Annotated in this window: 61 protein-coding genes and 2 pseudogenes (1 of these 63 running past the window's edge); 31 read left to right on the top strand and 32 right to left on the bottom strand. The window is 36.4% G+C overall.

The features are described 5' to 3' along the window. The 13 genes from DW761_RS18685 to DW761_RS18630 all read right to left on the bottom strand — a co-directional run. Window positions 1-1,934, bottom strand: the 5' portion of a protein-coding gene (locus tag DW761_RS18685) for an EAL domain-containing protein (RefSeq protein WP_117454425.1). The gene continues 307 nt to the left of window position 1, outside the view; 1,934 of the gene's 2,241 nt are visible here — the first part of the coding sequence; its start codon is at window positions 1,932-1,934; its stop codon lies beyond the left edge, outside the window. A gap of 120 nt (window positions 1,935-2,054) precedes the next feature. Beyond that, on the bottom strand, window positions 2,055-2,870 hold the full coding sequence (gene amrS / locus DW761_RS18680; RefSeq protein ID WP_117454426.1) for an AmmeMemoRadiSam system radical SAM enzyme: 816 nt from the start codon (window positions 2,868-2,870) through the stop codon (window positions 2,055-2,057). Next, window positions 2,860-4,164 carry an AmmeMemoRadiSam system protein A gene (amrA, locus tag DW761_RS18675; protein ID WP_117454427.1) on the bottom strand — a complete coding sequence of 435 codons (1,305 nt, stop codon included), beginning with the start codon at window positions 4,162-4,164 and terminating at the stop codon, window positions 2,860-2,862. The genes amrS and amrA overlap by 11 nt, the downstream gene beginning before the upstream one ends. Window positions 4,165-4,402: 238 nt before the next feature. Continuing rightward, window positions 4,403-5,374, bottom strand: a complete 972-nt coding sequence (locus DW761_RS18670) for a rod shape-determining protein (RefSeq protein WP_117454428.1) — start codon at window positions 5,372-5,374, stop codon at window positions 4,403-4,405. A 102-nt stretch (window positions 5,375-5,476) separates the two neighbouring features. Next, window positions 5,477-5,788 (bottom strand): YbjQ family protein, encoded by a 312-nt coding sequence (locus DW761_RS18665; RefSeq protein ID WP_117454429.1) that lies wholly within the window; start codon window positions 5,786-5,788, stop codon window positions 5,477-5,479. Continuing rightward, a complete protein-coding gene (locus DW761_RS18660; protein WP_117454430.1) occupies window positions 5,769-5,987 on the bottom strand; it encodes a hypothetical protein in 219 nt (72 codons plus the stop codon). Before DW761_RS18660 ends, DW761_RS18665 begins: the two co-directional genes overlap by 20 nt. A gap of 198 nt (window positions 5,988-6,185) precedes the next feature. After that, complete coding sequence (locus tag DW761_RS18655; RefSeq protein WP_117454431.1) at window positions 6,186-7,187, bottom strand: GGGtGRT protein; 1,002 nt, start codon at window positions 7,185-7,187, stop codon at window positions 6,186-6,188. Between the two features lie 11 nt (window positions 7,188-7,198). Beyond that, on the bottom strand, window positions 7,199-7,891 hold the full coding sequence (locus tag DW761_RS18650; protein WP_117454432.1) for an iron-sulfur cluster assembly scaffold protein: 693 nt from the start codon (window positions 7,889-7,891) through the stop codon (window positions 7,199-7,201). Between the two features lie 256 nt (window positions 7,892-8,147). Continuing rightward, window positions 8,148-8,696 (bottom strand): histidine phosphatase family protein, encoded by a 549-nt coding sequence (locus DW761_RS18645; RefSeq protein WP_117454433.1) that lies wholly within the window; start codon window positions 8,694-8,696, stop codon window positions 8,148-8,150. Further along, complete coding sequence (locus DW761_RS18640) at window positions 8,696-9,466, bottom strand: histidinol-phosphatase HisJ family protein (protein WP_117454434.1); 771 nt, start codon at window positions 9,464-9,466, stop codon at window positions 8,696-8,698. The genes DW761_RS18645 and DW761_RS18640 overlap by 1 nt, the downstream gene beginning before the upstream one ends. A gap of 166 nt (window positions 9,467-9,632) precedes the next feature. After that, on the bottom strand, window positions 9,633-9,791 hold the full coding sequence (locus DW761_RS21085; protein WP_158552327.1) for a hypothetical protein: 159 nt from the start codon (window positions 9,789-9,791) through the stop codon (window positions 9,633-9,635). A gap of 275 nt (window positions 9,792-10,066) precedes the next feature. Beyond that, window positions 10,067-10,441, bottom strand: a complete 375-nt coding sequence (locus tag DW761_RS18635) for a hypothetical protein (RefSeq protein ID WP_117454435.1) — start codon at window positions 10,439-10,441, stop codon at window positions 10,067-10,069. Between the two features lie 250 nt (window positions 10,442-10,691). Further along, the gene (locus DW761_RS18630) at window positions 10,692-11,750 is read right to left on the bottom strand and encodes an Rpn family recombination-promoting nuclease/putative transposase (protein WP_158552326.1); all 1,059 of its coding nucleotides are present in this window, start codon (window positions 11,748-11,750) and stop codon (window positions 10,692-10,694) included. A gap of 267 nt (window positions 11,751-12,017) precedes the next feature. Between DW761_RS18630 and DW761_RS18625 the strand changes: the two genes are divergently transcribed. The 4 genes from DW761_RS18625 to DW761_RS18610 are packed head-to-tail and all read left to right on the top strand — an operon-like array spanning window position 12,018 to window position 16,716. Further along, window positions 12,018-13,181 (top strand): galactokinase, encoded by a 1,164-nt coding sequence (locus tag DW761_RS18625; RefSeq protein WP_117454437.1) that lies wholly within the window; start codon window positions 12,018-12,020, stop codon window positions 13,179-13,181. A 26-nt stretch (window positions 13,182-13,207) separates the two neighbouring features. After that, on the top strand, window positions 13,208-14,701 hold the full coding sequence (galT, locus tag DW761_RS18620) for a UDP-glucose--hexose-1-phosphate uridylyltransferase (RefSeq protein ID WP_117454438.1): 1,494 nt from the start codon (window positions 13,208-13,210) through the stop codon (window positions 14,699-14,701). Beyond that, entirely contained in the window at window positions 14,701-15,708 is a 1,008-nt protein-coding gene (locus DW761_RS18615; RefSeq protein WP_117454439.1) for an aldose epimerase, read from the top strand. The genes galT and DW761_RS18615 overlap by 1 nt, the downstream gene beginning before the upstream one ends. Window positions 15,709-15,723: 15 nt before the next feature. Continuing rightward, the gene (locus DW761_RS18610; RefSeq protein ID WP_117454440.1) at window positions 15,724-16,716 is read left to right on the top strand and encodes a LacI family DNA-binding transcriptional regulator; all 993 of its coding nucleotides are present in this window, start codon (window positions 15,724-15,726) and stop codon (window positions 16,714-16,716) included. Between the two features lie 37 nt (window positions 16,717-16,753). Here DW761_RS18610 and DW761_RS18605 read toward each other — a convergent pair whose 3' ends face one another. The 8 genes from DW761_RS18605 to DW761_RS18570 all read right to left on the bottom strand — a co-directional run bounded on the left by DW761_RS18605 (window position 16,754) and on the right by DW761_RS18570 (window position 23,174). Then, window positions 16,754-17,215 carry a thioredoxin family protein gene (locus DW761_RS18605; RefSeq protein WP_117454441.1) on the bottom strand — a complete coding sequence of 154 codons (462 nt, stop codon included), beginning with the start codon at window positions 17,213-17,215 and terminating at the stop codon, window positions 16,754-16,756. A gap of 86 nt (window positions 17,216-17,301) precedes the next feature. After that, on the bottom strand, window positions 17,302-17,721 hold the full coding sequence (locus DW761_RS18600; RefSeq protein WP_117454442.1) for a C-GCAxxG-C-C family protein: 420 nt from the start codon (window positions 17,719-17,721) through the stop codon (window positions 17,302-17,304). 2 nt (window positions 17,722-17,723) lie between these two features. Continuing rightward, a complete protein-coding gene (locus DW761_RS18595) occupies window positions 17,724-18,146 on the bottom strand; it encodes a C-GCAxxG-C-C family protein (RefSeq protein ID WP_158552325.1) in 423 nt (140 codons plus the stop codon). Window positions 18,147-18,310: 164 nt separating this feature from the next. Next, on the bottom strand, window positions 18,311-18,955 hold the full coding sequence (locus tag DW761_RS18590) for a DUF2812 domain-containing protein (RefSeq protein WP_117454444.1): 645 nt from the start codon (window positions 18,953-18,955) through the stop codon (window positions 18,311-18,313). A gap of 73 nt (window positions 18,956-19,028) precedes the next feature. After that, the gene (locus tag DW761_RS18585; protein WP_117454445.1) at window positions 19,029-20,186 is read right to left on the bottom strand and encodes a GHKL domain-containing protein; all 1,158 of its coding nucleotides are present in this window, start codon (window positions 20,184-20,186) and stop codon (window positions 19,029-19,031) included. Next, window positions 20,183-20,842 carry a LytR/AlgR family response regulator transcription factor gene (locus tag DW761_RS18580; RefSeq protein ID WP_158552324.1) on the bottom strand — a complete coding sequence of 220 codons (660 nt, stop codon included), beginning with the start codon at window positions 20,840-20,842 and terminating at the stop codon, window positions 20,183-20,185. Before DW761_RS18580 ends, DW761_RS18585 begins: the two co-directional genes overlap by 4 nt. 155 nt (window positions 20,843-20,997) lie before the next feature. Then, entirely contained in the window at window positions 20,998-21,636 is a 639-nt protein-coding gene (locus DW761_RS18575) for an SGNH/GDSL hydrolase family protein (RefSeq protein WP_158552323.1), read from the bottom strand. A gap of 107 nt (window positions 21,637-21,743) precedes the next feature. Next, window positions 21,744-23,174 carry an aspartate ammonia-lyase gene (locus DW761_RS18570; RefSeq protein WP_117454448.1) on the bottom strand — a complete coding sequence of 477 codons (1,431 nt, stop codon included), beginning with the start codon at window positions 23,172-23,174 and terminating at the stop codon, window positions 21,744-21,746. Window positions 23,175-23,657: 483 nt separating this feature from the next. On the opposite strand from DW761_RS18570, the gene DW761_RS18565 reads away from it, so the two are divergent. From DW761_RS18565 to DW761_RS18550, 4 genes are read left to right on the top strand one after another with little or no spacing between them, the layout of a single operon-like run. Beyond that, window positions 23,658-24,008: an Hpt domain-containing protein gene (locus tag DW761_RS18565; RefSeq protein WP_117454449.1), complete on the top strand. Its 351-nt coding sequence runs from the start codon at window positions 23,658-23,660 to the stop codon at window positions 24,006-24,008. 4 nt (window positions 24,009-24,012) lie between these two features. Then, window positions 24,013-25,101 (top strand): HD-GYP domain-containing protein, encoded by a 1,089-nt coding sequence (locus tag DW761_RS18560; protein ID WP_117519028.1) that lies wholly within the window; start codon window positions 24,013-24,015, stop codon window positions 25,099-25,101. Next, window positions 25,088-28,000, top strand: a complete 2,913-nt coding sequence (locus tag DW761_RS18555; RefSeq protein ID WP_117519027.1) for a response regulator — start codon at window positions 25,088-25,090, stop codon at window positions 27,998-28,000. The genes DW761_RS18560 and DW761_RS18555 overlap by 14 nt, the downstream gene beginning before the upstream one ends. Continuing rightward, window positions 27,997-29,253, top strand: a complete 1,257-nt coding sequence (locus DW761_RS18550; protein WP_117519026.1) for an ABC transporter substrate-binding protein — start codon at window positions 27,997-27,999, stop codon at window positions 29,251-29,253. The genes DW761_RS18555 and DW761_RS18550 overlap by 4 nt, the downstream gene beginning before the upstream one ends. A 28-nt stretch (window positions 29,254-29,281) precedes the next feature. On the opposite strand, the gene DW761_RS18545 is transcribed toward DW761_RS18550, so the two are convergent. Next, on the bottom strand, window positions 29,282-30,955 hold the full coding sequence (locus DW761_RS18545) for a hypothetical protein (RefSeq protein WP_117454453.1): 1,674 nt from the start codon (window positions 30,953-30,955) through the stop codon (window positions 29,282-29,284). Between the two features lie 153 nt (window positions 30,956-31,108). Here DW761_RS18545 and DW761_RS18540 point away from each other — a divergent pair, with 153 nt between their 5' ends. Further along, the gene (locus DW761_RS18540) at window positions 31,109-32,011 is read left to right on the top strand and encodes a GGDEF domain-containing protein (protein WP_117519025.1); all 903 of its coding nucleotides are present in this window, start codon (window positions 31,109-31,111) and stop codon (window positions 32,009-32,011) included. A 79-nt stretch (window positions 32,012-32,090) separates the two neighbouring features. On the opposite strand, the gene DW761_RS21535 is transcribed toward DW761_RS18540, so the two are convergent. From DW761_RS21535 to DW761_RS18515, 5 genes are all read right to left on the bottom strand, one after another. After that, window positions 32,091-32,195 (bottom strand): LPXTG cell wall anchor domain-containing protein, encoded by a 105-nt coding sequence (locus tag DW761_RS21535; RefSeq protein ID WP_117519024.1) that lies wholly within the window; start codon window positions 32,193-32,195, stop codon window positions 32,091-32,093. Window positions 32,196-32,327: 132 nt separating this feature from the next. Then, window positions 32,328-32,618, bottom strand: coding sequence for an endonuclease NucS domain-containing protein (locus tag DW761_RS21865; RefSeq protein ID WP_117519023.1), 291 nt, complete (start codon window positions 32,616-32,618; stop codon window positions 32,328-32,330). A gap of 18 nt (window positions 32,619-32,636) precedes the next feature. Then, window positions 32,637-33,908, bottom strand: a complete 1,272-nt coding sequence (locus DW761_RS18525) for an AAA family ATPase (RefSeq protein ID WP_147323337.1) — start codon at window positions 33,906-33,908, stop codon at window positions 32,637-32,639. Between the two features lie 252 nt (window positions 33,909-34,160). Continuing rightward, complete coding sequence (locus tag DW761_RS18520; RefSeq protein ID WP_117454457.1) at window positions 34,161-34,598, bottom strand: hypothetical protein; 438 nt, start codon at window positions 34,596-34,598, stop codon at window positions 34,161-34,163. A 4-nt stretch (window positions 34,599-34,602) separates the two neighbouring features. Further along, window positions 34,603-35,811, bottom strand: a complete 1,209-nt coding sequence (locus DW761_RS18515) for a BTAD domain-containing putative transcriptional regulator (RefSeq protein ID WP_158553850.1) — start codon at window positions 35,809-35,811, stop codon at window positions 34,603-34,605. Between the two features lie 413 nt (window positions 35,812-36,224). Here DW761_RS18515 and DW761_RS18510 point away from each other — a divergent pair, with 413 nt between their 5' ends. The 20 genes from DW761_RS18510 to DW761_RS18410 all read left to right on the top strand — a co-directional run bounded on the left by DW761_RS18510 (window position 36,225) and on the right by DW761_RS18410 (window position 54,647). Continuing rightward, the gene (locus DW761_RS18510) at window positions 36,225-39,275 is read left to right on the top strand and encodes an SrtB-anchored collagen-binding adhesin (protein WP_044961484.1); all 3,051 of its coding nucleotides are present in this window, start codon (window positions 36,225-36,227) and stop codon (window positions 39,273-39,275) included. Window positions 39,276-39,510: 235 nt separating this feature from the next. Then, a complete protein-coding gene (locus DW761_RS18500; RefSeq protein ID WP_021651363.1) occupies window positions 39,511-39,837 on the top strand; it encodes a YdcP family protein in 327 nt (108 codons plus the stop codon). 15 nt (window positions 39,838-39,852) lie between these two features. Beyond that, window positions 39,853-40,236, top strand: coding sequence for a YdcP family protein (locus DW761_RS18495; protein WP_010723736.1), 384 nt, complete (start codon window positions 39,853-39,855; stop codon window positions 40,234-40,236). Window positions 40,237-40,337: 101 nt separating this feature from the next. Beyond that, complete coding sequence (locus DW761_RS18490; protein WP_010723735.1) at window positions 40,338-41,102, top strand: MBL fold metallo-hydrolase; 765 nt, start codon at window positions 40,338-40,340, stop codon at window positions 41,100-41,102. A gap of 98 nt (window positions 41,103-41,200) precedes the next feature. Continuing rightward, window positions 41,201-42,592, top strand: coding sequence for an FtsK/SpoIIIE domain-containing protein (locus DW761_RS18485; RefSeq protein WP_044961483.1), 1,392 nt, complete (start codon window positions 41,201-41,203; stop codon window positions 42,590-42,592). Next, complete coding sequence (locus DW761_RS18480) at window positions 42,585-43,076, top strand: hypothetical protein (RefSeq protein ID WP_025481229.1); 492 nt, start codon at window positions 42,585-42,587, stop codon at window positions 43,074-43,076. The genes DW761_RS18485 and DW761_RS18480 overlap by 8 nt, the downstream gene beginning before the upstream one ends. A gap of 149 nt (window positions 43,077-43,225) precedes the next feature. Then, window positions 43,226-44,422 (top strand): MobT family relaxase, encoded by a 1,197-nt coding sequence (gene mobT / locus DW761_RS18475; protein ID WP_008787615.1) that lies wholly within the window; start codon window positions 43,226-43,228, stop codon window positions 44,420-44,422. Window positions 44,423-44,434: 12 nt separating this feature from the next. Beyond that, window positions 44,435-44,569 (top strand): DUF3789 domain-containing protein, encoded by a 135-nt coding sequence (locus DW761_RS18470; RefSeq protein ID WP_117519020.1) that lies wholly within the window; start codon window positions 44,435-44,437, stop codon window positions 44,567-44,569. Further along, entirely contained in the window at window positions 44,570-44,791 is a 222-nt protein-coding gene (locus tag DW761_RS18465) for a hypothetical protein (RefSeq protein ID WP_002323342.1), read from the top strand. Between the two features lie 89 nt (window positions 44,792-44,880). Beyond that, window positions 44,881-45,501, top strand: coding sequence for a hypothetical protein (locus DW761_RS18460; RefSeq protein ID WP_008787617.1), 621 nt, complete (start codon window positions 44,881-44,883; stop codon window positions 45,499-45,501). Window positions 45,502-45,610: 109 nt separating this feature from the next. Then, window positions 45,611-45,907 carry a conjugal transfer protein gene (locus DW761_RS18455; protein WP_117519019.1) on the top strand — a complete coding sequence of 99 codons (297 nt, stop codon included), beginning with the start codon at window positions 45,611-45,613 and terminating at the stop codon, window positions 45,905-45,907. After that, complete coding sequence (locus DW761_RS18450; RefSeq protein WP_008787619.1) at window positions 45,826-46,329, top strand: antirestriction protein ArdA; 504 nt, start codon at window positions 45,826-45,828, stop codon at window positions 46,327-46,329. Before DW761_RS18455 ends, DW761_RS18450 begins: the two co-directional genes overlap by 82 nt. Window positions 46,330-46,346: 17 nt before the next feature. Further along, window positions 46,347-46,850, top strand: a complete 504-nt coding sequence (locus DW761_RS18445; protein ID WP_002323345.1) for an antirestriction protein ArdA — start codon at window positions 46,347-46,349, stop codon at window positions 46,848-46,850. Window positions 46,851-46,966: 116 nt separating this feature from the next. Beyond that, window positions 46,967-47,365 carry a conjugal transfer protein gene (locus DW761_RS18440; protein WP_010723729.1) on the top strand — a complete coding sequence of 133 codons (399 nt, stop codon included), beginning with the start codon at window positions 46,967-46,969 and terminating at the stop codon, window positions 47,363-47,365. Then, the gene (locus DW761_RS18435; RefSeq protein WP_008787620.1) at window positions 47,343-49,793 is read left to right on the top strand and encodes an ATP-binding protein; all 2,451 of its coding nucleotides are present in this window, start codon (window positions 47,343-47,345) and stop codon (window positions 49,791-49,793) included. Before DW761_RS18440 ends, DW761_RS18435 begins: the two co-directional genes overlap by 23 nt. After that, window positions 49,793-51,997 (top strand): CD3337/EF1877 family mobilome membrane protein, encoded by a 2,205-nt coding sequence (locus tag DW761_RS18430; protein ID WP_008787621.1) that lies wholly within the window; start codon window positions 49,793-49,795, stop codon window positions 51,995-51,997. Before DW761_RS18435 ends, DW761_RS18430 begins: the two co-directional genes overlap by 1 nt. Then, entirely contained in the window at window positions 51,994-53,001 is a 1,008-nt protein-coding gene (locus DW761_RS18425; protein WP_008787622.1) for a lysozyme family protein, read from the top strand. The genes DW761_RS18430 and DW761_RS18425 overlap by 4 nt, the downstream gene beginning before the upstream one ends. A 17-nt stretch (window positions 53,002-53,018) precedes the next feature. Then, window positions 53,019-53,930, top strand: coding sequence for a conjugal transfer protein (locus tag DW761_RS18420; protein WP_008787623.1), 912 nt, complete (start codon window positions 53,019-53,021; stop codon window positions 53,928-53,930). Window positions 53,931-54,030: 100 nt separating this feature from the next. Beyond that, window positions 54,031-54,234: a helix-turn-helix transcriptional regulator gene (locus DW761_RS18415; RefSeq protein ID WP_008787624.1), complete on the top strand. Its 204-nt coding sequence runs from the start codon at window positions 54,031-54,033 to the stop codon at window positions 54,232-54,234. After that, on the top strand, window positions 54,231-54,647 hold the full coding sequence (locus DW761_RS18410) for a hypothetical protein (RefSeq protein ID WP_117519018.1): 417 nt from the start codon (window positions 54,231-54,233) through the stop codon (window positions 54,645-54,647). The genes DW761_RS18415 and DW761_RS18410 overlap by 4 nt, the downstream gene beginning before the upstream one ends. A gap of 142 nt (window positions 54,648-54,789) precedes the next feature. Here DW761_RS18410 and DW761_RS18405 read toward each other — a convergent pair. The 5 genes and pseudogenes from DW761_RS18405 to DW761_RS18380 form a co-directional block, all read right to left on the bottom strand. Next, a pseudogene (locus DW761_RS18405) lies at window positions 54,790-55,050 on the bottom strand (topoisomerase DNA-binding C4 zinc finger domain-containing protein); the annotation flags it as partial. 169 nt (window positions 55,051-55,219) lie between these two features. After that, window positions 55,220-55,957 carry a 23S rRNA (adenine(2058)-N(6))-methyltransferase Erm(B) gene (erm(B), locus tag DW761_RS18395; protein WP_001038792.1) on the bottom strand — a complete coding sequence of 246 codons (738 nt, stop codon included), beginning with the start codon at window positions 55,955-55,957 and terminating at the stop codon, window positions 55,220-55,222. A 124-nt stretch (window positions 55,958-56,081) separates the two neighbouring features. Next, entirely contained in the window at window positions 56,082-56,165 is an 84-nt protein-coding gene (locus DW761_RS18390) for a 23S rRNA methyltransferase attenuation leader peptide (protein ID WP_001814874.1), read from the bottom strand. Window positions 56,166-56,185: 20 nt separating this feature from the next. Continuing rightward, window positions 56,186-56,449, bottom strand: coding sequence for a peptide-binding protein (locus DW761_RS18385; protein ID WP_008787626.1), 264 nt, complete (start codon window positions 56,447-56,449; stop codon window positions 56,186-56,188). Window positions 56,450-56,588: 139 nt separating this feature from the next. Then, window positions 56,589-56,813 (bottom strand): annotated as a pseudogene (locus tag DW761_RS18380) (topoisomerase C-terminal repeat-containing protein); the annotation flags it as partial. 34 nt (window positions 56,814-56,847) lie between these two features. Between DW761_RS18380 and DW761_RS18375 the strand changes: the two are divergent. Further along, entirely contained in the window at window positions 56,848-57,273 is a 426-nt protein-coding gene (locus DW761_RS18375; RefSeq protein ID WP_008787628.1) for a hypothetical protein, read from the top strand. A gap of 31 nt (window positions 57,274-57,304) precedes the next feature. Beyond that, window positions 57,305-57,529 (top strand): hypothetical protein, encoded by a 225-nt coding sequence (locus DW761_RS18370; protein ID WP_008787629.1) that lies wholly within the window; start codon window positions 57,305-57,307, stop codon window positions 57,527-57,529. Window positions 57,530-57,671: the final 142 nt, after the last annotated feature.

Genomic DNA, 57,671 nt, shown 5'->3' with positions numbered 1-57,671 from the left:
TCATCCATCGACACTTCAAAGCCTAATTGATGAACACTTTGAATTGTTTCCTTTAAGATCTCCATATCTTCCAACGCAACACTTTCAGTTACCTCCAGCACGATTGCGGAAGTATCAACATGATGTCGTTTTATGATTTTCTTTATATCTTCCATATAATTACTGCGATACATCAACATTCTTGACTGATTTACATTTATCTGTTTTATACAATATCCTTTAGACTGCCATTCTTCCATGTATGAGAATGCATGATCTAATACATACATATCCAGTTTTGTGATAAATCCATTTTCTTCAAATAAAGGAATGAATTCATCCGGCATAATGATTTTACCATCCATATTCCAACGGACAAGCGCTTCTGCGCCAACAATCTTTTCAGTCACAATATCATGTTTGGGTTGAAGATATACTTCAAATTCATGATTCTGTAGTGCTGTTTCCATTCTTGATTCTATTAAACTTTGATGTTGGGAAGCATTATATAATTTATCATCATAAATATAGATATCACTATTGCTATGCTTTTTACATTCTTTTAATGCCATCATAGCCCGATTGATCACAAGATCAATCGCCTGATTTTGTTCACGTTCATCAAAAATCTTTATTCCACAGGAGCATTGGATATAATAATGCTGTTGCGGATGTAGTTCATAACTGCATATCTTCGCTTTTAGTTTTTCCATGCGTTTTATCAGTGTTTGTTTATCTTGTTCATGCAGCATCAGACCAAAACAATCCGCATGATGACGATAATATAATTCATCTGTCTGGATTTCCTCTTTCAAACATTTTGCGAAATATTTCAAAAAAGCATCTCCAGCCTGATATCCAAATAATTCGTTAATCATCTTAAAGTTTAAAATATCAAGCTCAACGATACTATAATATCGACTTTTCTCTAATAACGCATTTGCCTCCAGTAAAAATTTACTCTTGGTATAAGAATTGGTAAGTTCATCAAAATATGCGATATTTTCTAATATTTTTCGACTACCTAAAATGATTTTATTGATATATTTTAATAAGGCGCTTAATAGAATAATAATTGCGATAATCGCCATGATAGATAATTTGGAAACCATACGTAAATTAGAGGTCAGTACAGAGTTAGGTACCATACTTACAATTAACCAGTCATTAATTCCCAAAGAAGTAAAATGCGCCAGATATGTATTGCCTTGCTGATGATACATGAAAGATCCATCTTCTTTATTTTTCAACGCCTGTTTTGCTTCTTCTAATTCATCCTGACGATCAAAACTTAATTGATATATATTATCATAAGTCTGATTGGGGTCTTCTTTACTTCGTATAACAAGTGCGCCATCACTTTTCACAATTCCCGCAAAACCATTACCTAATGAAGGCAGATCAACAATACTGCGATATATTTCTGAATCATTTACTGCACATAATGCCCCAATAATTTTACCTTTATGATAAATTGGCACTGCATAAATATTAATATATCCATCACCAAAAGAATCTTTAATTGTATCTGTGATGACTTCTTCACCATGTAATGCCTTTTTTACATAATCCATTTGACTTAAATCAACATTTTCTATTCTCTGTCCGCTAATATCCACCATTGTGGTCATACCATCGGTTCTAATAAACCCCATACGCATAAAACGATTCGCATTATTTATTTCTTCAAGAATTCGATACAGATGTTCTGTTTCCACAGCTTCTTCTTCCCCTAAAATTGTGGCCATCCCATCTAAAGTTTCTATATCTCCATGTATTTGACGAAGGATAGAAGCTTTATATTGTGTGGTCATCTGAGCTAAAAATTCATTTGTTTTTGCATTTTGCTGGTCATTGATAAACCACAAACCACTTAAACATAAAGAAATAAGTACAAACGTAATCGTTGCCACCACAAGAATGGAATGTCTGATTTGATTGTCTACCCGTTTCATTTTCTTCCTCCATGTACCTCCCTATTATACCATTTAATTTATCTGAAATGTAGAAAAAAAATATCCTTTTCTATGAATAAAACACATAGAAAAAGGAAAAAGTGAAAATATTCCATATCCTCAACAATTTCCTTTATACACGTAATTTAAATTCATTCTCGCAATATGACATAAATGTTCTATTTGATCAACATCAGTAGGTGGAATATGACAATGATATCGTGGAAAATATCGACTGATATGTAATGGTATATCTTTACTGATTGACGCAATCCATTTTGTCATTTGTTGCATTTCTTCTTCTCCATCATTTCTTCCGGGAATGATCAGCGTTGTTAGTTCTACATGTGTATACGCACTACAAAGTATGATATTTTCTTTGACCAGTTCAAGATTTCCACCTATTTTCTCATAGAATCCAGAAGTAAATGCTTTTAGATCAATATTCATCGCATCAATGTATGGCAATAAATCCATTAGATATTTTGATGTAATCGCACCATTTGTTACCAATACATTTTTAAGACCATGCGCATGTGCAAGTTTTGCACAGTCATAGATAAATTCATAGCCAATAAGTGGTTCATTATATGTATAGGCAATCCCAATATTTCCTTGTTCATCTGCTAAACGCAAAGCTAGATTTACGACTTCTTCTGGTGTCAGTTTTTCATATTCTACATGATTTTCTTGTGAAATGATTGCATTTTGACAAAAATCACAATGAAAGTTACAACCAAAACTACCAATGGATAAAATACTAGAGCCTGAATGAAATTGTGCAAGTGGCTTCTTCTCAATAGGATCTAATGCAAGTGATGTCATACAACCATAATTTAAAGATACAATTTTCCCATCTCTCATACCTCTGGCTTTACAAAATCCTGTTTTTCCTTCTGTTAATTCACATTGATGAAAACACAAATCACATTTCATGATGGCGAATCACCTCAAATCTTTGAATCCTGAAATCATCAGCTTCATCGATACCTGCTTTTGACAAAGCAATGCGTAATTGCTGATCAAATGTATCTACACCTTCTAAATCAGGCAACAATACTCCTCGACGTAATCCATCATCCACAATCACACCATATCGTTTCACATCTAAATCATCATCACAACTTGCTGGTTCAGGATCACCAAGTATGTCCACACTATATTCTATCAAATGCAGTTCTTCTTTTCTGACCGCATGAAAACGCGGATCTCTTGTTCCTGCAGAGATTGCATTTGCGATAATCTCTTCTCCAACATTCTTTTTCATTGGTGCCAAAGTTCCAATACAGCCTCTAAGACGATTATTTATATGTAGAGATACAAATACTGCCTTCGGCATATTCATCTTTTCTGGAATAAAAGCAGATGATAATACCGTATGATAACGAACATAGTGTTCTAAAGACATTTTCGCAAGCGCCACAAAGGGGTCTTTTTCTATATCGATTGCGCAAATACCATATCCCACACCAAAGGTTCCCTCATATGATAAAAACCTTGTACGATAAGCATATTGAGATAAAATACCCGTTAGCATCAGAAAAGAAGGAAGCCCACATTGTGCACATTCTTTTAATACGGATTGATTGATTGTCTGTAATGCATCAAAATCATTTTCTTTCATAATTCGAACGATTTCTTTATCAAACACTGGACCTTCTTCACAATATCCATAAGGACCATCTGCTTTTAATCGATGAGATAAATCCCCACTTGCGATTACAACGATTTTTTGATTCATTTCTTTTATCGCTTTTGCGATGCATTTCCCAAAAGTGACTTGTATATCGATATCCAAATCGCTGACTCCAATTCGTACGATTTCAAAATCATGATATTCTTTTTCAATGAAATACAGAGGTACCATCGTACCATGATCCAGCAGCTGTGCATCATCACCCAATGTTCCCGCTGGTATCTTTGCTATTTGTGCCTCTTTTTCTATTTTCTCAATCAATTTTTTATCATATCTTTCATGAAAACTTACTTGTGATGCATGAAACTGTGAGAAATCTCCTTTTGCTTCATCACCAGATGATATCGCGATATAATTACGGTAACTTGGCGCATGTGGAGAAAATATCAATATAGTATCTGGTCGCAGTTTTGCGATTTCTTTTGCGATTTGTTCATATGCTTGTTTTGTTTTATTAATCTTTTGTTCCTCGCCTTTTCCTATTTCATTTAAAAGAATTGGTGGATGGGGAACCATATATGCAGCTAGTAGCATTGTGATCACCTCTACGCTCATTATAACACTTTCACACAAGTGAAACAGACAAGTTGAAGTTTTATGTCATAAGTTAAGGAGAAATTTTAAGAAAGTAGATATGAAGCACTTGCCTGTTTCATTGCAAAGGATAACATATTTTTTCCCATATGTCATAAAAGTGAAAAATAATTGTTTTTTTTGCGAAAATATTAAAAAAAACTTTAAGAATCTATTAAAAAAAGGTACAAATCGTACCTTATAAATTCTCTAACATAATCTGGCAGCCATCAACTACACAACTCAGTGCATTTTCAGCTACATACACTGGAATTTTTAATTCATCACGCATCAACTGATCCAGGTTCTTTAATAAAGCGCCTCCTCCAGTCAATACCAAACCATGCTGTACAATATCAGAAGCAAGTTCTGGAGGTGTTACTTCCAAAATCGTTTTTGTCGCATGTACGATTTCTCTTAAACTCTGGTGAATATAAGATTCAACCTCATTAGAGTTGATTTCAATTGCATGTGGTAATCCTGTTTCCACATCACGTCCACTGATACTAATTGTTTCCACATTATCACCAGGAATAGCTGTCGCAATCTGTTTTTTGATTTCTTCTGCTGTCTGTTCACCAATATACATTTTCTTCTGTACACGAACATTTTCAATAATATCATGTGTTAAATGATTTCCAGCTGTTTTAATTGATGTAGAACATACAATATCACCTAAAGACAATACTGCGATATCACTGGTACCACCACCAATATCTAAGACCATATGTCCACTGGCTTTGCCAATATCAAGTCCGGCTCCTAATGCCGCAACCTTTGGTTCTTCTTCCATGAACACTTTTTTTGCGCCTGCTCGATATGCACAATCACGAATTGCGTTCTTTTCCACAGATGTAATTTTGGTTGGATGACAAATTAATATCACGTTCTTTTGAAACATTCCTTTTAAATCACATTTCTTAAGGAAATAATTCAACATCATATCTGTTGCTTCAAAATCTGCAACAACCCCGTCCTTCAATGGACGTAAACAAATCATGTTTTTTGGTGTACGTCCTAGCATATCTTTCGCATCAAGTCCTGCGGCAATACATTTCTTTGATTGCGCATCTACTGTAATAATTGATGGTTCATTCACAACAACACCTTTGTTATCTACACAGATCAACAGGTTCGTCGTACCTAAGTCGATTCCGATTTTTCTTGCCATTACTCATCCTTCTTTCTGCTGTTTCCTAAAATTTGCCAATATAAATATACCACAGAAAAAGGGATAAAACTATTACTATTTACTTTTTTGGCATATTCATCCTTATATAAACTTCACAGCTGTACCATATGCAATGACTTCTGCGGCACCACCCATAATAGCACTGGAAGCATAACGGATATTCACAACAGCATCCGCACCCATCGCTTCTGCCTCTTCTACCATACGTTTCGTCGCAAGTGCTCTTGCCTCATTCATCATTTCATTATAAGCTTTTAATTCTCCACCCACTAAAGTCTTAAACCCCTGTGAAATATCTTTTCCGATATTCTTTGTTTGAATGGTACTTCCTTTCACCAAACCTAACATTTCCAACTCTTTTCCTGTAATGTAATCAGTATTTACTAAGATCATCTTCTTCTCCACTCCTTATCTCGTCAATACGTTCTCTCACGATATATACCCAAAGAAACAATAACGCAATCAAAGGCAACCCAATGATAGACGCTACAAATAAGTTGACTTCAATACAAAACACCATGGCGATCCACATCAAAAAGTACCCCGATACAATCACCCCTATCACAATTGGTGCTATCATTTTCTTATTCATAATCGTTTCTCCTCGTCTATATCTTTATGCTTTTATTATGACATGAGTTATTAGAGGAACACAAGCATTATTTGAAAAAGATAGTTACTTTCATCCCTGTTTGTTTATCACCTGTTACTATGGTAGCATATTCTATCAAAAATGCAAAAAAAAGATGACTCCCAAAGGAATCATCTATCTTTATAATTATAAATATAATTATTTGTTCATTGCTTCAGCGATAGCTACAGCAACTGCAACAGAAGCACCAACCATAGGGTTGTTACCCATACCGATTAGACCCATCATTTCTACGTGAGCAGGAACTGATGAAGAACCAGCGAACTGAGCATCTGAGTGCATACGTCCCATAGTATCAGTCATACCATAAGAAGCAGGACCAGCAGCCATGTTATCTGGGTGTAATGTACGTCCAGTACCACCACCAGAAGCTACTGAGAAGTATTTCTTACCTTGTTCGATACATTCTTTCTTGTATGTACCTGCAACTGGGTGCTGGAAACGAGTTGGGTTAGTAGAGTTACCAGTAATAGAAACGTCTACACCTTCGTGATGCATGATTGCAACACCTTCACGTACGTCATCTGCACCATAGCAGTTAACTGCTGCTCTTTCTCCCTGAGAATAAGCAGTTCTTGAAACTTCTTTTAATTCACCTGTGAAATAATCAAACTGAGTTTCTACATAAGTAAATCCGTTGATACGAGAAATAATTTTCGCAGCATCTTTACCTAAACCGTTTAAGATTACACGTAATGGTTCTTTACGAGCTTTGTTAGCGTTACGAGCGATACCGATTGCACCTTCAGCAGCAGCGAAAGATTCGTGTCCTGCTAAGAATGCGAAACATTTTGTATCATTGTCAAGTAACATAGCAGCTAAATTACCATGACCTAAACCAACTTTACGATCATCAGCAACAGATCCAGGAATACAGAATGCCTGTAAACCTTCACCTAAAGATTTAGCTACTTCATATGCAGTTTTTTCACCTTTTTTGATTGCGATAGCTGCACCAGCAATATATGCCCAGCATGCGTTTTCAAAACAGATTGGCTGAATGCCTTTTACGATGTTGTAAACATCAACACCTTTTTCATCACATAGTTTTTTTGCTTCTTCGATGGAAGAAATACCATATGAATTTAATACTTCATTGATTTTATCAATACGTCTTTCGTATCCTTCAAATAATGCCATGATTTTTCCTCCTATTCGTGTCTTGGGTCGATATATTTAACAGCATCTGCATAACGACCGTAAGTTTTCTTAGCGTTGTTTAATGCTTCTTCAGGGTTAGTACCTTTCTTAACAGCATCCATGAAAACACCCATGTTTACATATTCGTAACCAATGATTTCGTTGTTTTCATCTAATCCCATCTGAGTGATATAACCTTCAGCAAGTTCAAGGTAACGAGGACCTTTTAATTTTGTTGAATAAACTGTACCAACCTGAGAACGAGTACCTTTACCTAAGTCTTCAAGACCAGCACCTACAGGTAAACCGTTTTCAGAGAATGCAGACTGTGTACGACCATAAACGATCTGTAAGAACAATTCACGCATTGCAGTGTTGATAGCATCACAAACCAAGTCTGTGTTTACAGCTTCTAATAAAGTCTTACCAACGATAGCTTCACTAGCCATTGCAGCTGAGTGAGTCATACCTGAACAACCTAATGTTTCGATTAATGCTTCCTCGATAATACCTTCTTTAACGTTTAATGTCAGTTTGCAGGCACCCTGCTGTGGAGCACACCATCCGATACCGTGTGTCAAACCAGAGATGTCTTTGATTTCTCTTGAGTAAACCCATTTTCCTTCTTCAGGAATAGGAGCACATCCGTGACTAGCGCCACATTTTACTGTGCACATGTTTTCAACTTCTTTTGAATAAATCATGTCATTTCTCCTTTCTCGTGTCATCCATGATTTTACCAATGTATGCTACTTTCTAAGAAAAAGTTGTAGCCTTGGTCATGCGTATATCTCTACCCTCTATAAATAGAAATATCAGTTTGGGAACTTTTTCACAAGTATTGTAAAATAAGAGTTTTCCCACTTCTTAATTTTAAATCTTTTCCTAGTTCCTGTCAATGCTAAAGGTGTCTTTTATTCCTACAAAAAGCCCAAATGAAAAGGGATTTTCATCCCTTTCCTACTTTACTTTTACCTTACTTTCCCTTTGAGCGACCTCACAATTTTTCAGAATCAGGGAAATCAAGTCTTTCTTTCGGTTTTCTTCATCAAAATAACATTGAAATGGAATGCTCACACCACCATGTGCTACCACTAATATATTTTGATGCATTGCTTCCTCCATAATATCATCGAGAAAGTCATAAACTCTGTGAAAAACCTCATCAATACTTTCCATACCATACTGTACCGGCTTTTCCCATTTCCAGAAATCTTCAAACACAATATCTTTTCGTTTGGCACCTTCAACTTCTCCAAAATAACGTTCTATAATACGTTTATCTTCATGTATTTCCAATCCATAATTTTCATTTATAATACTTGCTGTATGTCTTGTACGCTGTAATGGGGAACATATAATCTTATCGATATGCACTTGTTTCATCGCATCACGTACCTGTTTCGCCTGTTTGATGCCTTCTTCATTTAATGCGATATCACTTTGTCCTTGTAAATAACCAAGCTTATTCCAATCTGTCTGTCCATGTCTTACATAATAAATACTCATTATGAAATCTCCTTGATCAGTTTGCCAACATCTTCTGGCTTATGTGCATCGCTGGCAGTCATAATTTTTACCCCATTGCTTTTTAAAATATCCAGGAAAACTGGGTTTGTGCCCATATCTTCATGACCATAACGATAATGAATACCTGTATTATTTTCCATATATACATCATGTTCTTTCGCAAGCTTTGCCAGACGTTGATACGTTGGTATTAAATCATACGTTGGTTCATAATGAAATAATTTCAATTGATCTGGATGACCAATCTGAGTAAATAAATCACTACAGATCATATCTTCCATAATCTCATAATAACGCTGATATATTGTATTAGTATCATATTTATCCCATAATATTTCGCGTGAAAAACTATTCATATCATATAGTAATGCATCAATGGAATGGATACTTCCTATCACAAAATCATAAGGATACTTCGATAATACTTCTTTAATCAGTGCTTTATCCTTAGGTGCATAACATACTTCCAAACCAAAGCGTACTTCAATTGGCAGATTCATTGCTTTTACTTGACTGATTAGTTCGTGATATGTGCTTAATGGCTCCAGCTTTTTCTTTTCAAACCATTCTTTCTGTTCATTTGAAGCTTCTTTTAATGCGTCATACATAGGCGCAAATTCTATAAACCGATGCGTATGATCAAGGATTTGGATGGTATCCATTCCTGCCTTTACTCCCGCATTCACAAATTCCATAACATAATCTACCGTTAAAGGTCCATTTTCTAAATGCATATGTCCATCAATCATTTGCTTATCCTCCCTTTTTTGCATTTATTATACCATTATATTAACAGTTTATGTTCAATTTGATATAAATTAAAATATCGTTCATATTTCACCAAGCATATTTAAATGTTTTCTTTTCTACATACAAAAAAAAGCTATAGAAAAAAATCTATAGCTTTATGCGATTCTACATCTTATCTTCATGTTTTCCCTTATTTAACAAAAACATTCCATCTGTATCATCCATAGAATCATGGTGTTTTTTATTAAATCTAAAAAACCGGTAGATAAGTAATAATATAATGATGATAACAATCAAAAGTGCTACTGTAATCCATAAATCCATATTATTCGCCTCATTCCAATATATTGAAAACAAGTGCTCACAAACTTACCTAGTGACTACATTCCCTTTTTTATCAGACAATTTTCCAATTGGTTTATATCCGCAATCATTCACCTCCTATATCAGCATCCAACCCCTGGATCTGATTTTTGATATTATCATTTTACTCTTTGATAACTTCAATGTAAATAACATTATCCTTACATTTTTATAACATTTATTTCACAATGTAATATCATAAAATAAAAAGCACAGGTTTATTTTCCTGTACTTCTTTACAAGCCCATGAAACCGCTAGGCTTTTTTGGCATACCAATCAAAGGATTTTCCATCAGATCAATATCATCATTTTCTGTTAATTCTTCTTTTTCTAAAGGAATTGCAATTCCTTCACTAATCAAACCAGCATCAATCATAGAACCGATCATATCTGTATATTCCATAATATCTTTATAACTTGTACGGATAACACCATCTTTATCCTGTAGTAAAGAAACACGAATTTTATTTTCAAATTGGCCATTCGCAATGGTAACAATCATGTTTCCTATGGTTTTATTATAACGAATAAATCCTGTATCTGTACGTTCATAACAGCGAAATCCAAAACTGCGTAAAAAAGACAAAGCATCATCATTTTTGATTTTCATTCAAATTTCCTCCATTATCTTATGCTTTATGTTACGATATGCATTTAAAAAAATATGGTGATTCATCATCATCCAAAAATAGAATTTACCTTCTATATGTTTATTATACATAAAGTATTGACGTTTTTAAAGGATTTTGACAAAATCTCTTAAAAAGGATGAAAAAATATCATTTTATACATATATTCCCCAAAGAAAAGGCTGATTATTCAGATATTTTCTAAAGATAACCAGTCTTTTTCTTTATTTATTATTTATTTTCCAACTGTTGTTGTAAGTCTTTGAATGTATCACAAGTTAAGATAAGTTCAATGATTTTATCCAATTGTGAAGGTGTTATAGATGATAACCATGCAGAGGCATCGTGATTATATTTTTTTATGATCAGTTGTTTTACAATCTTTAATTGACCTTCCAGAAGTCCTTCTTTCTTACCTTCTTCTCGCCCTTCTTCTAGAGCTTTTTTTCTATCTTCTTCATTTTTGATTCTTGCCGTTTTTTCAAGATACTTCTCACGTAATTCTGCTTCTTCAATTCGTTGTGCCATTGTCCATACTTCTTCATTTTGTTTCATATCATCATATTTTTTCATAATCGCATCCACCAACTTTCCTGTGTTTATTGTATCACAAGGTTCGTTGTGTTTAAATAGGTAACATAACTTTTCGAAATCATTTAAGTTTTCTACACCTTTTTCCTCTACAATGCGGTCAATCACATTCAAATTGACATATGTACGATTGATCAATGCATTCTCCTGTTCTACTTCACCTTTCTCATTGCGCATCACATAATGATTGATTAACTCGTTATTCCTTTCTGCCGCTTCACCTGTAAAGAATGTTAAGATAATCTGATATTCAGGTTGAATGACATCATAGTAATTTCCTGATTTCAACTGCATACTTAAATTTCGTGCGCCATAAAATTCCCAGCGATTAAAATCTACATCTTTGTATTGATTTTGAATTTCAATATTATGGCGTCTGCCTTGATCATCCGTTGCCACAACATCCATAACGATACGCTTTAAGCCAAATTGTTCAGGAAGGATTTCTGAATTTACTACTTCAGTATGCACGATATTAAATCTGTAATGTGTTGCGACAGTACAGAAAAAATTACGCAGAAGATTAGAAGTAGCATCTTCACCCGTTAAACTAAATTTTATAAATACATCATTGGTAAATGAAACAGGTGAATTTTTATTCACATCCACATCTTTCTTTTCAGCTAAAACATTTAACATTTCTTTCTTTTCCAAATTTGTTATAGTAGCTTTTGTTTTCTTTAATTTTTCTTTTCCCATAGAGGTCCTCATCTTTCCTAGGCATAAGTGCCTACATGTATACATACGTATTTTTCATATGAAAATCCTAAATTATTTTCGAAAAAGTAAAAATAACCTATTTATAGTATATAGCAGTATAATATTCATTCATATTATATATAACTAGTAAACTTTTTTGATCAAGTTTTACTAAAATATTCGTTTTATTTTACTAAATTCATTGACATTTACTAAACTGACGATTATATTAATGGTAGAGCTTACATCAAAAAGGAGAGATTAACTATGATCGATAAACTAACAAAACAGTTTCAAGAATTATTCCACACGGATGGAGAAGCTTTCTTTTCTCCAGGACGTGTCAATCTGATTGGCGAACACACAGATTACAACGGCGGCATGGTATTCCCATGTGCCATCACTTATGGTACTTATGCGATTGCCTCAATGCGTGATGATGAAGAAGTCCATTTCTTCTCCAACAATTTTAAAGATTTAGGTGAAATCGTATGTAATATCAACGATTTACATTATGATCAACAGGATGATTGGACAAATTATGCGAAAGGCGTCATCTTTTATATCCAGGATAAAGGCCATACCTTCACAAAAGGATGCAATATCTTAGTCGAAGGAAACATACCAAATGGTGCTGGATTAAGCAGTTCAGCTTCTTTGGAAGTTTTGACAGGTACGATTATTAATGAACTATATCATCTGAATATTCCTATGCTCGATATTGTGAAAATTGGTCAGGAAGCAGAGAATAAGTTTGTTGGCATGAATTGTGGCATTATGGATCAATTCATTATTGGTATGGGGAAAAAAGATCATGCGATTGCCCTGGATACTGCGACTTTAAACTATACGTATGCCCCTGTTCGTTTAAACGATGCCAGCATTGTAATTATGAATACATGCAAACGCCGTGGACTTGCGGATTCTAAATATAACGAAAGAAGAAGTGAATGTGAAACAGCTTTAAAAGAATTACAGAGCAGAGTCGATATTAAAAATCTATGCGATTTAAATGTTGAACAATTTGATAAAGTAAAAGATGCAATCCAAAGTGAAGTTAGAATGCGTCGTGCTAAACATGCTATTAGTGAAAATCAGCGTGTAAAAGAAGCCATTACTGCACTTGAAAAAGATGATATCACAACCTTTGGTAAATTAATGAATGCCTCTCATATATCCCTACGTGATGATTATGAAGTAACTGGTATAGAGCTTGATACTTTAGTCGAAGCCTCATGGAAACAGGATGGCTGTATTGGTGCCCGTATGACAGGTGCTGGTTTTGGCGGATGTGCTATCGCTATTGTAAAAAATGATGCCATTGATGCCTTCCAAAACAATGTCAAAGCGGAATATTTGGAAAAAGTCGGATATCCTTGTGAATTCTATATCGCATCTATTGGAGATGGCGCAGGAAAAATGGTAAAATAAAGCTATAAAGAAAGCAGGTAAAAAATATGAACAAAGCTATTAAACGTTTAGTAAACTTCGGCCTGGCACACCAGCTGTTAAAAGAAGAGGATGTCATCTATGTTACCAATCAACTGTTAGACATTTTACAGTTACATGATTATGAGGATGTTGATGTTGAAAGTGAACAATTAACAACACCACAGCCAATTCTAGATGATATGCTTGCGTATGCTATCGAAAAAGGTATCATTGAGGATACAATCGTATCCAAGGACTTATTTGACACACGTATCATGAATGCATTAATGCCACGCCCAAGCGAAGTTATCGCAAAATTTAGAACACTTTATAAAGAGAGTCCAAAGAAAGCCACAGATTATTATTATGACTTATCTCGTGCCAGCAATTATATGCGTACGGATCGTATCGCAAAAGATCTTCACTGGGTCACGGAAACCAAATATGGCCCTATTGATATTACAATCAATCTAAGCAAGCCAGAAAAAGATCCAAAGGATATCGCAAAAGCAAAATTGCTGCCACCAAGCAAATATCCAAAATGTTTGTTATGTAAAGAGAATGAAGGCTATGCAGGTACCCTTTCCCACCCTGCCAGAAATAATCACCGTATCATTCCTGTGATGTTGAATGGTAAACGTTACTTCTTACAATATTCTCCATATTCTTACTATAATGAGCACTGTATCGTATTTAATGAAGATCATATTCCTATGGTGATCAATGAAAATACTTTCCGTTGTCTGCTTGATTTTGTAAGACAATTCCCACATTACTTTATCGGTTCTAATGCCGATCTTCCAATTGTTGGCGGCAGTATTTTAACACATGATCATTTCCAGGGTGGTAATTATACCTTTGCGATGGAGCGTGCTTCAATGCTGGAAGAAATCAAAAGTGAAAAATATCCAGGTGTCAGCTATGGTCGTGTCATGTGGCCATTAAGTGTTCTTCGTTTACGCAGCAGGGAAATAGAACCATTAATACATTGTGCAACGGATGTATTATCTAACTGGAAAAACTATAGTGATGAGTGTGTAGGTATCTTATCTCATAGTGAAGATACACCACACAATACCATTACACCAATTGCCCGTAAAAAAGGTGAATTCTATGAACTGGATCTGACATTAAGAAACAATCGTACAACAGAAGAATATCCAATGGGTATCTTCCATCCTCACGCTAATCTTCACCATATCAAAAAAGAAAACATTGGTCTGATTGAAGTTATGGGACTTGCGGTATTACCTGCAAGATTAAAAGGTGAACTTGCACAGATTGAAGAATGTCTACAAAATCAGAAAGCATTACCAGAAGCTTTACAAATTCATCAAGACTGGTACAATCACCTTTCAGCCACCTATCAAGATACGCCAAAGGAAGAACTTCATACAATCATTCAGAATGAAGTTGGTCATATCTTTGAACAGGTATTAGAAGATGCCGGCGTCTTTAAACAGGATGAACAGGGACAACAGGCATTTGAAAGATTTATGCATACAATTGAGGAAGCATAATGAAACAAGTCGCAAGTTATCACGAAGCACCGGTTTATGAATATACAATTGAAAATAAGGTACTAAAAATCCATGTATTAAACTTTGGAGGAACCATCTCTGGCATTTATTTTAAGGAAGATCATACCAATATGGTTGCCTCTTTCCTAAACAAACAGGACTATATCGATCAGGGCGGGCCATATTTAAATGCTCTGGTTGGTCCTGTGGCAGGAAGAATCGCTTATGGAAAATATGAAATCAATGGTGTAACACATCAGTTAAGTATCAATAATGGTGTCCATCATTTACATGGTGGTGAAAGTGGAGTCAGTAAAAAATTATTTGATATTATACAGCTTAATGATACCAGCTTACATCTTCATTTAGAAACCAGTCATGAAGAGGATGGTTATCCTTTTGGCACCTATATATATGATATTGATTATATATTAAACGATCATGATTTTACTATCAAATATCACTGTACTCCACCAGATGTATCTTTACTAAATATGACCAATCATCTATATTTTAATTTAGGTGGGATGAAGGAAGATATTACCCATCATCTATTGAAATTACCTTCCACAAAAAAATGCCGTATTGAAAAGGAATGCCACCCTAGTTGTATTGAGCCAATCATCAAGGGCAGTGCATTTGATTTTTCTTCGCTTTCAGAAATCGAACAGAATCTAATCATAAATGATCCTGAATTTGAAAACACAAAATATTATGATACTCCCTTCTTGCTTGATGAAGGTCATATCATCTTAAAAGATCCTCACATCGCGCATCGTTTAGATATCCTAACAGATCAAAGCAGCGTAGTTGTATATACTGCCAACTGGTTTGATGAAAATCAAATATTTGAGAGTGGGATGAAGGGGCATGCTTTATGCAGCATCGCTTTAGAAACGCAGGATATTCCTAATGGTATCAACATTGAAGGATGTCATCCTCATCAAATCTATGATCCACAACATCCTTATACACAAACAACGACATATCGTTTCACAAAAGAATAGACAGGGGTGAAGTAAATGGCAACAATCAAAGATATTGCACAAAAAGCAAATGTGTCCAGTGCTACGGTTTCCAGAATATTGAATGAAGATGATACATTAAACGTTCCAGAATCAACACGTAATCGCGTCTTTCAGATTGCCAGTGAACTTCATTATGTAAAAAAAGGCAAAAGCAAACGAACGGAGAAAGCATTGACCTTTGCCATTGTACAATGGTATTCATTAAAACAAGAATTAGAAGATAGTTATTATTTTACCATTCGTATGGGTGTGGAACAGTATTGCAGTCGTCATGGCATCGCATTAAAACGAATCTTTAAGGATGATTTGAATATTGAAGAAAACCTGAAGGATGTGGATGGTATCGTATGTATTGGAAAGTTTTCCACAGCACAAATCAAAAAGCTATCTCATTATCAAGAAAATATCATCTTTGTGGATATGGAAGTACAGCCACTAAAAGAAAATTGTATTGTCTTAGATTTTTCCACAGCGATTTATGATGTCTTATCCCATCTTCATGATTTAAAACATCAGCATATCGCCTATCTTAGTGGCAAGGAATATACACAGGATGGCAGTCTATTTGAAGATCCAAGAAAAAAAGCCTTCCTACAATATGCAGAAAGCTTTCATTTCAAAACAACCATCCTCGAAGAACAGTTTTCTATCGAAAGCGGTTATCAAATGGCTAATCAATTATGCGAGCATTTAGATGATATCACAGCAATTGTATGTGCAAGTGATCCAATCGCATTGGGTGTTCTTCGCTCATTAGAAGAACATAGCATCAAAGTTCCCCAGGATATGAGTGTTACCGGATTTAACGATATTAGTGCTTCTGCCTACAGCAATCCTCCACTTACCAGTGTTCATGCGCCAAGTGAAACCATGGGAGAATATGCAGGAGAATATTTACATCATCAAGCTGGTAAATTAAAACGCCTTCCTGTGAAAATCGTATTACCATGTACCCTAATCAAACGAGCAAGTACAACGCATCGTTAAACAAATGCACAGCCCATTCAGACTGTGCATTTCTTATTTATTTTGTTTCTTTTGAATAATCAATATCTTTATTTAATTCATATTTATCTACCCAGGCATTAAAATCTTCTTCCTTAGATAAATCGTTCTTATCAATATCGAAATGATCTACAATTTTTCCATCTTTTACATAATATAGATCTGGTGTCGCTGTCATATCTGGGAAATAAACCCGAATATCTGCTAGTAGTTTTTTTAATTCTTCATCCGTCAAGATTTCTTTATCAATAGATAAATCATATATTGTCACATCATGATCTGGAAGATATGTATCTAACATCGTTTTAAATGCTTTACAATATCCACATTCTGGCTGCGTAAATACTAATACAAATGTTTCTTTATTTTTCATTTTTTCCTGCATCTGTTGCAGATTTATATCAATTAATCTTTCCTTTGGTGAACACCCTGTCATAAGCAGTGTCAACACACACATTGCGATACACAAATATTTCTTCATATCGTTACCTCCAATAATACGTTAAGTATACGACATTTCTTCTCAAATTACAATTTCAAATCCGTTGAGAATCCTTGTAAAGGATATTAATTTTCTATCCATGGATGATCCAGCAGATCACATGCCATCATAACACATGAGCGACAACATTTTTTCTTGCCATTGATCAACGTTTGATCACCCTTCTCTAAAATATCTTTACAATTCACAGCTTTAATTTCCTTTTGAAATGCCTGAATAATCGGCTGAATATGAGCATATGTTTCTAGCTTGCCATTTGGCATATGCTTCATATCTCTGCATTTTCGATAACTTTCCACTATCGTTAATCCACTTAATGTTCCACACATATACCCCATATGTGCAAAACCTCCACCAAAGCCTTCCGTTAAACGAAATAACAATTCTTCATCAATGCCTAAATCATCCGCATATGCACAAGCAACTGCCTGCGCACAATTATACCCCTTTTCAAAATTTGTTATTGCCTGTATTTTGTGATTCATCCCTATTTTCCTTTCATCCTCAATGATTCAATATTATCCACAGCATGTTCCACACAATGGATACAACATAAACGTTTTCCATCTTCTGTACCTGGTTCTCCATGTTTTAAAATATCAAAACAGTCAATATATCCGTTTTCTTCTTTAAACGCTTCAATCATTGGTTTAATCACCGGATACGTATCATTTTTTACCGCATTGATTGTTTTCATATCTGGTGTACACAAATAGCTTGATACAAGTACCATTGCACTACAAGCACCACATGTATGACCATAAAAACTCATGCCTTTACCGAAGCCTTCCATCAAACGAAATGCCTGTTCCTCACTCATATTTAATTCTTCCGCATACGCACAAGCAATTGCCTGCGCACAATTATAACCACTTTTATATTTGTTTACTGCCAATTCTTTTTTATCCATAGTCATCCTTCTTTCTTATATTTTTACCTTTCTTATCATATCACATATCCACCACATAGAAATTGTAAAATTTTGTGATATTTAAAACTACAATGAAACATTGAAAAAGATCCTATACTAAAGGACCTTTTCTTCTTATATAAATGTGTAATTTTTCTTTGGATCTAATATCTCATTAATTTAAAAAGACGCATGCATTGATAACATAGAAATGGAATATATAAAGGTAAGATACACGTGACAATATTTACAGTTACACTGATATATGTCCAAAAATAATCACCTTGCGCAAATGTATTTTCTATCTCATTCCATGGTGTATAAAGCCCTGCAAGTAATGGTATATTTTTCGTCACTGAACAATATATTGAAAATAAAACAGTAATGAAAAACAAAATCAAAATATACAATCTCAGTTTAAACAACTGCTTATACATCTCATGTTTTCTTTTGATATCACTTTCAATACAATAATCAAAGTTATAGGGAATAAAATAGTAACACCATTTCCCTTTTAGCTGATCTGTGCGATAAAAAGAATTTTTTAATTGTTTCACCATACGACAGACACTATGAAAATCTTCATTCTTTATTTCTGTGATTTCATCAGCCATTTCATCCAGCTCTTGTTTTTGTTTCTCATCCGTAATATAAGCAATATAATACTGACCTTTCAAAGATGTTTCTTCAAATTCATATGCATGGATGCTTGTACTTGTTAGAAGATAGCCTTGATTTAGTTGTTCATTTAGAAATTGCATTTCTTTTTCCACATCAAAATAATTTTTATTTTTTCGTTTGATCATCATATATACCACCTGCCTTCATCTATAATTTATATCTTTTTTTCATAGATTGCATAAATTTGGCGTAACTGGTAAATTATTCGCCTATCGGGAAGAAAAATTCTATTTGGAATCGATTTGAAGTTTTATGAATTTGATATTTCCCATGATTACGCTGTGTGATATCTTCTATAATAGATAATCCCCAACCATCATGTCCCTGTTTTTTATAACCAGGTTGATAGTCATTTTCACAACTGATATATAATTTTTGATATCGTTGTTTCATCATAAGATGTATTTTGGGATGATCAATTGGAAAGGAAGCCTCTACTGCATTTTTTAAGATATTAATACAAAGCGTGGATATATCATAATCAGAAATAGAAAGTTTTAAAAAATGATCACAATCATAGGTGATGTCTATTTGTGGATAATTATAATGATAATAAGATAGTACACTGTCAATCGCAATTATGGTAGTATATTCTTCTAAACGTATAGATGATATTTGATTACTCATATCCATAAGCTGTTGGTGTAATGCTTCATATTCCTGATTTTTTTCTAATAGATATAATATTTCCAGCCTTGCTAGTAAATCATGTTTCTGCTTATGGAAATTATTCATTTCCTGTTTTTGTTTATCCATATATTGTTGCTGGATTGAAATTGTTTGTTCAATTGTTTGAAGCTTTAAAGAATCTAGGTGTAACTGGTTCAGATATTTTATAAGATACAAAATCGACGCGTATAAACAACTTAATAAAACAGTTAATACAATGGATGGATAATCAAAAATCATATAGGAACTAAGTGCGTATATTGTCGTTAATATGATGATAATGATTTTTGAAATGTGTAATGTCGTAAGATATGAAATCTCCCATAAAATAAGTAACAGATAAATACCTTCTATTATTAGAATCTGAAAATATATGGATACTGGAATACAGGTAATACAAAGGTATACAAGATTCCTTGAAACAGATAGTATTAAGGTATAATATAAGGCTTCTTTCCATGATATTCTATAGAAAAACAAGAATAGTATCAAATATAATAATCCAATGAAAAGAGTTGTGTCAAACCATATATATTTTCTTAATATCACAAAGGCAAAGCTTGCAATCAGACAATATCCCAGTTGCGTATCTGGTATTTTACGTCTTGTTTCATAATAAGAAGAGATTGCATGTCCAATGACCACCATATCAATAAATAGTATGATAATCATAAATACAGATCGATTCATCGATATATCTCCTTAAGAAAATTATTCTTTTCATTTCTTGAAATAAATAAGGTTTCCTCTATACATTCTAATCGAACGGTGGAATTATTCACTTCTTTTACATATGCTTTATGTATGGCTTGGGATTGATTGATTTTGATAAATTGATCACTTAGAGAAATAAATTTAGATAGTGTCATATTCATAATCCGCATGGTTCTTTTATTTCTTAAATGAATGAGAAACGTTTTGTTGTTAACTTCTCCATAAAGGATATGTGACAACAAAATATCCATATATCCGTCTTCTGTATGTAAGTGTAAACTAATGTGATGCTGCTTGATTTGATACATATATTCCACAAGGTGTTCTTCTAATTCTTGATTTTTTAAGACAAAACCAATCGCCATAGGACAATATCCTAACATAGCTGTTTCTTCATGAGAGGTTACATAGCAGACATAACAATTTTTTGACGTGATGTTCTTTGCTATTTCATAACCTTTTTCATCTATAAGGTCCATATCAAGGAATACACCTTCAAATTCTTCTTGTTTTTCCAAAAAAGCTTTTCCTGTGGAAAACATTATAAAATGATCATGAGGGAAATGCTTTTTCAAGGTGATACTAATCCAATTACGTATTTTTTCTTCATCATCCACAATTGCAAAATTCATAAGTACTCCCACCTTTATTAAAAATATCATAACATATTCATTTGAAATAGTAAATTTGAAAAAGTTTTATACTTGTAAATCTTATTTTCACCTCATACTTAAGTTTTATGTCAGTATGAGGTGAAAATCAATCATTTTATACAAAAAAAGAGATCTTATCGATCCCGTATTTCATTTATCTTATCCACAATTGCCTGTGCTAGCTTTGCATGATCTTCTTTTTCCATATGCATACCATCTATAGAACTTGCTTTCGCAAACTTTGAAGCATCCATAAAATCACAATCATATGCATCTGCGATATCCTTCAAATACTTCGCAAGCTGCGTACTTTTTTCATATTCTTCTTTTCCATAATCAAACCATGAACCTTCTAACTCTCCGATTTCTTCATGTAAATGAATGGGTGATACCAGCAAGATTTTAGGTACTGGATATTTCTCATTCAGATATGGATTTTTAATCATACGAATCAGAACTTTCGCACCTCTAGAAATTGCTTCTGCTGATAATTGGAACTGATGTTTTAAATCATTGGTACCAAGCATGATCACAATCAAATCCAAAGGCATATGTGATTTCAATAAATATGGCAATGCTGCCTCTCCACTTGCATAATCACAATAAGGATCATGCAATACAAAGGTACGGCCATTTAAACCCTCTTCTATAATTTCATCATCTGGTAGTTTTTGTTTTAAGATACCAGTAAATCGTTCATCAGAATCATAACGCAAGCCGTTATCCGGGCGATATCCCCATGTATTGGAATCCCCAAAACACATAATTCTCATAAGTTTCACATCCTTGTTGTTCATATATATTATGCATCACTTTATATATTATAACACAGTCATTCTCCAACAGAAAAAAGAACCACATTTCTGTGATTCTTCAAGTGTTATTTCTTAGCACTTTTCTTATGCATACCTGGAATACCTGCTTTGGTCATTTCATTGATATCCAATACTTCTTCCAGTTTTTCTTTTGTCATTAAGTTATGTTCCAAAATCAATTCTTTTAATTTACGATTTTCTTTTAATGCCTGTTTTGCAATCTTGCTGGCATTTGCATAACCGATATGTGGCGCAAGTGCTGTTGCTGTTCCTAAAGAGTTTTCCATGACTTCACGGCAGTGTTCTTTATTTGCCACGATTCCTACAATACAGTTATCTCTTAAGGTATAACATGCATGTGTTAATAAATCGATAGACTGGAACAGGTTAAAGAATAATACTGGCTCAAATACGTTTAATTCCATCTGTCCTGCTTCTGCGGCTTTGGTGATGGTAATGTCGTTTCCAAATACCTGGAAACATACCTGGTTACATACTTCAGGAATAACCGGGTTGACTTTACCTGGCATGATAGAACTGCCCGGCTGACGTGGTGGAAGCATGATTTCTGAAAGTCCTGTCTTTGGTCCTGATGCCATTAAACGAAGGTCATTACACATTTTAGACAAGTTGACACAGAATGTTTTTAATGCTCCATGAGCAAATACGAATGGATCGACATTTCTTGTTCCATCGATCAAATCTTTAGCACTAGTCAATTCAATCTGTGAGATTTCTGATAGATAACGTACGGCAATTTTCTTGTAACGTTCATCCGTATTAATACCTGTACCTACTGCAGTCGCACCGATATTAATACTCTTTAAGTTCATAAATGCTGTACGGATTCTTCTGATATCACGGACTAATGCAGTCGCAAATGCATGGAATTCCTGTCCCATACGGATAGGTACGGCATCTTGTAAGTGAGTTCTTCCAAGTTTGATAACATCATTGAATTCCAAGCTTTTATCTAGTAAAGACTCTTCTAATAAAGTAATTTCTTCAATCAGACCATCTACCAGAAATAAACATGTTAATTTACCGGCAGTTGGAAATACGTCATTTGTGGATTGTCCAAAGTTTACATTGTCATTTGGATGGATATAGTCATATGTGCCAAGTGGTTTGCCCGCAAGCTGCGCTGCACGATTTGCGATTACCTCATTGGCATTCATATTGGTACTTGTTCCTGCACCACCTTGGATAACATCTGTCACAAACCATTGATTCAGTTTCCCCTCAATTACCTCATCACAGGCCTGTACGATATATTTACATTTTTCATCATCCAGATGTCCACACTCATTGTTGGCAAGCGCACATGCTTTTTTTACCATACCCAATGATTTTACCATCATAGGATGTGTTTTTTGATATGTAATTGGAAAGTTTCTTGTTGCACGTACTGTCTGCACACCATATAAGGCATCAATCGGTACTTCAACTTCTCCCAATGAATCTCTTTCAATACGATATAGTTGTTTTTCTTCCATATGTGATTCCTCCTCGATACTATCTTACACCTAATCGTCAGAGAAACACAGAAATCTTTTTCCTAAGAGAGTGTAAGTTTTTACTGTTTTTTTCCTAAGTGTTAGGAACTTTGAATTTTGTAATAATTTTAGTCCATGCAGGTAAATTCTTTCATTTAGATCCCTTGTTTTCAATACATTTCACAAGGTATCGATAATAAATATTTAAAAAATCCTGATTTTTGGCGGTTTTTTACATTTTTCGTTTTGATTCGTTTATAATTAATACAAGAAGTGTTATCTTATTGTGACTTTCTCATATATATGTTTGTTTATATGACGAATGACTGATCATAAGATATATTTATTCTTTATGTCACTTCGAAAATACCAACTGGTATTTTTTCATGTAGTATCTACCTCCACATTCACTATTATGATTTTTATAACGTTTATGTGTACGTATAAGCAACTACCTGTATCAAACGGGAGAATGGAGGATTTATGAAACCTGAATTTAATGAAATTGGAATTGAATATGAAGAATTAATGGGGCGCTTTGCGAATAATGCGTCCATGGCAAATCGTTTCTTAAAAGCTTTTTTGAATGATCAAACATTTATACAGTTACAACAGCATTACACTAATCATGATCAGGAAGAATTAATGAAAGATATACATACGTTAAAGGGGTTATCTGGTAATTTAAGTATGATGCAGCTTTATCATATCACGAATACATGGTTATGCGATTTACGCAGCAATAATCTTCAAACAAGTGAACAATATTATCAACAGTGCCTGAAAGAATATACAAACATTACGCAGGGATTAAAAGAAATATTCAGTGAATAGCACCATGAAGAAGAATATAATTTTAATTGTTGATGATATTGCTATCAATCGTGACATACTGCGTATGGCCTTTGAAGAGAAATATGAAATCATGGAAGCAGAGAATGGATTAGAAGCATTAGAAATTATTAAACATTATAAAGATCGTTTATTAGCGGTTCTTTTAGATATCATCATGCCAAAAATGGATGGTTTTGAAGTAATGCATGAATTAAATCGTTTAAAGCTGATGGATACTATTCCTGTTTTTTTGATTACCTCTGAAAGTGATCCTACTTTTCTTCAAAAGGGATTTGACTTAGGTGCTGTGGATGTTATCACAAAACCTTTTGCGATTTTATTTATTAAACGAAGAATTGAAAACATCATTGAATTATATCGCCATCGTTATTCTCTACAGAAGATTGTGAACCAGCAGATTCATCGTATCCAGCGACAAGAGCGTGAATTATATGAAGCAACCAGATCCATTATCAACACGTTATCCACAGCAATTGAATTTCGTGATTGTGAATCTGGAGATCATGTATATCGTATCCGTGATATCACCTGTGCTTTACTGGAAGAACTCGTAAAAAATAATGAATATCATTTTTCCAGCCAGCAAATCGAATTGATTGGAGATGCATCGGTTATGCATGATGTTGGAAAGATTTCCACACCTGACTATATATTGAATAAACCTGGCAAATTGACACAGGAAGAATTTGAAATTATGAAGCAGCATACCATTCAGGGATGTGAATTGTTGAAAAGTATAAATCAGTTAAGAAACAGTGATCTGTACGAGTATTGTTACGACATCTGCCGACATCATCATGAACGCTATGATGGAAAAGGATATCCGGATGGCTTAAAGGGTGATGAGATATCTTTATGGGCACAGATTGTTTCCATTGCGGATGTATTTGATGCGCTGATCTCTAAGCGTGTATATAAACCGGCTTATTGTTTTGAGGAAACAATGAAGCTGATCAATGAGGGAGAATGTGGTATGTTTAACCCTTTGTTACTGAAATATTTCAACAATATCGCCTATGATATTTATCAAAAGTATTATCCAAAGGCAGGTATGACGCATGAAGAAAAATAGACGTATCGTTTTCATTGCGATAATTTCCTTTACCATAGTGATTATACTCATGGGATTTACCATTATCAATATCAAGGATAAAATGGATAATAACGCCATTGATCTTACTCAGAATCTATTAGACAACATGTCAGATAAAATTGCCACTTATCATGAAAAAGATGAAGATTTTATCAAGCAAAACAGTACAAAATTTAAGAATTTAAACCATGCGGAGATCGTACATGAATTAAACACGATTGTTGAACACCATGATTATTTAAATGCGATATATTTAAAAGATGGAGTAGGTGTTGACGCAAATGGTAAATCCTTTACTTATGAACAACTACCTTATCATGATTTTAAAACTAAGGAACAGGCAATTTCTCCTGCTATCAACGGACCTTATGGCGTATGGGAAATGGTATATCAAATGCCTTGTGATGATCAGGCAATGCTATATGTGGAAATCCCGTTCTCTCATTATTCACAGGGCAATGATTTGACCTTCTATAATAAATATGGCTTTGCAGCACTTATTGACGCAAGCTCTAAGAAAATCGTATTGACTTCTAAAACACCAAATGTCATCTGGAATTATATGCAGGATGCCAATGAACTGTTATCTGAAGTGGGTTTTGATGAAGATACCCAGAAAAAGATTTATGAAAACATAAACAATGATGAATCTATTATTATCAAAGGCAATGTACAAGGAGAAGAGGTTTACTTATCTTTACGTGCTGTAGAAGCCAATGCACAATGGTATCTGTGTGGTATCATACCAGTCGATGTTATTCAACAGGAATCTGGCCTTGTATTAAAGATGCTTGTCTATGTCTTTATCTGGATGATTGTTAGCTTGATGATTGTATTGTTCTTAATCGGACATGAAATTTATCATAATATCAAAAAAGAAAAGAAACGTTATGAAAAATCTCAATTAGAGAATGCGATTTATACCGCAATTGCGGAAGCCAGTGATCAATTTATCTGTCTATACGATAAAACAGAGGGCACATTGGAAAAATCCTTCTACAATCATGCTGTATTATTAGGCCTTGAACAAGATATTCTAATGAAGCAGCCGATGGTTTTCCATGAACTGTTAGACAGTTTTTCTCCTGATTTATCCAAACGTATCAAACGCAAAGAGATTATCGAAACTTGTAGCTATGAAACAAATCGTATCAATCCAATGACACATGAAAAGCAATATCTTAGATTGATTGTGAAAAACATCAGTATTGTTGGAAAGGATAAATATATTTTCTTCATCGCAGATATCAGTCATGATATCATGGTGCAGGAATCTTTGAAGATGGCAGCATTGGATGCCAAACAGGCAAATCAGGCGAAGTCTGATTTCTTATCAAAAATGAGTCATGAAATCCGTACGCCGATGAATGCGATCATGGGAATGAGTGAACTTGCTTTGCATAATCTTGATCATCCAGATAAACTAAAAGATTATCTAAGAAAAATCACACAGTCCTCCACTCATTTATTAGGTTTGATCAATGATATACTGGATCTGTCAAAAATTGAAAGTGGAAAAATGGCTCTGTATGAAGAAAAATTCATATTATCCGATTGTATCAGTGAAGTATACAATATCATCAGCTTACAGGCTGAAAATAAGCATCAAAGCTTTCATATATCATCACAAAATGTTATTCATGATGCCTTATATGGAGATATGTTAAAGCTGAAACAAATATTAATCAATTTGTTGAATAATGCTGTAAAATATACTCCAGAGCAAGGACATATTGATTTAATTATCACAGAAAAGCAACATACCAATGAGCATCTATTACAATACGAATTTCAAATCATAGATGATGGCATCGGTATGAGTAAAGAATTTTTAAACCGTATCGGTCAACCATTTGAACAGGAGAAAAACCAGTTCTATGGCAAAGAAAGTGGAACCGGACTAGGCTTATCCATCGTTAAAAATATCGTTTCTATTATGGGTGGTGTGATAGATATTAAAAGTGAGCTGCAGCAAGGCACCACCATTTGTGTACAGCTTGCGTTTAAAGAATCAGAAAATGATTTCTATAAAGAAAAAGACCAGCTGGCTGGCATGCGTGTGTTCCTAGTAGATGATGATCCATTCATACTAAATGATGTCAGTGTCATTTTAAATGAATTTGGCATAGAAGTAGATACCTCCCTGTTAGGTATTGAAGCCTTCCATCAGATCGAAGATGCACATCATAGTGAACACCCTTATGATATCATCATCATTGACTGGAAACTGCCAGATATTGATGGTGTACAGCTTGCCCGATTGATACGTGAACGTATCGGCTCTAAGATTCCAATTGTATTTATCACGGCTTATGATTATAGCGAAATAGAAGAAAAAGCATATGCTGTCGGTGTCAATGATTTTATTGAAAAGCCTTTATTTAAATCTCGCTTATATTATGCCTTGATTGCGAATAAAGCACAGGATATGAAGAAGGATTATGATGATGCACTGTTAAAAGATAAACATATATTGCTTGTTGAAGATAATGAATTGAATCTTGAAATTGCCAAAGAATTGTTGGAAATGAAAGAAGTACGTGTTGATGTTGCCCATAATGGACAAGAGGCTGTAGATATATTTAACAGCCAGCCACCATTCACTTATGATGTAATTTTAATGGATATTCAGATGCCTGTGATGAATGGATATGAAGCAACGTCCATGATTCGTCAATCCAAACGTGAGGATGCCATTTGTGTACCAATCATTGCGATGAGTGCCAATACCTATGCGGATGATATACAGACATGCTTAAATAAAGGCATGAATGCACATATCGCAAAACCTATCAGTTTAGATGGAATATCTAAAACCATTATCTCATTATGGAATCAAACAAAGGACACTTCTAATGAGGAAGGGAGAAAATCATGAAAATGAAAAGAGTCTGTACGATCCTGCTATGTTTACTTCTAATCGCTGGATGTACTTCTAATAAGCCTACGATCATTCAAAAAGAAAAAGCCAATAACACTGTCACAATTAATTTCTTAACAGGCAGTCTTAACAAAAATGTACTAAAATATATGAATGAAATCATGACCGATTTCCATAAAAAATATCCTGATATTGATGTTGCTTATGAAGGTTATCAACAAAATCAGAATACAGATAAAAAACTGGTGGATGTCATAGAAGAACGTCTGAAAAATGATGAAGCCACAGATGTAGCCTGTATGGATGTAAAAAATATCTTTGATTTTGTGGATGAAGGAAAACTGGTGGATCTAAGTGATATGCCATTTGCGAATCAAATGGTTGATATCGCCAAGAAAGATTCTACTGTAAATGGAAAAGTGTATTCTGTGCCAGCTGCTCTAGTAAGCTATTGTATGGTAATAAACATGGATATGTTAAATGATTGCGGCTTATCAAAGCCAACCAACTGGGATGAATTTTTACACTGTTGTGAAGTATTAAAACAAAAAGGATACCGCCCAATTGTTGGTACAAGGAAGTTCATGAAGCTGATCATCTATGCTGGCGGACTTTCCCAGATATATTTAAGTGAACAAAGTGAGGAATACATAAAGAAACTGAATAATGGTGAAATACCGATTTCTGATTTCACAAGACCCGGCTTTGAAATGCTTCAGACATTAATAGATAAAGGCTATTTAGATCCAGAAGAAGCATTAAAATATGATCCAAGCGAGCTTTCAGATATCTACACAAAGGATGCTGGATGCTTTGCCTTCACCTATTCTTCTTATCTGAATACAGATCAATTAGACTTTAATTTCGCATTAACTGGTCTGCCTATGAAGGATGGCAATATCGCTTTAATTGCTTCTGATCGCAGAATGTCAGTTTTCTCAAAAAGCAAACATATTGAAGAATGTAAGAAATTTGTGGATTATTTTTCTGATGAGAATGTTCAGAAAAAAACCATGGAAACCTTTGGAAAGTTTCCTGCTTATACCAATGCAGATATTCAATTAGATGAACGTTTAAATGACTTACAGGAAATCATTACCCATGGCAATACCATGCTGATACAGGATTACAACCTGAAATTTGAGCAATGGGCCAATCTTGATACTTTATGTGATGGCTTACTTGCAGGTAAAACAGTAGATGAACAGCTGGCAGCCTTTGATGCCATCCAGCAAAAGGCTATAAAATAGCTAAACAAAAAGCCCAAATCGGGCTTTTTTACTTGATATCTTTGATATTTTTTATACCTTCACTGTCCACATAACGGATGGTCAGCTTATCCTTTGGTTTTAAGAATACCAGCTGATTTTCATATTTTGTGCTAAAGGTAATTTTAAATACTTCATCTGTATCACTTTGGATATAATAAATCGTATTGCCATCCACATTCACTGTTTGTACATTCTTAACATTTATTGTGGCATCCTTTAAAGATTCATCACTAATATCACCACTATTTCCCAGCATACTTAAAGTTTTCTTCAACAGATCATTTAAAGACTCATCACTGGAAACCGTTGTGACCTTTTGATAATCAATGGCAGATACCATCGCATACATCTTAATCAGACCATTATCCTTTAATGCCATCATATAAATTGGATTGCCTTTGACATTGATCAATAATGGGAACGTAGCTTCATATCCATAATTCTTTACTTCTGATTGCGCACTCTTCATGGCACTTATTTCATTGGCACCTGCTGTCGCAATCTTCATTGCTTCATGTGTTCGCATATTCACTAACACAAAGCCTAAATTCGACTCATCCGCATTGGCACTTGTAATACCACTGTATAGCCAGATATCTCCATTCTTTTCCAAATAGTTATATCCCTGACTTGTGACTGTTACACCATTTTGTCCAAATTTACTATTCCAATATCCACCAGTCAAAGAACCATTATCATCCAGCTCTTCAATCAATAAACTCTCTGGATAAATACGATCTGCCCAGGAAGGAATATCCTTTACTGCATACTTCGTCGTATCTCCACTGATTGGATCAAGGAATACAGCACCTGTTACCTTTTTCTTTGTGCCTACACCTGCATACGTATAGGTTGTACAAATATACCATGGATGCCCTTTTTCATCAATTTCAAAGCTTGGGGAGCCAAAGATTTCAAATGGATAAGAGAAACGCAAATGACGCATCAGATTTTTATTCAAATACGCACTAGGCACATACTTCATACCATCTAAACCTAAATCTTTTAATTTCACCAGTTCTGTTTTACCAGTTGTACTATCAACGGTAATATATGCAGGAATTCCTTCTTTCATATTCTTTATATATTTGATGACACCATTATACGTCAATGGTGTAACACGATATACACTGTCTTTATAAGATATCTGTGTATATTCCTCACTCACATCAAACTGTGAAACCCACTCTGTAGCATTTCCCATGACTTTATCCCCTAAACGAAGACTGCTGTCACGATCAATGATCGGTGTTTTGGTAAAATCAACTTCAGGAATTTCTGTGAATGAAACATCCTGTACCTTAATACGCTGTGCATATGCTTTTGCGTGGAATACACGACTAGTCACAAAACCTGTCACACTTGGGAAAACAATCATAATCACAAGCAGAAGGATACATCCTTTACATATTTTTGACCACTTTTTCTGTTTCGTTGTATAAACACCTTGATCATATACATTCGGATTCTTTGAAAACCTCTGCCAGCCTTTAAACAACTGTACTTTCGTCTTGCTGGAAAATGCATAGACGATACAAAGGATTAAAATCGGTCCTACAGTTATTACCAAAAACTCCCAAAACTCTGGCGCATGCCAGTTTAATGCTGGAAGCATAATATAATACACAACAAATACATAAATCAGATATGGTATTGCCAGAAACGGTATACTTTTTTTCATTTTTATCACCTCAAATGGAAACTGGTTTTACTATACCATACTTTTCTATAGAATGCACCTTATATTCTTATTTAAAATATAGAATTCCTACATTTTATCATATACATTTTCACGAAATTACGATACAATTAAAGAGAACGATATGACATAAACATGATATATAGAAAGGAGCTGGTGATTATGTATCCCATTCATTCCATTGATGATGAAATAAAAAATATGATACCAAGTACACTTCATCAGTTTTATAGAATTGTTGATTTACAAACACATGATGTATACGATTACCATAATCAAGAACTGATCCCTTTAGATAAAAAATGCTTCAGTATCTGGGAACAGGAGGATCCTTGTACAAACTGTACTTCTTGTCGTGCACTCCTCAATGGTAAACGTATTGTGAAACTGGGATATCAGGAAAACATCATTTATCTGATTGATTCCCTGCCCATTAATATCAAGGGAAAGCCTTATGCCTTAGAACTGATACAGGATGTCAGTGACAGCTTTATGTTAAATACAGACATTACCTCAGATACCAATGATATCTGTTCCGTTGTATCTGCCTTTAATGATTTGGTCATGAAAGATACCTTTACCCTTTTATATAATAAACAATATCTGAATGAACGTCTGCCGGTATTTATCCAAAAAGCACAGGAATCACACTATCCTTTATCTTTAGCACTAATGGATATCGATCTTTTTAAGAATGTGAATGATACCTTTGGACATTTATTTGGAGATAAAGTCATCCTTGCGTTTGCACAACAGTTAAAACAGTTAATGAATCATGATACTTTCTGTGCAAGAATTGGCGGTGATGAATTTATGATCATCTTTGAAAATCGCAGTGAACAGGAAAGTGAACAGATATGTGAACAGCTGATGTGTAGTCTTTCTGATATCAGATTTGAAGAACATCCTGATTATCATTTAGCAATCAGCTATGGTATTTCTACTTTACAGGAAAATGATAGTATTGACAATTTTATCAATCGTGCAGATGAATGCATGTATGAAATGAAGAAAAATCATCATATTTTATCTCGTTAATCAAACAGATATCCACAAAGGGTATCTGTTTTTTCATAAAGAAAAGCCCTGTGTCAACACACAGAGCCTTCATGCTTATTTATCTTACACTTGATTTCTTTTTCAACACTAATGCAGCCGCAGCCAATAATACGATACCTCCAGCAATAAAGAACAATGGATGCCACCTTATCTTTTGGTACATAAACAACCGCTACCGGAGATAAATCAGGGAATGTTACTGTAATTGATTTTGTTGTCGGATCAACAGCATCCGGTATCAACAATTCCCAAATCGATCAATTCTAGTATTATTATCAGATAATGCTTTCTCTTTTTATTTATATTTTTCAATAATACAGTCATGATGTTTATGATTATCTGCATCTATTGAATAATTAATACCAACATACAGTATCTCTTTAAAATTTCTTACTCGATCTACATAGTTTTTCCTTTTAATCTGATCGATTGCTTCTTGGGCTGTCTTATTATACTTAAGTTCTAATATGATTGCTGGATATCCTTTTTTCTTTGGTGTAAACAAATAATCTACAAAACCTTTACCTGACTTATCTTCCCTTGTGACTTCATAATAATTTCTCGCATATAGATAACATAAAGTGATTACACATGATAGACTGTTTCACTCTGTGCACCTGTCGGCGTCATTATTATATTGTAAGAATGGTATTTCTCGATCATGCGCTTCCTCTATATATTGCGCTACTCTTTTGGCATCCAATGCGATTGTCGCATCTAATACATTTTTTGAATTATTGACGATATCTGCGACGCCTCCCATACTACTTCTTTTCAATACTGTTTGAAACTTTTCCATTAATTCATGATTTGGTATTCTCAAGAAACCATCATGATAGGACAAGAACCCAAAGACCACCATAGCGGATAATATCTCATCCCGACTGTCTAAGCGTAACTGTTCTGCACCATATCCTTCTAATTCTACTTCTATAGGAATACCTGCCACCATTTTCACAATGTCTTCTCTTACTGCATCTACATTATGTTCTATATATTCAGCTATTTCATTCATTGGCCCTGTTTCGGTCCAATAGTTAAGACAGATGCCATCTATTAATGCTGATGAAACAGATCGTGGATTAAATAAACTTGAACCATCTGATTTGTAATATCCATCATACCATTTTCTTAATGTTTCAAATGATGGTTTCGTGTATTTCTTAGTTAATTCAATAATTTCCTCTTCATCAAATCCAAAATAATCTTCATAAGTCCTATCATTCATAAAATTATATTCTTTAAACATATTCAACTCAGATCCGCCGGAGTATTTTGCGATTGGTAATACTCCTGTCATATACGCCAATTCTACGTAAGGTTGATCTTTTAATAATCCTTTTAAAAATTCTAGATAAGCTTTTTTATCCTTTTCTTGCATAAAATCTTTATAAAAGATACTGTTCCACTCATCCATAATAAAAATAAAAGAATCATTTGTGTCTAAAAACATTTGATATAAATAATCATAGCTTTTTTCTGAAAGTTTTGGATATATGTTCATTAAATCCTCTTTTATTGTTTTCATAATACTGTCAATATAAGTACGATATGAATCACAATAATCTGGCATTCTGCTAAAATCAATATAAAACACATGGTGTTTATTGATATGTTTCTCATAAGATGTTGTTTGTGCTATTTTTAAATTTTTAAACAAATCATGTGCATCATATCCTTGCGTATAATATGCGCCTAGCATAATTGCATTCATGGTTTTACCAAATCTTCTAGGTCGTGTGATGCAGATAAAACGATTCCTTGTTCTTATAAATGAATTTAATTTATCAATCAGCAAACTTTTATCGACATATGGCTCACTTGCGATATCCATTTTAAATTGTTTCAAAGGAATATTTGTATCCAAATAATACATATATATCACCTCATCTCTTTTTATATTATAGACTATTTCATCTTCTTTTACTATGAAAAAAATACTATCTAATATTCTTTTCTTGATACCATAAACAATCCTACAATTTAAGATAATCTTATCAATGATCACACTGTCTTTTATCTTTCTTATTTGCTTCCTGCTTCTCTTGTTCTTTTATAAACTTGAATGAAAAAACATGTACATTAGGCAAAGATTTTTTAAAATAAAAAAAGCCAGAACACTTTCGTTCTAACTTTCCTTCTTCTGCATAATATTTAAAAGCTGTTTCATTAGTTCTATTACATCATGAAACTCGTATAACATCTCAAATTGTTCATTCATCACACAGCCCTGCCAATTGGAATACTGCCTTGTATCTACCATAATAATACCAGTAAACAACTTTCCATGATGCTGAATGATTTCATCATGTTTTCGTTTTTCATTTGTATGTATCTGTGCATTATAAATTTGATGTTCCTCTTCCACAAAAGAACGTTTATTTTGAAAAGCCTGTGGAAAAGCAATCTTATCCATAAATGCATCTGCCTTCAAAACCATCTGGTTAAAGTCATGAAAGACGATATCTTCTTCATCAGCGGTAGAATATAACGTACCATGCATACTGTCATTATCCATATCGTCAATACATGTCCAAAACATATTTGCGCTTAACTTTCTTATCATATCACTACCTCAGATCCATTTCTTTCAAATCACAACGAAGTCGAGCATGATACCTTGTCGCAATACGATAAAAGTTTTCTTCTATTCTTTCTAACGCAACCAATCCACCTTCATAGTCACAGGTTGGAAGCAGCATGATAAACTGTGTTGCACTATAACGAGCAATGACATCACCAGAACGTAAGGATGAAACAATCGTTGCCTTTAATGTTTCCATTGTACCATCACGAAACTTACGATAAGCATTACTATCAAGTGGTAAATCCAGATTAGATTCAATCGTAATCAATCCACAATATACTGCGATTCCTAAACGTTTTGCTTGTCGCTGCTGTAAGGCATAAATTTCTTTAAATACACCATAATCACAGAAATACGCTCCATTCGTATTCTCTTTCGCATTTGCTATTTCATCCTGAATCATCGCAAGATTCATTTCTTCATTCTTGATTTCACGCATGATCTCTTTGTAAAGATTCTGCATTTCTTTTGAAGGGGTTGTACCTAATTGTGAATATAACAGTTCACTTGTCTGTTTATAATGCTCTTTCGCCTGAGAATTCTTTCTTTGCTTAATATAAGCTTTCATTAATAAACAATGAATCGTTTCATCCAGATTCTCGTATTTCAAAGCATTAATGCACAAAATCTCCATCTTCTCATAATTCTGAACTTCTTCATATGTCTGTGCCAGCAGTTTTACAATAGATATGTACAGGCTGTGATAATAGGTCGTCTGTCGAAATATCCAGTGTTCACTAGTAAACTTTGGTAGAAAATCGCCTGTATATAACGTCAGTGCTTCTTCCAACACATCAATTTTTTTATTTACATCATCTAATAGTTTTGCTTCATTATATTTGCTTTCAAATTCTTCTGCATCGATGATAACTTTTACATCATTATTCCAGGCATAGGCACCTCTTAATGTTTTGATAAAATCATTATAGCCAAATGTCTTTTTTAATATGGTACGTAAACGGTACAACAGATTTTTTAATGCGCCAATCGGATTATCACTTTCATCTTCTCTCCACAATACATCACACAGATCATTTGCACTGATAATCGCCTTTCTGTTACACAGTATATACACAATAAGTTTCACAAGCATATTAGAATGTAAAGTTTCATCACTTAATGTTTTGCCATCGATTTCCATCTCAAAATAGGAAAACATTTTTACATGTATAATTTTATCTTCCTCATTCATATACCTGTCACCTGTATCCTTTCTTTCCAACTTCATTTTACCATATATTTTAATTCTTGTTTTTTTGCTTTTTCAGAAATCCACATAATAATATAGCAGAATCTAGCAGTTTTGAGGAGTTTTTTCCAAAAAACACAATAAAAATCTGATTATCCGCTAAAACACAGTATCTATCAGCATTTTCAAGGAAACAAACACATCAATTTACTACTTATTTACTACCATTGAATGAGCCTTGATACGCAAGTTTTCCTAGATATGCAAAGATATGGTACAGCACATCAGTATTGAAACAAGAAAAAATTGAATATTTCATAGACTATGGAACGCCTAACATGACGTTCCTTTTCTATTTTCAGCCGTTCATTATGGACGGCTATTTTATTACCCAAAATGAAAGGAGCATTAGACTTATGAAAAAGACATGGAAACGATTGTGTACGGGCTTCTTAGCTCTTGCAACTGTCGTTACTGCTTTACCGAGTACACCCGTTCATGCAGAAAGTAAGCAATACTGGACGGAAAGTGCAGAGCGGGTCGGTATCATTGAAAAAGTAATGAATGACGGTTCTATCGGTTCTACATTCAATGAGGGCATGATGAAAGTTGAGGGCGAAACTGCCTATTGTATTGACATCAATACAGATTTCAAAAATGGTTACAAGACCAGAGCTGACGCAAGCTCACGCATGAGTGCCGACCAGATTTCAGATGTGGCGTTATCCTTAGAGTATGTCAAACAGTATGGCGAAGCTCACAAGGAACTGAATTACAAGCAAGTCTATCTGTTGGAACAATGTGTTGTCTGGCAGAGATTGAGCGTACATCTTGGCTGGCAATGTGATAACGTGCGAGCTTCTTATGATGAAATTCCAAAGGCAACACAGGACGAAGTTTTCTCTGGTGCAAAAGCCTTTGTCAAAGAGAATAAAGGACGCTATGAATGTGGCGGTTATATCTACTCTGGCGAGGGGCAGGAATTAGGACAATTCTGGACGAAACTGAATGTCGGAAATGCGAAACTACAAAAGACTTCCAGTAATACCAGCATTACAAACGGTAACGGGAATTACTCTGTCGCTGGTGCAATCTACGGTGTCTTTTCTGATAAGGACTGCACGAAACAGCTTGCCACCCTTACGACTGATGAAAACGGAAATACAGATGTTGTAGAGGTAAAAGCAGGCACAGTCTATATCAAGGAATTATCCGCACCAGCAGGATATAAAGTAGATAAAACTGTATATTCCTTAAAGATTGAAGCTGGAAAGACAGCGACATTGAACGTATCTGATACGCCAAAAGTAACGGATACTTTGATTGAGCTTTTCAAGATTGACATGGAAACACAGAAAGACAATCCGCAAGGAAACGCTTCTCTAGCAGGTGCGGAATTTACATGGAAGTATTATGCAGGCTTCTATACTAAAGACAATCTCCCTGCCGAAGCTACTCGTACATGGGTTACAAAGACAATCGCTGAAACAGACAGCGACGGGACAACCCACTACATCACAAAATTAGCGGACGCATACAAGGTGTCTGGCGACAGCTTCTATATGCAAGACGGTAAAGCCGTTTTTCCACTTGGAACACTAACCGTTGAAGAAACGAAAGCTCCAAATGGCTACTTACTTGACGGTGCATATATGCAGGCTGGCGATAAGTCCGAACAGATTAAGGGCTTATATGTAACACAGATTACCGAGGACGGCGACCTTGCCGTATTATCTGGAAGTAACCAGTTTTCCGTTTCTGACAAGGTTATCCGTGGCGGTGTCAAAATTCAGAAACGAGATTTAGAAACGGGCGATACAAAGCCACAAGGAAGTGCCACTTTGAAAGATACTGCCTTTGACATCATTTCCTTAAATGATAATGCAGTATTGGTTGAGGGCAAGCTATACAAAAAAAATGAAGTGGTAAAGACAATTCGTACCGATATTGAGGGTGTCGCTTCTACTTCTGCCGACCTTTTACCTTATGGAAAGTTTCGTATCGTTGAAAGTGAAGCTCCAAACGGATATTTGACTGACGGTGCAAAACCGATTGATTTTACAATCACAGAAAATGGAAAAATTGTGGACTTAACCGACAAAGCCCATTCTATCTACAATCAGATTAAGCGTGGGGATATTGAGGGCGTGAAAATCGGTGCAGGCACACACAAGCGTCTTGCTGATGTTCCCTTTAGGATCACAAGCAAGACGACGGGCGAACATCATGTTGTGGTAACTGATGATAACGGGCAGTTCTCCACTTCTGCTGAATGGGCTTCTCATAAGCACAATACCAACGCAGGCAAGACCAGCGAGGACGGTATATGGTTTGGGACTTCTGAACCAGACGACAGCAAGGGTGCATTACCTTATGATACCTACATCATTGAAGAATTACGCTCTGACAGCAACAAGGGATTTGAACTTATCCCACCTTTTGAAATCGTGGTATCAAGAAATAACCTTGTGATTGATTTAGGGACTTTGACTGATGAATACGAAAAAGAAATCTCTATCCATACCACAGCGACCAGCAAGGACGGCGAAAAGACTATCCTTGCAGGAAAAGAGGTTACGATTGTTGATACCGTCAAATTGGACGGACTTACCAAAGGCACAAAATATCAGCTCAAAGGCTGGCAGATGTTAAAGGAAGAAAATACAGAGCTTATCATTGACGGGAAACGTGTGGAAAATGATTATACCTTTGTCGCTGATAAGGAAGAAATGAAAGTGGAAATTTCCTATACATTCAATGCGTCTGCTTTAGGTGGCAAGAACCTTGTTACCTTTGAAGAATTGTATGATTTGAGCAATCCAAAAGAACCTGTAAAAGTTGCGGAACACAAAGACATTGAGGACGACGGGCAGACGGTACTTATTACAGAGCGTATCATCAAAATTCATACGACTGCTACCGATAAGGACGGCAACAAAGAGCTTGAAGCTGGAAAAGAGGTAACAATCGTTGATACCGTAACCTTAGAGGGCTTAGAAGTCGGTACACAGTACAAACTTGTGGGCTGGCAGATGTTGAAAGAAGAAAATGCAGAGCTTCTTATCAATGGAAAACATGTGGAAAGTGATTATACGTTTACTGCTGACAGCGAAACTATGAAAGTGGAAGTTACCTTTACCTTTGACGCTACTTCCCTTGACGGCAAACAGCTGGTAACTTTTGAAGAATTATACGATTTAAGCAATCCAGACGAGCCGAAGAAAGTTACCGAGCATAAAGACATTGAGGACGAGGGACAGACGATTACCTTTAAGGAAAAACCAGAAGTCCCAGAAGAACCAGAGAAACCCGAAATACCGCAGACACCAGATACACCACATAAAACAAACAGTCCAAAAACTGGCGATAGTACTAACCTTTACGGACTGCTTGCACTTCTTATGACTTCTGGTGCTGGGCTGGCAGGTATTTTCTTCTATAAACGCCGTAAAATGAAGAAATCATAAGGCGGTAACAGTATGAGAAAAGGAAAATCACGTTCTCCGCCGATACCGTATCGGCAGACTTCCGCTTATTCTGGCTTGTCTGCCAACAACCTGCAAGAACACGGATAGTCAAGGGTGCGAAGCATTGATTTTCCCCTTTACTATCTGTGGGATTGCTGGTACTTTCCAAACCGCCAGAATAAGAAATCACAATCAAAAAACTTATCAAATATAGAAAGAAACGAGGTAAAACAATATGGAAATGAAATATGTCGTGCCAGATATGGCACAGTCTTTTGGAACTCTTGAATTTGCAGGCGAAAGCGAGCCTGTCTTTGAAAGGGATAAAAACAACCGCAAGGTTATAGCCAGACGAAGCTACAACCTTTATTCAGATGTACAGAAAGGCGAAAATGTTGTAGTGGAAATTCCCGTGCAGGCTGGCGAAAAGAAGTTCAAGTATGAACAGAAAGTAAAACTTGTCAATCCGAAGTTATACGGCAGAGGTTACGCAATCGGGGATATGGGACATACCGATTATGTGTTGCTTGCTGATGATATTGTAGCAGTTGAAGAAAAGTAAAGGAGTGAAGCATTTATGAGATTATCAAACGGATTTGTTATTGACAAAGAGAAAACATTTGGAGAATTAAAATTTACAGCGGTGCGTGATGTGTTCTTGCAGAATGAGGACGGGACACCGAGTACCCAGCTTAAAAAGCGTATCTATGATTTGAAGTGCAGTCTGCATGGTGGAATTATCCCCGTGTCTGTACCGCCAGAAGTACCGCTAAGGGAATTTCCGTACAATGCAGTTGTGGAGCTTGTCAATCCCGTAGCCGATACGGTATCAAGAAAGACGTTTGGTGGTGCAGATGTGGACTGGTATGTAAAGGCAGAGGATATTGTGTTGAAGAATAAAGGCAACCAGAACGCAGGCAATCCACAAAACCATGCACCGCAGGGACAACCGAAAAAATAGACTTGCTGAATAGATTTTCGTTGTAGAGGATATACGGAACTGTTATAATATGGGTATGAAGAAAGCGACAAATTAAAATTTTTAGGGAGTGAGAATAGTATATGGACAGTTGGTTTACCGTCGAACAAATAGACCAAGATACATTCGTCATCAGCGAATACAGACACTGGGAAGAAACACATTGTTATCTATTGTGTGGGACAAAAAGAGCCATTCTGATTGATACAGGTTTAGGTGTTTCCAACATCAGAGAGGTTATTGATGGATTGACGAAACTGCCCGTTACAGTAATCACTACTCATGTTCATTGGGATCATATCGGTGGACATAAATATTTTCGGTCTATTGCAGTTCATGAAGCAGAAAAAGAATGGCTATCGGTCAAATTCCCTATACCTTTGCAAGTGGTAAAAAACAATATTATGTGCAATCCATGTGATTTCCCCTCGGATTTTAATGTAGAGAAATATCAGATTTTTCAAGGGGTTCCGCAAATGATTTTACATGATGAAGATTGTATTGACTTAGGGAACAGAAAGTTGGTAGTTATTCACACGCCCGGTCATTCTCCCGGACATTGTTGTTTCTATGAAGCGGATAGAAAATATCTGTATTCCGGCGATTTGATATATAGCGGTTGCCTTGATGCTTTTTATCCATCAACAAACCCACAAGAATTTTGGAAGTCTGTTAGAAAAATTCAATCTTTAAAGATAAGTCGAATTTTGCCAGGACATCATCATTTATCTATTCCAGTTACTATAATTGACAAGATAGAGACAGCTTTTCACAACTTGTCAAATGAAGGGAAATTAAAACAAGGGAATGGTATTTTCAGCTATGAGGGGTTTCAAATCCATATCTGAAATGCAATCTTAGTTTTACAATTTTATATCCCTACACACAAAGCAGTTAGTCTTAGGATTGACTGCTTTTTTCATCCCCAGAAAGGAGTGATTGATTTATGCGTATGATTTGGAACAAAGGACACCGTATCAGAGCCAGCGACAAGCACCTTGTCTACCACTTCTCCATAGGAACGCTTCTGTTTATATTCGTGACGGTTCTCCTGTTACTGAATATGAAACAGCTCATGTGTACCGATTGGGAGCATTTCAGCTTGTTAGAGAACGGCTTGACGCTTTCCCCTTACAACTTCATAACCATAGGGATAGCGACTGGTGTTTGTGCATTGGTCGCTTTTCTGTATTACCGCTTCTGTTACGACGGTTTCAAGAAGCTCCTGCACCGTCAAAAGCTGGCAAGAATGATACTGGAAAATAAGTGGTATGAAGCCGATACCGTACAAGACAGCGGTTTTTTTACTGACCTGCAAAGCAGATCAAGGGAAAAAATCGTCTGGTTTCCGAAGATTTATTATCAAATGGAAAAGGGACTGCTTCATATCCGCTGTGAAATCACGCTGGGAAAATATCAAGACCAGCTTTTACGGTTAGAGGATAAGTTGGAAAGTGGTTTATATTGTGAGCTGACCGACAAGACTTTGCATGACGGCTATATCGAATATACCCTGCTTTATGATATGATAGCAAACCGCATTACCATTGATGAAGTACGGGCAGAAAACGGCTGTTTAAAGCTGATGAAAAATCTTGTCTGGGAATATGACGCACTCCCTCACGCTCTGATTGCTGGTGGAACTGGTGGCGGTAAAACCTATTTTCTGCTGACGCTCATTGAAGCCTTACTGCATACCAACGCTGTCCTTTACATCTTAGACCCGAAGAATAGCGACCTTGCGGACTTAGGAACGGTCATGCCAAACGTCTACCATACCAAAGAAGAAATGATAGATTGCGTCAATGCCTTTTATGAGGGCATGGTACAGCGAAGCGAGGAAATGAAACGACACCCGAACTATAAGACGGGTGAAAACTACGCCTATCTGGGACTGCCACCCTGCTTTCTTATCTTTGATGAATATGTGGCGTTTTTTGAAATGCTGGGGACGAAAGAAAGCGTGAGTTTACTTAGCCAGTTAAAGAAAATCGTTATGTTAGGGCGACAAGCAGGTTATTTCCTTATTGTTGCCTGCCAGCGTCCAGACGCAAAGTATTTCTCGGACGGTATCAGAGATAACTTCAATTTCCGTGTGGGATTGGGGCGTATCAGCGAATTAGGTTACGGTATGCTGTTCGGTTCTGATGTGAAAAAGCAGTTTTTCCAGAAGCGTATCAAGGGGCGTGGCTACTGTGATGTGGGAACAAGCGTCATCAGTGAATTTTACACGCCTTTAGTCCCGAAAGGACATGATTTTTTACAAACTATCGGCAGACTTGCACAAGAAAGACAAGCTATGCCAGAACAACAAGGAAAGGAAGATGTGATTGAATAAGGACACATTAAATATTTATCACGCACCCACAGAGAAAAATTACCTCTGTTTGTGCTTGAATACAGATATTTTTACAGCGGATTGCAGGAAATATATGTTAGATTGTTTCTTAAATTATTCTGTCAATCCAAATTTACGATTTCATTCAAGGATAGATAAAATCATTGATGATGTTATTCGTGAAAAAATCAACATTCCTCATAAGTTTAGAATGAGGTTGGAAAGCAGACATTGCATTGAAAGCAGGATAATTTATTTTCGATTTCGAGTTTTAGATAAGTCTTGTCTGCAATGTAATGTATTTCTTAAAGGACTGTCTGATGAAATGAAAGAAGCACTTTCAGATGAAAGAATAGATTTTGCGGTTCTCTATGAGGGCATACAAGGTTCACAGCAGGACACAGACACGGACGACAAGGACGGGTTTTGCGGTTCTCAACCGCAAGTTCCGTTCTTGGCGGACGGGGCTTGTCCCGTCCGCTGATTAAACCCCTCGGTATCTAACAGAGGGGTACGTTTGCAAATAGACAATAGACGAAAAACACAGGAAACATAAGGCTTATCGCATGGTTTCCTAGCAAAAATCGGCTGTGAAGTCGCCTTAAAAAACTTCACACTTGACAGATTGGGGGTATGGTTCTGAATGAAGAACAATGGATAAAAGAATTACGGGAAAAACGGATTGCTTACGGTATCTCACAAGGCAGGCTGGCGGTGGCGTCTGGTATCACAAGAGAATATCTCAACAAGATAGAAAGCGGAAAAATGAAGCCGTCAAAGGAACTTCTGAATACTCTGCATAAAGAACTGGCAAAGTTCAATCCAGAAGCACCGCTTACCATGCTGTTTGATTATGTGAAAATTCGTTTTCCCACGCTGGATATACAGCACATCATCAAAGATATATTAAAACTGAATATCAACTATATGCTCCATGAAAATTACGGGCGTTACAGTTATACGGAGCATTACTCTTTAGGGGACATCTTTATCTATACGTCGGCTGACGAAGAAAAAGGTGTCCTTTTAGAGTTAAAGGGGCGTGGTTGCAGGCAGTTTGAAAGTTACCTGCTGGCACAGCAAAGAAGCTGGTATGACTTTCTTATGGACGCACTTATAGACGGTGGCGTGATGAAGCGTATCGACCTTGCTATCAACGACCATACGGGCATTTTGGATATTCCAGAGCTTGCGGAAAAATGCAGGAAACGGGAATATATCGGAAAGTCCAGAAGCTATAAGTTTTACCAGTCGGGCGAGCTTATCAAGCACAGAGAGGACGACAGAGAATATATGGGGCGTACCCTTTATCTTGGGTCGCTGAAATCAGATGTGTATTTCTGTATCTATGAAAAGGACTATGAGCAGTACGTCAAGTTAGGGACACCTCTGGAAGAAGCCGACATTATCAACCGTTTTGAAATACGGCTTCGCAATGAACGAGCCTATTATGCGGTACGAGATTTACTGACCTATTATGACGCAGAACAGACCGCTTTTTCTATCATCAATCAGTATGTGCGGTTTGTTGATGAAGAACCCGACAAGCGAAAAAATGACTGGAAGCTCAATGACCGCTGGGCTTGGTTTATCGGCGATAACAGACAGAGCTTGAAGCTGACGACAAAACCAGAGCCTTACACCTTAGACCGCACATTGCGGTGGGTACAACGGCAGGTAGCACCGACCTTAAAAATGCTGAAAAAGATTGATAAGGGAAACGGTACAGACTACATGGAAACAATCGAACAGCAGGCAAAGCTCACAGAAAAGCATGAAATGATAATCAAACAGCAGACGACCCCTGCAAAAGATTTAGTAGAAAGTTAGGAGTGATAAAAAATGTGGGAATTAGTAAAAGACTTCTTGCTGGTATCTATGGGAATGGGTATCGGCGTAGTCTTGATGTGTATTTTGAATGTCGGCAAAGAAGCTGACTATGAAATGGAACAATTAAAAGAAAGCGAGGACAATTAAATGAATTTCGGACAAAATTTATATCAATGGTTTTTATCAAACGCACAGAGCTTAGTGCTTATGGCGATTGTGGTTATCGGTATCTACTTAGGGTTCAAGCGTGAGTTTTCAAAGCTCATTGGCTTCTTGGTAGTTGCCTTGATTGCTGTCGGCTTGGTATTCAATGCCGGCGGTGTGAAAGATGTACTGTTAGAGCTGTTCAACAAGATTATCGGTGCATAAAATTTTATTGTAGTGCTAATATGTGAGTGATATAATATGGATATGAAGAAAACGACAAATATGAATTTGAACTTAGGAGGAAAACTATTGTGTCAAATATAAAACTAAGAAATACATATAAGTCTTATACAGCGATATTTGTAATTGGTATATTAGTAGGGTGTATATGTAGACTGTTAGATTATTTTCCCGCAGATACACTATGGAGTTTTTCATCACCTCAAACATTGTTTGGTTTTTGGATTATTACCAATACTATCATCGTTATGTTAAGCACCTCAAATATTTGTGCAGGAATTAGTTCGTTCTTGTATATGTTTGGAATGACATTAAGTTTTTATGCTTTACAAGCAATATTAGGAATGTTTATACCTATGTTTTCCGGCGGATTCCGCTTTGGGCTATTCATATTGTTTACTGTTTGGTCAATCGCTTGTGCAATAGCAGCATTTATTCTGTACTATTGGAATAGGGAACATATTTTTAGTTCAGTATTATATTCTTTACCAGTAGGAGCATTATTTGCTGAAACAATAGCAGTTTTTATTTATTTTTTGGAACATCAAACATTCCTATTTCAGTTGTTAATGGATATTATAGGAGCTGTTGTGTTTACCATAATATTTTTCAAAAAAGTAAACTATAGAAAAATGTATATTGTCGGAATTGTATTAAGTACTTTGGTATTTTATTATATTTTTCCATGGTAGTTTATATTGATAAATCCCAGTTTGACAATTTCATATCCATACACACAAAGCAGTTAGTCTTAGGATTGACTGCTTTTTTCTTACCTAAATTTTAGATTGGAGTGATGAAATGAGCGATATTTTTAAGGATATGCAGACGAAAGTCGGCTGTGATTATATTTCCGACCTGCCCTCTTACAAGCGTAAGGTGTGGCAGGAAATGAAACGACTGAACCCTGCCGATTATGAAGAAAGACAGTTAGAAGATTTTTCTAAATATGTGTTTGGTATGTCGTACCAGACCTTAAAAGATGTGATGAAACAACAGAAAGGACGTGAGGAACAATGCAGGAAACAAGGGTGCTGGTGGAAACGAAAGGAACAACTGGCGAAGAAACAACATCATACTGGTTTGACCTGCCGATAGATGTTGCAGAGTTTGAAGAAAAGTTAGGTGTCGGTGCAGAAAGTGGGGATTACCGCATTATCGAAAAGGTACTGCCCTTTGCTGATGAAGTCCACGAACATACAAGCGTGTACCAGCTCAACGAATTAGATTTTATGTACCGCCAGCTTTCAAGCGATATGCAGGAAGAATATGTATCACTTCTTACCGTGTATGAAAATTTAGAAGCACTTTATATTTGCAGGAACGTGATTACGGTTTATCCCGACTGCAAAAGCATGATAGATGTTGCAAGGCAAAAGCTGATGAACGACCCGACATTTAAGCATTTATCCGAGGACTGTCAAGAATATTACTTTGACTTTGAAGCCTACGCTTCTCACTTGCAGGAACACGGGAAATTTTTAGTAACAGAACACGGTATCTTTGAACTGCCAGAGTAGGAAATGAGGTGGTGCTTATGATTGATGATATGGCGGTTTACATTGCTAATCTTGGCAAATACAATGAGGGCTATTTAGTCGGTGCTTGGTTCACGTTCCCCATTGACGAGGAAGATGTGAAAGAAAAAATCGGCTTGAATGAACAGTATGAGGAATACGCTATCCATGATACCGACAACTTCCCCATTGCGATTGGCGAGTATGTTTCCATTGAAGAACTCAATGAGATGTATGAAATGATAGAGGAACTTCCCGACTATATTGTAGAGTGTCTGGACGAATTTATCAGCCACTACGGGACGCTGGAAGAAGTCGTGGAACACAAGGACGATATTTATTATTATCCCGACTGTGAAACTATGACAGACGTTGCCTATTACTACATAGACGAATTGCAGGCACTTGGGGACATTCCACCCAGCTTACAGAATTACATTGACTATGAAGCCTACGGGCGAGATTTGGATATGGGCGGTTGCTTTATTGAAACAAGCCGAGGTATGTGCGAGATACCATATTAACGCTGGAAGATCAGCGACAAGCATTGTTGTTACTGACAGCGTATTTCTCTTTAAGGGACAGTCTGAAAATGGCTGTCCTTTTCTATTTAGAAACTTACGAAAGGAGCTGAAAGAACTTGAAAAAGATTAAATCTTATACGGGTATCTGGAACGTGGAAAAAGTCTTGTATGCAATCAATGACTTTAACTTACCCTTTCCCGTTACCTTTACACAGATTACATGGTTTGTGATTACGGAATTTCTCATTATTCTGTTTGGGGATATTCCCCCACTTTCCATGATTGAGGGAGCATTTCTCAAATACTTTGGTATTCCCGTTGCTCTCACTTGGTTTATGTCGCAGAAAACCTTTGACGGAAAGAAGCCGTACAGCTTTTTGAAATCACAGATAACCTATGCCCTGCGACCGAAAATCACTTATGCAGGAAAAGCCGTAAAACTGCATAAGCAGACCTTGAATGAAACAATCACGGCAGTAAGGAGTGTGAACTATGTTCCCGATAAAATATATTGACAATAACCTTGTCTGGAATAAGGACAATGAGGTGTTTGCTTATTATGAGCTGATACCATACAACTATTCTTTCCTATCCGCAGAGCAGAAATTTATCGTGCATGACAGTTTCCGACAGCTTATCGCACAGTCCCGTGAGGGAAAAATTCATGCGTTGCAGATTGCAACGGAAAGCTCAATACGAAGTATGCAGGAGCAGTCAAAGAAGCTGGTTACGGGGAAATTAAAGGAAGTTGCCTGCCAGAAGATAGACGAACAGACCGAAGCGTTAGTATCAATGATTGGGGACAATCAAGTGGACTACCGCTTTTTTCTTGGCTTTAAGCTCATGGTTACGGAAGAACAGCTCAATCTGAAGAACATCAAAAAATCGGCGTGGCTGACATTCAAGGAATTTCTCCATGAAGTGAACCACACGCTGATGAATGACTTTGTTTCCATGCCGAATGATGAAATCAACCGTTATATGAAAATGGAAAAGTTGCTGGAAAATAAAATCTCCCGTCGCTTTAAGGTGCGTCGCTTGGAAATCCATGATTTTGGGTATCTCATGGAACATCTTTACGGCAGGGACGGTATCGCCTATGAAGATTATGAGTACCAGCTACCAAAGAAGAAATTACAGAAAGAAACGCTGATAAAATACTACGACCTTATCCGTCCGACAAGGTGTGTGATTGAGGAAAGCCAGCGGTATTTGCGATTGGAACATGAGGACAGGGAAAGCTATGTGTCCTACTTTACCGTCAATGCGATTGTTGGCGAGCTTGATTTTCCGTCGTCTGAAATCTTCTATTTCCAGCAACAGCAATTCACATTCCCCGTTGATACTTCTATGAATGTAGAAATCGTGGAGAACCGTAAAGCATTAACAACCGTCCGCAACAAGAAAAAGGAATTGAAAGACCTTGACAATCACGCTTATCAAGCAGGAAGTGAAACAAGCTCAAATGTGGTGGACGCATTAGACAGCGTGGATGAGCTGGAAACGGACTTAGACCAGACAAAAGAAAGTATGTATAAGCTCTCTTATGTAGTGCGTGTATCGGCTGATGATTTGGACGAATTAAAACGCCGTTGTGATGAAGTCAAGGACTTTTACGACGACCTCAATGTAAAGCTGGTGCGTCCTGCTGGGGATATGCTGGGGCTTCATTCTGAATTTCTTCCTGCCAGCAAGCGATATATCAATGACTACGTGCAGTATGTAAAATCAGATTTCTTGGCAGGTCTTGGTTTTGGTGCGACCCAGCAGTTAGGGGAAACTACGGGTATCTATATGGGCTATTCCGTTGATACGGGAAGAAATGTGTACCTGCAACCGTCGTTAGCTTCGCAGGGTGTAAAAGGTACAGTAACAAACGCTCTTGCTTCTGCTTTTGTCGGTTCGCTTGGCGGTGGAAAGTCATTCTGCAACAATCTTCTGGTATATTATGCGGTGCTGTTTGGCGGTCAAGCAGTCATTTTAGACCCCAAAGCTGAGAGGGGCAACTGGAAAGAAACGCTCCCAGAAATCGCCCATGAAATCAATATCGTAAACCTTACCAGCGACAAGGACAATGCAGGACTTCTTGACCCGTTCGTGATTATGAAGAATGTAAAAGACGCTGAAAGTCTGGCAATCGACATCTTAACATTCCTTACGGGTATTTCCTCTAGGGACGGCGAAAAATTCCCTGTACTTCGTAAGGCGGTACGCTCCGTTACCCAGAGCGACAGTCGGGGCTTGCTCCATGTGATAGACGAGCTACGCCGTGAAGATACACCCATATCAAGAAATATCGCAGAACATATCGACAGCTTCACGGACTACGACTTTGCACACCTGCTGTTTTCAGACGGTACGGTGGAAAATGCAATCAGTCTGGATAACCAACTCAATATCATTCAAGTAGCGGACTTAGTATTACCAGATAAGGATACAACATTTGAGGAATACACGACCATTGAATTATTGTCGGTGTCTATGCTGATTGTGATTAGTACCTTTGCCCTTGATTTTATCCATTCGGACAGAAGTATTTTTAAGATTGTAGACCTTGACGAAGCGTGGGCGTTCTTAAATGTGGCACAAGGCGAAACTTTATCAAATAAGCTGGTGCGTGCTGGACGAGCTATGCAGGCAGGCGTCTATTTTGTTACACAATCTTCTGGCGACGTGTCAAAGGAAAGTCTGAAAAACAATATCGGCTTGAAGTTTGCCTTTCGTTCTACTGACATCAACGAGATAAAGCAGACCTTAGAATTTTTCGGTATCGACAAGGACGACGAGAACAACCAGAAACGCTTGCGTGATTTGGAGAACGGACAATGCTTATTGCAGGACTTATACGGGCGTGTCGGTGTGGTACAGATACACCCCGTTTTTGAAGAACTGCTACACGCCTTTGATACCAGACCGCCCGTACAGAGAAATGAGGTGGAGTGATGAAAGAAAGGATAAAAGGTGCGTTCACAAAAAGGAAGATACTTCACTTTCTCAAAATGGCTCTGTTTGTCGTGGCACTCTCCCTTATCCTGCTCTCACTTCTGGGGACGGTGGCTCATGCGACGGGGCTTGTGGACGATACCATAAACGCAGAAAATCTTTACTCAAAATATCCGCTGTCGAATTACCAGCTTGATTTTTATGTGGATAATAGCTGGTCGTGGTTGCCATGGAACTGGCTGGACGGTATCGGAAAATCGGTGCAGTACGGACTTTACTGCATTACCAATTTTGTCTGGACGATAAGCCTTTATTTAAGCAATGCTACGGGCTATGTGGTGCAGGAAGCATACAAACTTGATTTTATTAACGATATGGCAGACAGTATCGGACAAAGCATACAGACCCTTGCAGGCGTTACCGAGAACGGCTTTTCTTCTACGGGCTTCTATGTCGGTTTCCTGCTTCTCATTATCTTAATAGTGGGACTTTATGTTGCCTATACGGGACTTATCAAACGCGAAACCAGCAAGGCACTTCACGCTGTTATTAACTTTGTGGTGGTGTTCGTGTTGTCCGCTTCCTTTATTGCCTACGCTCCCGATTACATCAAGAAGATAAATGAATTTTCATCAGACATCAGTACCGCTTCTTTGGACTTGGGAACAAAAATCATGCTCCCCAACTCTGACAGCGAGGGCAAGGACAGCGTGGACTTGATACGGGACAGCTTGTTTTCCATTCAAGTGGAACAGCCGTGGCTCTTGCTTCAATTTGGTAACAGCAACGCAGAGGAAATCGGGACAGACCGTGTAGAAGCTCTGGTATCAGTAAGTCCAGAGGACGAGGACGGCAAGACCAGAGAGGAAGTCGTGAAAACAGAAATCGAGGACAATGACAACAACAATCTGACGATACCGCAGGTCGTAAACCGTTTAGGTATGGTGTTCTTCCTGCTATTCTTTAACTTAGGTATCACGATATTTGTATTCTTGCTTACGGGTATGATGTTGTTCAGCCAGATACTCTTTATTATCTTTGCAATGTTTTTACCTATCAGCTTTCTACTTTCCATGATACCGAGCTATGAAAGCATGGCAAAGCAGGCAATCGTGAGGGTATTTAATACCATAATGACACGGGCAGGAATAACGCTCATTGTAACGGTGGCGTTCAGCATTTCCAGTATGTTTTATAACATCTCCACAGACTACCCGTTCTTTATGGTGGCGTTCTTGCAGATAGTGTGTTTTGCTGGTATCTATATGAAACTGGGCGACTTAATGAGTATGTTCTCACTTAATGCTGGCGACAGTCAAAACATGGGACGAAGAATTTTCCGCAGACCGTATCTGTTTATGCGACATAGGGCTAGGCGTATGGAACACCGTATTGCAAGGGCGGTAAGTGCTGGCGGTATTTCGGGTGGTGTGGCTGGTGCGGTAGCTGGAAGTGCCGTTGCTGGCAAGAGAGCCGAAAGAAAAAATACGGCTTCTAAAGAAAATCGGGGCAATACCACTTCCAGCATGGGACAGCGTGCAGGCTCAAAGGTGGGTGCTGTCTTAGATACGAAAAATAAAGTGAAAGACAAGGCTAACGCTGTCAAAGAGAATATCAAGGATATGCCGACACAGACCGCTTATGCGGTGTATTCCGCAAAGGAAAAGGCAAAGTCCAGCGTATCAGACTTCAAGCGTGGCATGGTGCAGGAACAGCAGTCCAGACAGACGGGACGCTTGGAAAAGCAGGAACAGCATAGACAGAATATCGCTGACAAACGTATGGAGCTTCAAAAGGCACAAGAAGCAAGACAAAGAAAGACGGACGGATCAGCGACAACGGGAGCTACCCGTCCCCATGAGCGACCAGCCACAGCTTCAACCATTCCAAAGCCGAGTGCGGAAAAAATGCAGGAAGTGAAACGTCCTGCCACAGCGACCACTTCAAAAGCAAGTGAACCAGTCAAGACAAATGTTGTGAAAGAGCGTCCGTTATCTTCTGGTGCTTCTGATAAGAAAGCGACCCAGCCTGCACAGCCAGTACATAGGCAGAATGTAGAAAAAGTAGTATCGCAGGAAACACGCCAGAATTACAAAGCAGAGCGTACTACAAAGAAACAGACCTTTGAACAATCAAAGCGTACAACGGAACATACCGAAAAGAACCGTAACCTTGTAACGAAGAAAGGACAGAAGAAAAAATGAAACTGAAACATATCGCTCTTATTGGCAGTCTGTTTCCTATCCTCTTTTCCATAGTCCTTTTCTTTGGTGTCCTCATTAGTGCGGACAGCGACGACGAGAACAGCAACTTTTCTTCTGGCATTACGGGTATGAATTTATCCGCAGAAGTCTTGAAACATCAGCCTATGGTGGAAAAATACGCCAGAGAAAACGGTATCTCCGAGTATGTCAACGTGCTACTGGCTATCATTCAAGTAGAAAGTGGCGGTACGGCAGAAGATGTTATGCAGAGTTCAGAAAGTCTTGGTTTACCGCCCAACTCTTTAGATACGGAAAGCTCAATCAAGCAGGGGTGTAAGTATTTTGCGTCCCTGCTTTCTTCCTGTAAAAATCAAGGTATCGACGATTTGAATGTAGCGATACAGTCCTATAACTATGGCGGTGGTTATGTGGGATATGTGGCAGGAAAAGGAAAGAAACACACCTTTAACCTTGCAGAGAGCTTCGCCCGTGAGAAATCGGGTGGAAAGAAAGTAACCTACACCAACCCGATAGCCGTTGCGAAGAACGGGGGTTGGCGGTATCAGTATGGCAATCAATTTTACGTCGAATTAGTCAATCAGTATTTAACTGTTCCGCAGGTATCGGGAGAGCTGGCACAAAAGGTCATGAATGAAGCGTTAAAATATCAAGGCTGGAAATATGTGTATGGCGGTAGCAATCCCAACACTTCTTTTGACTGTTCGGGACTGACGCAATGGTGCTATGGAAAAGCTGGTATCTCCTTACCGAGAACCGCACAAGCACAGTATGACGCAACCCAACATCTTCCACTTTCGCAGGCAAAGGCTGGGGACTTGGTATTTTTCCATTCTACCTATAACGCTGGAAGTTATGTAACACACGTCGGTATTCTTGTTTCGCCGACACAGATGTACCACGCAGGCGACCCGATAGGATATGCAGACCTAAGTAGTAGTTACTGGCAACAGCACTTAATCGGTGCAGGACGAGTAAAACAATAGAAAGTGAGGATTTCATCATGTTTAGAAAGAATAAGAAACAGACAGAAACTATCAAAGAACCCAAAGAAAAAAAGGTGCGTACTTTCAAGGTAGGCACACATAAAAAATCCGTGATTGCATTGTGGGTGGTGCTTATCGCAAGCGTGAGCTTTGGGGCGTATAAGAATTTTACGGCTATCGACCAGCACACGACCCATGAAAAAGAAATCATAGAGCTTCGCTTGCAGGACACCAACGGGATAGAAAATTTTGTGAAGAACTTTGCAAAGCCCTACTACACATGGAGTAACAGCAAAGAAGCGATTGAAGCAAGGACGCAGGCAATCAGCGGTTATCTGACAAAGGAATTGCAGGACTTGAATGTGGATACCATTAGAACCGATATACCGACCAGCTCCACAGTTACAGATGTGATTGTATGGAGTATTGAACAGTCGGGAACGGACACTTTTTCTGCTACCTACGAAGTGGATCAGCAGATAAAAGAGGGAGAACAGACAAGCAATGTGAAAGCAACCTATACCGTAAAAGTCCATGTAGACGCTGACGGGGATATGGTAATCGTTCAGAACCCTACCCTTGCACCAGCAATCGAGAAATCAGATTATGAGCCTAAGACACCAGAAGCAAATGCAAGTGTAGACGCTGATACCGTCAATGACGCTACTGCATTTCTTGAAACATTCTTTAAGCTGTACCCGACAGCCACAGAAAAAGAGCTTGCCTACTATGTATCGGGAAATGTGCTTGAGCCTATCGGCAGGGACTACATTTATGCTGAACTGGTAAACCCTATCTTTACAAAGGACGGGGACAATGTGAAAGTCAAAGTTGCTGTGAAATTCCTTGATAATCAGACAAAGGCTACACAAATATCGCAGTATGAACTTGTGCTACATAAGGATAGCAACTGGAAGATTGTAGGATAATAAAATATGGAAAGTTTGCTTGACATTCTTTACTTGCAGGAGTATCATAAGATTAGAAAAGGAAAGCAAACTTTCCATTTGTTCAAGAAAGGGGTATGTTGTGAAAAATCGTTTAGAAGAATTACGAAAACAAAGAGGTATTAAACAAGAAGATTTAGCGACTGCTCTTGAAGTATCTCGTCAAACAATAGGCTCTTTAGAAAATGGACGCTACAATCCCTCTATTATCTTAGCTTTTAAAATTGCAAGGTACTTTCAAATGAGTATTGAAGAAATATTTATTTATGAGGAGGAAAGCAAATGAAACATAAGATACAAAAAGTTGAATTATTTATCGGTGTAATAATCTTTTTAGGTGGTTTACTAACTTATGGTTTAGGCGTACACCAACTATTGCCCGTACCTCGTCCAGATTTGGTTGTCTATGGTACAACGCTTATTGGAATAATATTGATTTTTATGGGTTGTGATATATTCAGTAAGCCAACAAAAGAAATGCAAATATTAGAAAATGATGAAAGAAATATCGCAATTACTAATGCTTCTCTTGCGAATGCTTATAAAGTAACACTTACATTATTGGTTCTTGTATTATTTGCTCTTGTCTTTATGGGATATATGAGTAAAGTTGTGTTTTTTTCGATAGCAGGAGTTATTGCTATCGGACAAATTACATGGTTTATAACAGCTCGTTATTTAGATAAAAATACGTCTTAATTCTTCAAGTATTTTTAGTTTTTCCTTCTCCATAACTACGCCCCATTCTTTTTTTGTATAGTAATATTGTATCATTAAGAATCACAAATCACAAGTGATTTGTGATTAATATATAAAAGCCCTCTTTAAAGGGCTTTTATGTTTATTTTGAAAAAGAGATAAAATCAATATATCCCTTTTCCCCAATTTTTACAACGGCATTGTAGGGCTTTTTCTCTTTGTTTTTGATTCCTTTTACCAGGGTTTCTTTTCCCTCCAGTAATTCTTTTACATTCGTTTTGGTTAGTTTTTTCTTTCTAAAATGTTCAGCTAAAGTAAACTTACATTCAGGATAATTTGAACAACCATAAAACGATTTTTTTAATACAATATTGTTGCCACACTTAGGACATTTTCCTACAAGGGGTCCCGAGCGCTTAGTGGGAATTTGTACCCCTTATCGATACAAATTCCCCGTAGGCGCTAGGGACCTCTTTAGCTTCTTGGAAGCTGTCAGTAGTATATCTAATAATTTATCTCCATTCCCTTTAGTAACGTGTAACTTTCCAAATTTAAAAAAGCGACTCATAGAATTATTTCCTCCCGTTAAATAATAGATAACTATTAAAAATAGACAATACTTGCTCATAAGTAACGGTACTTAAATTGTTTACTTTGGCGTGTTTCATTGCTTGATGAAACTGATTTTTAGTAAACAGTTGACGATATTCTCGATTGACCCATTTTGAAACAAAGTACGTATATAGCTTCCAATATTTATCTGGAACATCTGTGGTATGGCGGGTAAGTTTTATTAAGACACTGTTTACTTTTGGTTTAGGATGAAAGCATTCCGCTGGCAGCTTAAGCAATTGCTGAATCGAGACTTGAGTGTGCAAGAGCAACCCTAGTGTTCGGTGAATATCCAAGGTACGCTTGTAGAATCCTTCTTCAACAATCAGATAGATGTCAGACGCATGGCTTTCAAAAACCACTTTTTTAATAATTTGTGTGCTTAAATGGTAAGGAATACTCCCAACAATTTTATACCTCTGTTTGTTAGGGAATTGAAACTGTAGAATATCTTGGTGAATTAAAGTGACACGAATGTTCAGTTTTAATTTTTCTGACGATAAGTTGAATAGATGACTGTCTAATTCAATAGACGTTACCTGTTTACTTATTTTAGCCAGTTTCGTCGTTAAATGCCCTTTACCTGTTCCAATTTCGTAAACGGTATCGGTTTCTTTTAAATTCAATTGTTTTATTATTTGGTTGAGTACTTTTTCACTCGTTAAAAAGTTTTGAGAATATTTTATATTTTTGTTCATGTAATCACTCCTGAAGTGATTACATCTGTAAATAAATACAGAAGTTAAACGATTTGTTTGTAATTTTAGTTATCTGTTTAAAAAGTCATAAGATTAGTCACTGGTAGGAATTAATCTAACGTATTTATTTATCTGCGTAATCACTGTTTTTAGTCTGTTTCAAAACAGTAGATGTTTTATCTACATTACGCATTTGGAATACCAACATGACGAATCCCTCCTTCTTAATTACAAATTTTTAGCATCTAATTTAACTTCAATTCCTATTATACACAAAATTTTAAGATACTGCAATATCAACACACTCTTAAGTTTGCTTCTAAGTCTTATTTCCATAACTTCTTTTACGTTTCCGCCATTCTTTGCTGTTTCGATTTTTATGATATGGTGCAAGTCAGCACGAACACGAACCGTCTTATCTCCCATTATATCTTTTTTTGCACTGATTGGTGTATCATTTCGTTTTTCTTTTTGTGCGCCTAAATTTCCCACAATCACTCACTTCTTTCTATTTCTTCTTATTCTTATTTTATCATCAACAATCACAAATCACTTGTGATTTGTGATAAGTGATTTGTGATAAGTGATTTGTGATTAATATATAAAAGCCCTCTTTAAAGGGCTTTTATGTTTATTTTGAAAAAGAGATAAAATCAATATATCCCTTTTCCCCAATTTTTACAACGGCATTGTAGGGCTTTTTCTCTTTGTTTTTGATTCCTTTTACCAGGGTTTCTTTTCCCTCCAGTAATTCTTTTACATTCGTTTTGGTTAGTTTTTTCTTTCTAAAATGTTCAGCTAAAGTAAACTTACATTCAGGATAATTTGAACAACCATAAAACGATTTTTTTAATACAGAAAATGTAGTCTTTTGAAAGGTGGAATTAACAATGAAGAAAAAATTATCATTTATCATTGAGATTATTATAGGTATAATCTTTATATGTTTTGGATATTTCGTTATTGATACTGATTATTACGCTACACTTTTTTACGCAATGGGGTTCGGTTTAGCTTTTGCTTCTGGTGTTCAATTATTGAAAATTTGTTATTATGAAATGCCAAAAAATAAAGAAAAATTACAAAATATAAATAGAGAAAATCACATCAATAATGTTGATGAAAGAAAAATATTTTTAAGAATGAAAGCTGGTTCTTTAGTATATCAGTTAATGACTTTCGTGTACTTGTTTGTTGCTTTTGTACTTGCGTTACTTCATATTGAAGCATGGATTATAGGCATTATATTTGGTTTATTCCTACTGCAAACATTTTTAGGGATTATTCTATATAAGCATTTTGAAAAACATTTCTAAAACATTCAGTAAATTGTGACGAGGTAATACTATGATAGGACTTAAAAAACGAGATATTAAAAAAGCATTGAAAGCTGGTGCAAAAGCTGGCGGTGTGTCATTAGCTGATGTTCGAGCTGATATTGAAGCGACGATTGATGAAGCTATGAACAGCACCGACCCAGAAGTGCAGGAGAATTTCAGAAAGTATTTTGGAAATAAACGCCCTACTCCAGAAGAATATATTTACAAGATTACAAAAAAGACAAAAGTTTAATAGAAATCAAGTGCTGTAAGGGGGCTTGTGTCATGGAAAGTTTTAAGCATAATCTTATACGGTCATACACTACCTAACAGCATTTTATTAACAACTGAATATCTCACAGCTTTAATAGCTCGTACAGACTATATGTTTTGTG

Origin of the sequence: Absiella sp. AM29-15, assembly GCF_003434225.1 — a bacterium.
Taxonomy (GTDB): Bacteria; Bacillota_I; Bacilli_A; order Erysipelotrichales; family Erysipelotrichaceae; genus Hoskinsella; species Hoskinsella hominis.
Note: the sequence above shows the minus strand (reverse complement) of the source record. Positions and strands in the feature narration are given on the sequence as shown.

What these genes read in the sequence shown, in the direction of transcription:
- DW761_RS18570 (WP_117454448.1), bottom strand. Translation starts at nt 23,174, where the DNA reads ATGGAAGAAAAACAACTATATCGTATTGAAAGAGATTCATTGGGAGAA.
- galT (WP_117454438.1), top strand. Translation starts at nt 13,208, where the DNA reads ATGAACAAAGCTATTAAACGTTTAGTAAACTTCGGCCTGGCACACCAG.
- DW761_RS18655 (WP_117454431.1), bottom strand. Translation starts at nt 7,187, where the DNA reads ATGGCATTATTTGAAGGATACGAAAGACGTATTGATAAAATCAATGAA.
- DW761_RS18525 (WP_147323337.1), bottom strand. Translation starts at nt 33,908, where the DNA reads ATGTATTATTTGGATACAAATATTCCTTTGAAACAATTTAAAATGGAT.
- DW761_RS18590 (WP_117454444.1), bottom strand. Translation starts at nt 18,955, where the DNA reads ATGATGATCAAACGAAAAAATAAAAATTATTTTGATGTGGAAAAAGAA.
- DW761_RS18640 (WP_117454434.1), bottom strand. Translation starts at nt 9,466, where the DNA reads ATGATTGATGGACATATGCATTTAGAAAATGGACCTTTAACGGTAGAT.
- DW761_RS18500 (WP_021651363.1), top strand. Translation starts at nt 39,511, where the DNA reads ATGGAAATGAAATATGTCGTGCCAGATATGGCACAGTCTTTTGGAACT.
- DW761_RS18445 (WP_002323345.1), top strand. Translation starts at nt 46,347, where the DNA reads ATGATTGATGATATGGCGGTTTACATTGCTAATCTTGGCAAATACAAT.
- DW761_RS18430 (WP_008787621.1), top strand. Translation starts at nt 49,793, where the DNA reads ATGAAAGAAAGGATAAAAGGTGCGTTCACAAAAAGGAAGATACTTCAC.
- DW761_RS18495 (WP_010723736.1), top strand. Translation starts at nt 39,853, where the DNA reads ATGAGATTATCAAACGGATTTGTTATTGACAAAGAGAAAACATTTGGA.
- DW761_RS18650 (WP_117454432.1), bottom strand. Translation starts at nt 7,891, where the DNA reads ATGATTTATTCAAAAGAAGTTGAAAACATGTGCACAGTAAAATGTGGC.
- DW761_RS18520 (WP_117454457.1), bottom strand. Translation starts at nt 34,598, where the DNA reads ATGATAAGAAAGTTAAGCGCAAATATGTTTTGGACATGTATTGACGAT.
- DW761_RS18585 (WP_117454445.1), bottom strand. Translation starts at nt 20,186, where the DNA reads ATGAATCGATCTGTATTTATGATTATCATACTATTTATTGATATGGTG.
- DW761_RS18555 (WP_117519027.1), top strand. Translation starts at nt 25,088, where the DNA reads ATGAAGAAAAATAGACGTATCGTTTTCATTGCGATAATTTCCTTTACC.
- DW761_RS18465 (WP_002323342.1), top strand. Translation starts at nt 44,570, where the DNA reads ATGAATTTCGGACAAAATTTATATCAATGGTTTTTATCAAACGCACAG.
- DW761_RS18595 (WP_158552325.1), bottom strand. Translation starts at nt 18,146, where the DNA reads ATGGATAAAAAAGAATTGGCAGTAAACAAATATAAAAGTGGTTATAAT.
- DW761_RS18370 (WP_008787629.1), top strand. Translation starts at nt 57,305, where the DNA reads ATGATAGGACTTAAAAAACGAGATATTAAAAAAGCATTGAAAGCTGGT.
- DW761_RS18580 (WP_158552324.1), bottom strand. Translation starts at nt 20,842, where the DNA reads ATGAATTTTGCAATTGTGGATGATGAAGAAAAAATACGTAATTGGATT.
- amrS (WP_117454426.1), bottom strand. Translation starts at nt 2,870, where the DNA reads ATGAAATGTGATTTGTGTTTTCATCAATGTGAATTAACAGAAGGAAAA.
- mobT (WP_008787615.1), top strand. Translation starts at nt 43,226, where the DNA reads ATGGTTCTGAATGAAGAACAATGGATAAAAGAATTACGGGAAAAACGG.
- DW761_RS18560 (WP_117519028.1), top strand. Translation starts at nt 24,013, where the DNA reads ATGAAGAAGAATATAATTTTAATTGTTGATGATATTGCTATCAATCGT.
- DW761_RS18390 (WP_001814874.1), bottom strand. Translation starts at nt 56,165, where the DNA reads ATGTTGGTATTCCAAATGCGTAATGTAGATAAAACATCTACTGTTTTG.
- DW761_RS21085 (WP_158552327.1), bottom strand. Translation starts at nt 9,791, where the DNA reads ATGGATTTATGGATTACAGTAGCACTTTTGATTGTTATCATCATTATA.
- DW761_RS18425 (WP_008787622.1), top strand. Translation starts at nt 51,994, where the DNA reads ATGAAACTGAAACATATCGCTCTTATTGGCAGTCTGTTTCCTATCCTC.
- DW761_RS18665 (WP_117454429.1), bottom strand. Translation starts at nt 5,788, where the DNA reads ATGATCTTAGTAAATACTGATTACATTACAGGAAAAGAGTTGGAAATG.
- DW761_RS18610 (WP_117454440.1), top strand. Translation starts at nt 15,724, where the DNA reads ATGGCAACAATCAAAGATATTGCACAAAAAGCAAATGTGTCCAGTGCT.
- DW761_RS18410 (WP_117519018.1), top strand. Translation starts at nt 54,231, where the DNA reads ATGAAACATAAGATACAAAAAGTTGAATTATTTATCGGTGTAATAATC.
- DW761_RS18420 (WP_008787623.1), top strand. Translation starts at nt 53,019, where the DNA reads ATGTTTAGAAAGAATAAGAAACAGACAGAAACTATCAAAGAACCCAAA.
- DW761_RS18515 (WP_158553850.1), bottom strand. Translation starts at nt 35,811, where the DNA reads ATGAATGAGGAAGATAAAATTATACATGTAAAAATGTTTTCCTATTTT.
- DW761_RS18625 (WP_117454437.1), top strand. Translation starts at nt 12,018, where the DNA reads ATGATCGATAAACTAACAAAACAGTTTCAAGAATTATTCCACACGGAT.
- DW761_RS18550 (WP_117519026.1), top strand. Translation starts at nt 27,997, where the DNA reads ATGAAAATGAAAAGAGTCTGTACGATCCTGCTATGTTTACTTCTAATC.
- DW761_RS18565 (WP_117454449.1), top strand. Translation starts at nt 23,658, where the DNA reads ATGAAACCTGAATTTAATGAAATTGGAATTGAATATGAAGAATTAATG.
- DW761_RS18490 (WP_010723735.1), top strand. Translation starts at nt 40,338, where the DNA reads ATGGACAGTTGGTTTACCGTCGAACAAATAGACCAAGATACATTCGTC.
- DW761_RS18635 (WP_117454435.1), bottom strand. Translation starts at nt 10,441, where the DNA reads ATGAAAATCAAAAATGATGATGCTTTGTCTTTTTTACGCAGTTTTGGA.
- DW761_RS18450 (WP_008787619.1), top strand. Translation starts at nt 45,826, where the DNA reads ATGCAGGAAACAAGGGTGCTGGTGGAAACGAAAGGAACAACTGGCGAA.
- DW761_RS18630 (WP_158552326.1), bottom strand. Translation starts at nt 11,750, where the DNA reads ATGGGAAAAGAAAAATTAAAGAAAACAAAAGCTACTATAACAAATTTG.
- amrA (WP_117454427.1), bottom strand. Translation starts at nt 4,164, where the DNA reads ATGCTACTAGCTGCATATATGGTTCCCCATCCACCAATTCTTTTAAAT.
- DW761_RS18605 (WP_117454441.1), bottom strand. Translation starts at nt 17,215, where the DNA reads ATGAAGAAATATTTGTGTATCGCAATGTGTGTGTTGACACTGCTTATG.
- DW761_RS18435 (WP_008787620.1), top strand. Translation starts at nt 47,343, where the DNA reads ATGTTCCCGATAAAATATATTGACAATAACCTTGTCTGGAATAAGGAC.
- DW761_RS18510 (WP_044961484.1), top strand. Translation starts at nt 36,225, where the DNA reads ATGAAAAAGACATGGAAACGATTGTGTACGGGCTTCTTAGCTCTTGCA.
- DW761_RS18670 (WP_117454428.1), bottom strand. Translation starts at nt 5,374, where the DNA reads ATGGCAAGAAAAATCGGAATCGACTTAGGTACGACGAACCTGTTGATC.
- DW761_RS18615 (WP_117454439.1), top strand. Translation starts at nt 14,701, where the DNA reads ATGAAACAAGTCGCAAGTTATCACGAAGCACCGGTTTATGAATATACA.
- DW761_RS18645 (WP_117454433.1), bottom strand. Translation starts at nt 8,696, where the DNA reads ATGAGTATTTATTATGTAAGACATGGACAGACAGATTGGAATAAGCTT.
- DW761_RS18540 (WP_117519025.1), top strand. Translation starts at nt 31,109, where the DNA reads ATGATATATAGAAAGGAGCTGGTGATTATGTATCCCATTCATTCCATT.
- DW761_RS18455 (WP_117519019.1), top strand. Translation starts at nt 45,611, where the DNA reads ATGAGCGATATTTTTAAGGATATGCAGACGAAAGTCGGCTGTGATTAT.
- DW761_RS21535 (WP_117519024.1), bottom strand. Translation starts at nt 32,195, where the DNA reads ATGTACCAAAAGATAAGGTGGCATCCATTGTTCTTTATTGCTGGAGGT.
- DW761_RS18545 (WP_117454453.1), bottom strand. Translation starts at nt 30,955, where the DNA reads ATGAAAAAAAGTATACCGTTTCTGGCAATACCATATCTGATTTATGTA.
- DW761_RS18660 (WP_117454430.1), bottom strand. Translation starts at nt 5,987, where the DNA reads ATGAATAAGAAAATGATAGCACCAATTGTGATAGGGGTGATTGTATCG.
- DW761_RS18600 (WP_117454442.1), bottom strand. Translation starts at nt 17,721, where the DNA reads ATGAATCACAAAATACAGGCAATAACAAATTTTGAAAAGGGGTATAAT.
- DW761_RS18375 (WP_008787628.1), top strand. Translation starts at nt 56,848, where the DNA reads ATGAAGAAAAAATTATCATTTATCATTGAGATTATTATAGGTATAATC.
- DW761_RS18470 (WP_117519020.1), top strand. Translation starts at nt 44,435, where the DNA reads ATGTGGGAATTAGTAAAAGACTTCTTGCTGGTATCTATGGGAATGGGT.
- DW761_RS18485 (WP_044961483.1), top strand. Translation starts at nt 41,201, where the DNA reads ATGCGTATGATTTGGAACAAAGGACACCGTATCAGAGCCAGCGACAAG.
- DW761_RS18575 (WP_158552323.1), bottom strand. Translation starts at nt 21,636, where the DNA reads ATGAGAATTATGTGTTTTGGGGATTCCAATACATGGGGATATCGCCCG.